Genomic DNA, 41,424 nt, shown 5'->3' on the forward strand with positions numbered 1-41,424 from the left:
GGGGCGCGTAGCGGCCCGGAGTCGGCTGTGCGCCGGCATGTCGAGCGCGGCAAGCTGCTCCCCCGCGACCGGGTCGAGGGGGGGGGGGCCCCGGGGGGGCCCGGGGGGGGGGGGGGGGCCCGCGCCCCCCCCCCCCCCCCCCCCCCGCCTTCGTCGTGCGGGCCCCGCCCTAGTCCTCCGGGACCGGCGGGTGAATGAAGTTCTCGAAGACCAGGCAGGTCGCGAAGAACACGGTCATCAGGCCGCCGATGAAGCACAGCCAGATGCCGAAGATGAACCCCGAGACCAGGACCGTGGCGCTCGCCGCGATGAAGAACGGGTAGTAGCTGCCCGGGGTGAAGTGCCCGAGCTCGCCCGCGCCGTCCGCGACCTCGGCGTTCGAGAGGTCCGACGGGCGCATCCCGATCCGCTTACCGGTGAACAGCAGGTAGAAGCCCACCAGGAAGCCCATGCCGGCGGTCAGGGCCAACGCGGCCGTGCCCGTCGGGTCCTTCGAGTAGATCCAGTAGATGACGTCGACGATCACGGCGAAGACGCCGATGATGCTGAAGACGTACCCCTCGACTCTCATGTCGCGGCCCCCTTGGCGCTGACGAGCTCTCCAGCGGCGCGCTGCCGTTCGAGGGCCTCCGCCGCGATCGCCGGGTAGTGCAGGTCGAACGCCGGGCGCTCGGAGCGGATACGCGGCAGCGAGAGGAAGTTGTGCCGCGGCGGCGGGCAGGACGTCGCCCACTCGAGCGAGTTGCCGAAGCCCCACGGGTCGTCGACCTGGACGATCTTGCCGTGCTTGTACGAGTGCCACAGGTTCCACATGAACGGCAGCGTGGACAGCGCCAGGAAGAAGGCGCCGGCCGTCGAGACCGTGTTCAGGGTGGTGAACCCGTCGCTCGGGCTGTAGTCGGCGTACCGGCGCGGCATGCCCTTGATGCCCAGCCAGTGCTGCACCAGGAACGTCAGGTGGAACCCGAAGAACAGCGTCCAGAAGTGGATCTTGCCGATCCGCTCGTCCATCAGCCGCCCGGTGACCTTCGGGAACCAGAAGTAGACGCCGGCATAGGCGGCGAACACGACCGACCCGAACACCACGTAGTGGAAGTGGGCGACGACGAAGTAGCTGTCGGAGACGTGGAAGTCGATCGGGGGGCTGGCCAGCAGGACGCCGGTCAGGCCGCCGAACAGGAACGTCACCAGGAAGCCGAGGCTGAACAGCATCGGCGTCTCGAAGGTGAGCGAGCCCCGCCACAGCGTGCCGATCCAGTTGAAGAACTTCACGCCCGTCGGCACCGCGATCAGGAACGACAGGAACGCGAAGAACGGCAGCAGGACCGCGCCGGTGACGAACATGTGGTGCGCCCACACCGAGATCGACAGGGCGCCGATGCCGATGGTGGCGAACACCAGGCCCTTGTAACCGAACAGCGGTTTACGGGAGAAGACCGGCAGCACCTCGGTGATGATCCCGAAGAACGGCAGGGCGATGATGTAGACCTCTGGATGCCCGAAGAACCAGAACAGGTGCTGCCAGAGGATCGCGCCGCCGTTGGCCGGGTCGAAGATGTGCGCGCCGAACCGGCGGTCGGCCTCCAGCGCGAACAGCGCGGCCGCCAGCGGCGGGAAGGCCACCAGCACGAGGATCGACGTCACCAGGAAGTTCCAGCAGAAGATCGGCAGCCGGAACATCGTCATACCCGGGGCCCGCAGGCACAGGATCGTGGTGATCATGTTGACGCCACCGAGGATGGTGCCCATTCCCGAGGTGGCCAGGCCCAGCACCCACAGGTCGCCGCCGACGCCCGGCGAGTAGGTGGCGTTCGACAGCGGCGCGTACGCGAACCAGCCGAAGGCCGCCGCGCCGTCCGGCGTCAGGAAGCCCGCGACGACCGTCAGGCTGCCGAACAGGAACAGCCAGTACGACAGCGCGTTCAGCCGCGGGAACGCGACGTCCGGCGAGCCGATCTGCAGCGGGATCAGGTAGTTCGCGAAGGCGAAGGCCAGCGGCGTCGCGAACATCAGCAGCATCAGCGTGCCGTGGATCGTGAACAGCTGGTCGTACTGCTCGTTCGAGAAGAACTGCAGGCCCGGCCGGGCGAGCTCGGCCCGCATCATGAGGGCGAGGATGCCGGCGAACGCGAAGAACGCGAACGACGTCAGGAAGTACATGACGGCGATGTCCTTGTGGGACGTCGTCCGCAGGTAGCCCAGGAGCGTGTTCATCGCCTTGGGCGGCTCGTGGTGCGCCGGGGGCTCCGCGTGCCCGACCGGCGGCTCGTGGACAAGTGTCACTGTCCGCTCCCGGTGGTGGTGCCGGCGGTGAGCGCGGGCGCACCGGCGGCCGTGGCGGTGGCCGTCTCACGCTCGCTGATGAACTTGTCGTACTCGGCGGCCGGGACGACCTTCACGTAGAAGTCCATCTGGTCGTGTCCCTGGCCGCACAGCTCGGCGCACCGGCCGATGAAGGTGCCGGTCTTGTCCGGCGTTACCTCGAACTGGTTGATGCGGCCCGGGATGACGTCCCGCTTGAACAGGAACTCGGGCACCCAGAACGAGTGGATGACGTCCGGCGACGTGAGCACGAACCGCACGGTCCGGCCCTCGGGGATCTCCAGCACCGCGGGGACGCCGGGCTGGCCGGTCACCTCGACGAGGTTGCCGCCGTTCTTGCCGGTGTCCATGTAGCGGAACTGCCAGTTCCACCGGAAGCCCACCACGTTGACGGTGACGTCCGGGTTCTTCGACAGATGGTCGATCTTGGTCTCGTCCCGCGCGGTGTAGTAGAACAGCCCGACGGCGACCACGAACGGCACGATCGTGTACAGGACCTCGATAGGGAGGTTGTACCGAACCTGCCGCGGCAGCGCCTCGGACCGCTTGCGGAACGCGATGATCGCGTAGAAGATCAGACCCCAGACGATCACACCGACGGTGAGCGCCGCGATCGCCGAACCCTGCCACAGGTTCAGAATGCGGTGGCTCTGCACGGTGGCACCGCCGGGAAAGCCGAATCTCGGCTCCTGACAGGCAGACGCGGCCAATGCCAGCGCACTCAGCCCGACACCCAGCCGGATGCCGCGCCGCGTACGACCGCGCGCGCCACCCGCCGGCCGGGTCCGACCGAAGGAACTCCTCACCAGGTCCTGCCTCCCACGACTACGCCCAACCCGGGACACACGACTGGGTCACCTGGGCGAACGCACGGTCTTCGACACGCTGTAGTTGCTGCGACGGGAGCGTATCCCAGCGGACGTCACGGTTCTCGCCAGAGGCCCTCCCGCGCCAGGGTTCACACCCTTCGATCCCGCAGGCGAAAGCGCAGCGTTACCGACTATGACGATCTGTCGCGAAATCGGGGCGTCCAGCGTGCCGTGAGCGTTCCGGGCGGGTCCGCCGAGACGGGCGCGGCGTGTCGTCGTGCCGGCGTAGCGTCGTCGGCGTGTCGGCCTATCTCGACCACGCGTCGACGACCTCGCTGCACCCGGCCGCGCGGGCCGCACTGCTCGCCGCGCTCGACGACGGCTGGGCCGACCCGGCCCGGCTCTACCGGGAGGGCCGCCGCGCCCGGATGCTGCTGGACGCGGCCCGGGAGACCGTCGCCGCGGTGCTCGGCGCCAGGGCCGACGAGGTCTCCTTCTGCGCCAGCGGAACTGTAGCCGCCCACCAGGCCGTACTGGGCACGGCCGCGGGACGTCGCCGGGCTGGTGATCTGGTGCTGGTCAGCGCCGTCGAGCACTCCAGCGTGCTGCACGCGGCCGACCGCCATGAGCGGTCCGGCGGCCGGGTCCGCCAGCTCCCGGTCGACGCCCTGGGCCGGGTGGACCCGGCCGGCTGCGCTCCCCCACCGGGCACCGCCCTGGTCTCGGTGCAGCACGCCAACCACGAGGTCGGCACGGTACAGCCGGTGGCGGCGGTGGCCGAGATCACACACGCGGCCGGGGTGCCGCTGCACACGGACGCCGCGATGACCGTCGGGCGCATCCCGGTCCACGCCGGCGCGCTCGGGGCCGACCTGCTGACCGCGAGCGCGCACAAGTTCGGCGGCCCGGCCGGCGTCGGGATCCTCGTGGTGCGGGCGGGCACCCGCTGGGCGAACCCGATGCCCGCCGACGAGCGCGAGCTCGGCCGGGCGGCCGGCTTCCCCAACCTGCCGGCGATCGTCGCGGCGGCGACCGCGCTGCACGCCCGAGCCGGCGAGCTGGCCGCCGAGCGGGTCCGGCTGGGCGCGCTGACCGCCGAGCTGCGCGCCCGGCTCCCCGCCGTGGTCGACGACGTCGAGCTGCTCGGCGACCCGGACCCGGCCGGCCGGCTGCCGCACCTGGTCGCCTTCTCCTGCCTGTATGTGGCGGGCGAGGCCCTGCTCGGCGAGCTCGACCGGGCCGGGATCGCGGTGAGCAGCGGTTCGAGCTGCACGTCGGACGCGCTGACGCCCAGCCACGTGCTGGTGGCGATGGGCGCGCTGACGCACGGCAACATCCGGGTCTCGTTCGGCCGGGACTCGTCGGCCGACGACCTGGCCGCGCTGCTCGACGTGCTGCCCGGCGCCGTCGCCGGCATCCGCGAGCGGGCCGGAGCAGTTGGCCTGTGAGTGACGAGGCGCCTGTGAGTGACGAAGCCCGTGAAGACGAAGCCCGTGAAAGTGCACCGCGAGATCAGGGCGCCGTGGGCGGGCCGGATCTGGTGGTGAGTTCCGAAACCGGCGCGGGAGCGCAGCGAGCTCGGGACGCCGGGAGCGGGCCGGATCTGGTCGTGGACGCGCTGGGACGACACTGCCCGCTGCCGATCATCGACCTGGCCAAACGGTTCGGCGAGGTGCCGGTCGGCGGGACGGTCGAGCTGCTGGCCGACGACCCGGCCGCGCCCGCCGACGTGGCCGCCTGGTGCCGCCTGCGCAAACAGGAGTTGCTCGGCGCCCGCGACCTGCCCACCGGCACCGGCCAGGCGTTCCAGATCCGCCGGAAGTCCTGACCGCACGCGGACCGGTCCAGGGCTGTCTCGTCCAGTTCCGGACGAGACAGCGCCATTTGAAGCGGGACTCAGCCAGAGGTGGCACCACTGGACCGGGGCCGGCCCCCGCCATCGCCGTCGGCCTCCGTCCGGGGCCAGGGAGGGCGCTCAGCGCCCGAACCAGGCGGAGCGGCCCAGGGTACCTGCCGGATCGGCGAAGCCGATCTGGGAGGTCTGGGGCGCTCAGCGCCCGTTCCGGCCGATCGCCTCAGATGCCGGGGAGGTAGTCCTTGATTTCGGCGGCGGCGTCGGCGCCGTAGGCCTCGGTGAAGCGCTTGAGCAGCTCGGCCTGGTCGGCCTCGTACTCCTGCGGGCCGACCGTCTCCAGCACCAGCGTCGCCAGCAGGCAGCCGAGCTGGGCCGACCGCTCCAGCGTGAGGTCCCACGACCGGCCGGCGAAGAACCCGGCGCGGAACGCGTCGCCGACGCCCGTCGGGTCCGGGGTGTCCCGGGCCGGGACGACCGGGACGCGGATCGACGTGCCGTCCTTGGCCGACTCGATCCGGACGCCCTCGGCGCCGAGCGTGGTGATCCGGATGCCGACGTGGGCGAGCACCTCGGCGTCCGACCAGCCGGTCTTCTGCTCCAGCAGCGCCTTCTCGTACTCGTTGCACAGCAGGTAGGCGGCGCCGTCGACCAGCTGGCGGGCTGCCTCGCCGTCGAGCCGGGCGAGCTGCTGGGACGGGTCGGCGGCGAACGCGTAGTCGCGCTGGCGGCACTCGTCGGTGTGCCGGGCCATCGCCTCGGGGTCGTTCGGGCTGATGATCACGAGGTCCAGGCCGCCGAACCGGTCCGCGACCGGGGAGAGCTCGATGTGGCGGGCCTCGGACATGGCGCCCGGGTAGAACGAGGCGATCTGGCACAGGTCGTCGTCGGTGGTGCAGACGAACCGGGCGGTATGCGCCAGGTCGCTGACCCGCACCGAGGCGGTGTCGACGCCGTGCCGGTCGAGCCAGGAGCGGTAGTCGGCGAAGTCCTCGCCGACGGCCCCGACCAGGACCGGGTGCAGCCCGAGCCGGCCGAGCCCGTAGCTGATGTTGGCCGCGACGCCGCCGCGCCGGATGACCAGCTCGTCAACGAGGAAGGACAGCGAGACCCGCTCGAGCTGTTCGGCGATCAACTGATCGGCGAACCGCCCGGGGAAGCGCATGAGGTGATCGGTCGCGATGGACCCGGTGACGGCAATACGCACGATGCCCAAGCCTAACCGCCACGCTGATCATCAGCACCAGCGCCCCACCAATCGACCGATCGCCGAACCGATCGGCTGGCGCCCCACCAACGCGACGAGGGCCCGGCGCCACGGGAATGATTCCCGTCACACCGAGCCCTCGACCCAAACTACGAACGCCCTACCAACGTCACCGGCAGCCTGGTCCCGACCCGCTACCAACCGGCCGACGGATCAGGCCAACCCGTCAGGTCGTGCGAAGCACGACACCGGGGGTCCGGGGGTCGTCCCCCGGGCAGACATGACAGCTTCCGCCGCCCGGGAAGGTGCCCGAAGGGCACCGAACAGGACTGGCCTAGTGGAAGCTGTCGCCGCAGGCGCAGGAACCCTGCGCGTTGGGGTTGTCGATCGTGAAGCCCTGCTTCTCGATCGTGTCGACGAAGTCGATGGTGGCGCCACCCAGGTACGGGGAGCTCATCCGGTCGACGGTGACCTTGACGCCGGAGAAGTCCAGCACGGTGTCGCCGTCGAGCTGTCGCTCGTCGAAGAACAGCTGGTAGCGCATACCGGAGCAGCCGCCGGGCTGAACGGCGATGCGCAGGGCCAGGTCGTCGCGGCCCTCCTGCTCCAGCAGAGACTTCACCTTGCTCGCGGCCAGGTCGGTGAGGACGACCTGGCTAGGCCGGGTCTCGGTTTCCGTCGTCGTGTCCTGGACGGTCATAGGGGCTGCTCCTGCCCTTCGGAAGATGCCATTGGGTGCGCCGCACGGGCTCCGCGCGACCCGAGCCGCGTCGGCGCCCTCCACGCGGCCCGGACGGCCCACGCACGGCGTCGATGCCGAGCGGGTCCCGCCGGGAGGTGACGCACGTCTGGCGGCGGGTGCCACCAGCAGCGGCAACAACGCCGGCCCGGTTCCGCTTCCCATCGTAGCCGGTTGCCCTCCTGCCCACCGGGTCACGGCCGCATGCGGGCGCCGTACCCAGGCCCTGGGACCGCACCCACCGACGCGGACGGACGAAGGCGCAGTCGCGACGTCCTGGCGGCGAGTCACCACCCCATCGGCCCGCATTGGGCCACTACGGCCTAAAAAGCGACAGAGCGTCCCGGATCTGCCACTATCCCGAGGCTCCCGTCACGAACCTGCAATTTTCAAGGGACGCGACGCGGCAACCAGTCTCGCCCACGTTCGATCCAGATGGGGATTCCGCTATGCGCAGGCACCTGAGTTCCGCCGTGCCCGCTTCACTCGTGATGACCATGCTCGCGGCCTGCGGGTTCCTGCTCACGAGCTGCCACTCGCCCTACCTGCCACCAGGCGTCGGCGGCGGGCATCACACGCCGTCGCCGACGGCGACGCCTACCCAGACCGCGGCACCCACCGGCACACCCACGCCGACCGCGACGCCTACGGCGGTCCGCAAGCCGACCCACCTGGAGATCCTTTTCGAGCCCAGCCTGGACCCGAAGCCGCCCGCGTGGTTCGTCGTCGCCACCGCGACGGACCACACCGGGCAGCTGCCCGGTGAGCCCCACCCGACCGGCACCGTCACGGTCACGGTCAACGGCGTGCTGTACGGAACGGTGGATGTAGGCCCGATCAACTCGGATGACTACGGCGTCGAGGTCAGAGTGCTGCCGGGCCGGACCACCTTTGTCGTGGACTACAACGGCGATGTGAACTACCTGCCCTCGCATCAGGTCTTCGGCCCCCTCACGATGGGCACCTGACCGGCCGACCGAACAAGCGGATCGCCGTGGGCCGGCGGCGGCGCATCACGTCCTGACGCGCCGTCGCCGGCTTTTTCGCGCCTTCATCCCGCGGTGAGGCCCGCTCAGCGCAGACATCTGTGCGCGCCCACCGCCACCACCCACCGGCCCGAGACGTCCGCCATGTGTCGCCACCGTGACTGTGAGACGAACCACGCATGGACCGCGGAGCGGGAGTTAGTGTCTCGCCGACCATTCGTGAGTTAAAGTCTCAACGACCATATGTGAGCCGACGCCTGGTTCGCGCCGGTCGACCGAGGGGGCTTCCATGACAACCAACCCCACGCTGGAGCGGATCGGCGTGACGCCTTCACCGCTGGCGCTGTTGCTGCTCGGGCAGGGCACCGACGCGGACAGCGAGCGTGGCGTCGACTGCCCCGGCGCGCTTCCGGCCGCCGCCGACCCCGAGCTCGCCGGGCGGGCCGCGGCGGCGAAGGCCGCTCTGGGTGACAAGGTCTTCATCCTCGGTCACCACTACCAGCGCGACGACGTGATCGCGTTCGCGGATGTGACCGGCGACTCGTTCAAGCTCGCCCAGCAGGCCGCCGCCCGCCCCGAGGCCGAGCACATCGTGTTCTGCGGCGTGCACTTCATGGCCGAGAGCGCCGACATCCTCACCACGGCGCGCCAGCACGTGGTGCTGCCGGACCTGGCCGCCGGCTGCTCGATGGCCGACATGGCCAGCGCCGAGCAGGTCGAGCAGGCCTGGGACGACCTGCTGGAGGCCGGGGTCGCCGAGGGCACGGTCCCGGTGACCTACATGAACTCCTCGGCCGCGATCAAGGCGTTCACCGGCCGCCACGACGGCACGGTCTGCACGTCGTCCAACGCCCAGCAGGCCCTGAACTGGGCGTTCGGGCCGCAGCGTCGCGGCGAGCGGGTGCTGTTCCTGCCCGACCAGCACCTGGGCCGCAACACCGCGATCGGCGAGCTGGGCCTGACCGAGGCCGACTGCGTCGTCTACGACCCGCGTCGCAAGAACGGTGGCCTCACGGTCGAGCAGCTGCGCGACGCGAAGATGATCCTCTGGAAGGGGCACTGCTCGGTGCACGGCCGGTTCAGCCGGGAGTGCGTCGACGAGGTGCGGGCCCGCGTACCCGGGGTAACTGTCCTGGTGCACCCCGAATGCAAGCGGGAGGTGGTCACCGCCGCCGACCTGGTCGGGTCGACGGAGTACATCATCAAGGTGGTGGACGCGGCCCCGGCCGGCTCGGCGTTCGCGATCGGCACCGAGCTCAACCTCGTGCAGCGGCTCGCGAACCGTCATCCGGACAAGAACATCGTCTTCCTGGACCGGACGGTGTGCTTCTGCTCCACTATGAACCGCATCGACATGCCACACCTCGTGTGGGCGCTGGAGTCCCTCGTCCGCGGCGAGCCGGTCAACCGGATCACGGTCGCGCCGGACGTGGCTCACTACGCCCGAAAGGCCCTCGACCAGATGTTGGCGCTCCCCTAATGCCCTCGATCAACCTCAAGAAGCGGTCACGCGACGTCGAGCCGGAACCGATCGACTCCGGCGCCGACGTCGACGAGCCCGTCGGCGCCGACGGTCGCACGACAGCCAAGAAGGGCCGACCGACGCCGAAGCGCTCGCAGGCCCGGGCCACCCGCTCGACCGGCACCTTCGGGGCGCCGGCGACGACCAAGGAGGCCCGCGCCCGCGACCGCTCCGCGCGCCGCAACCTCGTCCAGGAGCAGCGCGCGGCGATGCGCGCCGGCGACGTGTCGAAGATGCCACCCGGTGAGCGGGTGCCCGAGCGGGTGCTCGCCCGCGACATCGTCGACAGCCGCTACAACGTCGGCCCGGTGTTCCTCGTCGTGATCGTCGTCTTCTACCTCGGGAGCTTCTTCCCGAGCGCGGCGGCGCACAAGGTCGTCCTCTACGTGATGTTGCTCGGCCTGTTCGCGATGATCGCCGACAGCTTCTACCTGTCGCAGAAGGTCGCCCGGGCCGTTGCCGAGGCCTACCCGGACTCCCAGGTCAAGGTGAAGATGTACGCCGTGCGCCGGGCGATCGCCCCTCGACGGTTCCGCATGCCCAAGGCCCGGGTCACGCCCCGCTCCCGTTAGCGGCTCTGAAGTCCTACGTCATGGCCGCCGGACGGGCGGAAGCCGCTGCCATGGCGTAGGACTCAACCGCCCTCCGATTGCCCGGCTGGGGCGCGGCTAACGGGCCATAGGGTTGGTCTGTGGAATATCGACGCCTTGGGCAGAGCGGCCTGACTGTCAGCCAGATCTCGTACGGGAACTGGATCACCCATGGTGACCAGATCGAGGCCGAGCAGGCGACCGCCTGCGTACGGGCCGCGTTCGACGCGGGAATCACCACCTTCGACACCGCCGACGTCTACGCCGGCGGGCGGGCGGAGAGCGTACTCGGCGAGGCGCTCGCCGGTGTCCGGCGCGAGTCCCACGAGCTCGCGACCAAGGTCTTCTGGCCGACCGGCCCAGGTCAGAACGACAAGGGCCTGGGCCGCAAGCACATCATCGAGTCGATGAACGCGTCGCTGAAGCGGCTGCGGACCGACTACGTCGACCTCTACCAGGCACACCGCTACGACCCGACGGTGCCGCTGGAGGAGACGCTGCGGGCGTTCGACGACCTGATCCGGGCCGGGAAGACGCTCTACGTCGGCGTCTCCGAATGGTCCGCTGACCAGATCGCCGACGCGGTGCGGCTGGCCGGCGAGCTGGGCCTGGACCGGATCATCTCCAACCAGCCGCAGTACAACATGCTGGTTCGCACGATCGAGGCGGACGTCGTGCCGACGTCCGCGAAGTCGGGCATCTCGCAGATCGTCTGGTCGCCGATCCTGCAGGGGGTGCTGACCGGCAAGTACCTGCCGGGCCAGCCGCCGCCGCCAGGCAGCCGGGCCACCGGCGCGACCGGCGCGACGTTCATCGGGCGGTGGCTGCGCGACGACGTGCTGACCGGCGTCCAGAACCTGAAGCCGATCGCCGCCGAGGCGGGCCTCTCCCTGGCCCAGCTGGCGGTCGCCTGGGTGCTGCAGAACGACAACGTCGCGTCCGCGATCATCGGGGCGACGCGGCCCGAGCAGGTCCGCGAGAACGTCGAGGCGGCGGGCGTCTCCCTCTCCCCCGAGATCCTGGCCCGCATCGACGACGCCCTCGGCGCCGTCGTCGAGCGGTAGCGCACCGGTCTGGCGTCCACCCGGGGGCCCACGCGCGCCGTGGGGGTCACCGGGTGAACGCCGCCGCCAGGGCCTGCCAGGTGGCGTCGAGGTCGGACGTGTCCGAGTAGGCCCGGTCCAGCTCCAGGATCACCGCGCCGTGGGCCGCGGCGAACAGCGCCTGGGCGACGTGCGGCTCGCCGGTGGCCCGGTAGAACGGCTCGCCGGACCACTGGTCGAGCCCCGCGGTGAGCAGGCTCCGGTCGATCCGGCCCGACGTCGCCAGCCGGTAGAGGTTTCCGTCACCCAACGCGACCCGCCGGTACTCGGCCAGCAGCGCGCCGACGGCCGTGCTCGCCGCGGCCGCGTCGACGACGGCGTGGAGCGCGTCGCCGGTCTCGAACAGCGCCGCGTCGACGAGCGCGGCCTCCAGCGCGGGCTTCCCGGGCAGGTGCTTGTACAGCGACGCCGCCCGGATGCCCACCTGGTCGCCGACCCGGCGCATCGTAAGCGCCTCCGCGCCCTCGGCCGCGAGCAGCGCCCGGCCGGCGGCCAGGATCTCCCGGACCCGCGCGGACTGGGCGGGCGGCGCCGGCCGCGCCGCGAGCCGCGGCAGCGGCAGGGACGCCGGCTGCGGCCCGGTCACCCGATCTTCTCGAGGACGAAGGCCGGGTGACGCGGGGCGATTGCGGCGAGCTCCTCGTCCGTCGAGTCCGGGCCGACGCCGTCGAAGAAGACACCCACCTCCGCCTTCCAGCGCCGCAGGTAGGCCCGCAGCACCGGGACCTTCGCGTCGTCGGCCAGCTCGGTGGCCCGGTAGTGCGACCGCGAGCGGCCGAGCAGCAGGTCCAGCTCGCCGCCGGCGGCCCGCGCGTTGCGCACCCACTGGGAGTGGCCGCGTGGCGAGACCAGGTACTCGCGGCCGTCCAGCGTCAGCAGGTTGACCGGGGTGCGCCGGGGCTCGCCGCTGACCCGGCCGCGTACCTCCAGCACCCGACTGCCCAGGACGCTGATGCCGGCGCGGGTGGCGAGGGCCACCAGCTGGTTGAAGACCTTCCGGGTGAAGACGCCCGGCTTCCGGTAGTGCGGCGCCTCGGCCGGCTCCGGCGTGGGCGAGGTGGCGGCGGTGTCGCTCATGGTGGGCTCCCTCGGTGGTTGCTAACAGCGTTAGCCATACTGTGGGCTAACGCCGTTAGCTTCGTCAAGGGGTCTGGCTAACTTTGTTAGCCGAGGCCGCCGGAGCACCCCGCCTCCAGCGCGTCAGGTCGTCGGGCGAAGGCTCATCGGGCCGTAGATCCTCTTGCCCGCGTCGCACAGGGTCACCTGGGTGACGCCACCCTCCAGCAGCTCCGACCAGGCCTCACCGATCCAGGTCTCCGCGTCCCCCTGGCTGGGGAACGACTCCGAACCGGACGCCCCCGCCACCGTGACCACAGCGCCGTCGTCACCCTCGTACCGCCACGTCCAGCTCACCGCGCGCCTCCTCCGCTCCACCGGCGGCCACCCGCCGCCTGCTCCATCCAACCCACATTGACCATCGGCACGCGAGGAACGCCCCCGGCCGGCAGGTCGGCGGCCAACGACCCCGGCCGACGGTCAGGGGGAACTGTCGTGATCTGCCCGGTCACCGGCAGATCGGTGCTAGAAGGCCACCGAACCGACCGATTGGCTACCGTAGGTGCGTCGCCGGCCCCAACACCCCGGAGGAAGATCCACGTGGTCACACTGCTCGCCGAGTCGACGGCCTCGCACAGCGGCGGGTTCGCCCCCTGGGTCGTGGCGATCCTCACCTTCGGCTCGATCATCGTGCTCGGCGTCGTGCTCACCGCGATGACGCTGGCCGAGCGCAAGCGCCACCCGCACGGCTGAGCCCGGCCAGCCGCGCACCTGAACCCCGCTCGGACGGGTCGGGTCCTATGGGCCTCACCCTGTCGGCTCGGTACGGCTCACCCGGAAGCCGGGTACATCAGGACCCATGAGGTGTCGGATTGGTCACAGTGGCCGGGCCTGGGCGCAGATGGGGGCGCGGCTGCTCGCGGTGCTGGCGGGACTCGACCTCGGACTCGGCTGGGTTCCGGCCGACGGCGTCTCCCCCCGGCTGGCCGCCGAGGTCGCCGCTGTCGCGTTGCTCGTCGTCGTCACCGGGCGGCCCTGGGGCAGATGGGCCCGTCCGAGCCGGCTGGCCGGCCACCTGGACGCCGCCTCCGCGCTGGCCCTCGGGACCACGGTCCTGGCCGGCGCCGGGGCGGCGTTCGCGCCGCCGGACTTCGGGCCCGACCCGGCCCGGACGGCCTGGCTCGTGGTCGCCGTGGCGGCCGGCATCGCCATGCTCGGGCTGAGCTTCTCGCCGCGCCCGGCCGAGGCGCCAGCCGGGCGGCCTCGGCTCACGACGGGCCCGATCGGCCCCGGCCGCGGCGGCGATCAGTCCAGGACGAGGTCGTACAGGTAGAGCCCGCCGGACGCCGCGACGACCAGACCGCGGGCGTCGGGCAGCCAGGCGCAGTCACGGGCCGCCCCGTCGAAACGCATCAGCGCGACGCACCGCCAGCCCGTGGTCTCCCAGACGCGGACTGAGCCGTCGCCGCCCGCGCTCGCGACGAACGCCCCGTCGGCGCTGACGGCCGCGGCACGGACCGTGTGGCTGTGCCCGTCGAGAACCGGCCCGGCCCGCCAGCCGTCGGTCCACCACACCCGCACCGTGTGGTCGGAGCCGGCGGAGACCATGAATCGCCCGTCGGGCGCGGTGGCGAGGCCCAGCACCTCGTTCGTGTGCCCGGACAGCTCGGCCAGCGGCTCCAGGGTCGCGACGTCCCAGACCAGGATGTCGCGCTGGCCCCCGCCGACGGCCACCCAGGAGCCGTCCGGCGCGACGACGCAGCCCCGGTGTGAATCCACACCATGCTGGCCAGGCGCCGGCGGCTCGCCGTACTCCAGCTCGCCCGTGCCGCTCGACGGGGCCGTGGCGCTCCGGTCACGGGCGACGAACGAGGCGAGCCACTCACCGCTCTGGGTGTCCCACATCCGCGCGACGCCGTCCCGGCAGGCGCCCACCAGCCAGGAGCCGTCCGGTCCCACGGCGTAGCCACGCACCTCGCTCGGTGAGCTCAGCACCGCCCGGACGGTCCCGGTCGCCGGCTCCCACAGCCGCACCCCGTCGTCGCGGTCGGGTACGGCGACCCAGCTGTCGTCGGGCGCGACCGCGCTGCCCCGGTTCGGGCTCAGCCGCTCCCCCACCAGCGCCGCGCCGGGCTCGCCGGTCGCCACGTCCCACTGGACGGCGGTGGAGTCCTCGGAGACCGAGACGATCCAGCTCCCGTCATGGCTGGCGACGCAGGCGCGCATCCCCTCGTCCCTGCCACCGGGCGCGACGTCGGCGTCCGCGGTCCGCACGTCCCAGATTCGCAGCACCCCGTGCCGGCCGGCCGAGACCAGCCAGGTCCCGTCGGCGGCCAGCGCGCAGACGGCAGCCGTGCCGCTCGGGCCGACTAGCTGGTGGCGGAGGCCTGTCGCCGTCTCCCACAGCCGGACCACCCCGTCGGACGCCGTCGCGGCCAGCCAGGCACCGTCCTCGGACAGCGCGCAACCACTGGCCGGACCGGTGGAGCCCAGGTCGTAGGAGGCGACCGTCACCCCGGCCGCCGGGTCCCAGCGACGGGCGGTGCCGTCCTGGCCGACCGACGCGAGCCAGTGCGGCCCGGCGCAGGTCGCGAGCCGGCGCACCGGGCCACGGTGGCCGCTCAGCCGGCCGGCCGCGACGCCGTCGGCGGTGAACAGCCGGATCTCCCCGTCCTCGCAGGCCGCCGCCAGCAGCCGGCCGTCGGGGGCGATCGCGACGTCCCGCACGACCTGCGCCGTCGTGATCACAAGCCCGGGGTCGCCGGTGGCGGCGTTCCAGCGCCGGACGGTGCCGTCGTCACCGCAGGTGGCCAGCCAGTCCCCTGTCGGGGCGACCGCTATGCCGCGCACGCTGCCGACGTGCCCGCGCAGCTCCAGCCGGGCCGGCCCGCCGGTCGCCGCCCAGATCCGCGCCGTCCCGTCCTCGCTGCCGGAGACCAGCCAGCGGCCGCTCGGCGCGATCGCGCAGGCGCGCACGGCGGCGCCATGGCCGGCCAGCGTCGCGCGGGCGGCCCCGGTGCCGGCCTCCCAGAGCCGGACCGTGCCGTCGGAGCTGGCCGAGGCCAGCCAGTCGCCGGCCGGGGAGATCGCGCAGGCGTCGACCCAGGAGTGGTAGTGGCCGGGCAGCACCCGGACCAGGCCCGGATGGGGCTGGTCGGGCAGGCTCCACCGGTTGACCAGCCGCGGCCCCGCCACGGTCGCGGAGAACCGGGCCAGCGACTCGGCCAGCGCAGGCAGGCCGTCGAGCCGGCTGAGCAGCACCGCGTCCAACGCGTCCGGCGGGTCGGTCGGGCCGAACAGGTGCGCGGTCTGGCGCAGCATCCGGCGCAGCGCCCGCGGAGCCCGGTCGGCCGGCGCGAGCTCCCGGGCCAGGGAGAGGTCCGCGTCCAGGGCTACCAGTCCGAGGCCGGGGCGACCCAGCTTCGCCGCCGTCCACCGCAGGTCCCGCACCAGCGCGAGCGCCTCGTCGACCCGGCCGGCCCCGGCCAGATGCGCGGTCAGGTGCGTCCACACGTAGCCAGCCCCATCCGGCAGCCGCCACCACGCCGCCGCCCCGCCCGGCTCGGCCGTCGCCCCGACGGCGGCGGCCGAGGTCGGAGTGACCGGGCCGAGGCCGTCGTCGAGGTCCTCGCCGTCCAGGCCAGGACCGCCGCTGGCGCCGGCCGCGTCGAGCAACCGGGTGCGCAGCGCGTCGCACAGCATCCCGTGCAGCTCGCGCAGCCGCTCCTCGCCGACGCGGATCCGCAGGTAGGAGCGCAGCACGTCCTGGAGCAGCAGCGCCGGCGGATGCCGGTGGTAGGCGAGCACCAGCGACAGGTCCGCGAGCTCCTGGCACAGGTCGTCGACCTCGTCGGGGCTCAGGTCGCCCGTGGCGCCCCAGTAGGCCTCCAGGACGTAGCGCGGGATGTCGACGTCCTCCGGGAAGATCGCCAACTCCAGGTACCGGTCGAGCTCGTCGCCGGTGAGCAGGCCGACGCTGGCCGACAGGGTCGCCTCGACCGCCTGGTTGCGGTCCTCCAGCCGGGTGACGTCGAACGCCGTCGGGCCCCGTCGGTCCAGCCGGCGCAGCACCCGGTCGGCGGCGCGGGCCGGCGGCACACCGTCGCGCACCATCCGCACCAGCGCCCGGTTGACCAGCCGCAACAGCACCGGCCAGCGGCCGGTCGCGTCGAGCAGCTGGCGCGTCCGGTCCGTCGGCAGCAGCCCGGCGACGGTGGCCGGCGTGTCGGCCGACACGGACCCGGCGTCGGCCGGCTCGGTCCGCGCGGTCGGCAGGCTCACCGCGCCGGCGCGGTCGGCGCGCACCGCCAGCGCCGAGCCGGGACCGGCCAGGTCGAGGGTGAGCATCCGTTCGGCCTCGACCTCGGCCATCGCCGCGACCTCGATCCGGTCGGACAGGGCTGCGTCCGACGGCAGGTCACGCATCCGGGTGGTGACCAGCCGGACGCAGCCCGGCCCGCCCTGCAGGAAAGGGGCGAGCTGACCGCGGACCCACACGTCGTCTACGACGAGCAGCCGCGGCGGCGAGCCGAGCAGCTCGCCGAGCCGGAAGCCCGCCTGTTCCGGGTCCGCGAGCGCAGGCCGGACGCCGGACAGTGCCTCGCTCAGATCATTGATCTTGTCGGCCAGGGTGGCGCCGCCGACCGACTCCCCCAGCGTCACCCACAGCACGCCACCGGGGAACGCGTCGGAGATCTCCGGGCGCCGGCACACCTCCGCCGCGAGCGTCGTCTTCCCGAACCCGCCGACGCCGCGCAGCACGACGGCCGGCCGCGCCCCGCCCGGGGCGCGCGGCTCCAGCAGCCGGGCGAGCACCTGCTCGGTGAGCTCCGGGCGGGCGACCACCTTGCCGTGCCGGGACGGCACCATCCACGGGACGCGACCGCCGGTCCCCAGCGCCGCGGGCCCGGGCGCCGGGCTCAGCCCGCCGACTCCGACGACCAGCACGGTCGCGCCACCGGGCCCGACGAGGCTGTCGGCCGGCCTCACGGCGCTCTCGGCCTGCTCGCGCTGGCGGTCGCGCAGCTTGACCAGGGCGTCCAGCACCGCGGTCTCCAGGTCCGCCGGCGAGCGGAAGGTCGTGGTGATGATGCCGGCGTCCCGCAGCTCGTCGCGGAACCGGCGCTGCCGGTCGCCATAGGCGGGGTCGGAGAACTCCTGGATCGGGACGACCGCGTCGTCGGCGAGCAGGAAGACCAGCCGCGGGATCCCGGCCTCGGTCGCGGCCTCGAACTCCAGCTCGGTGTAGGAGAGGTCGGGCTGCTCCCGGGTCGGCGAGCCGTACCGGAAACCGATCAGGCCGACGTAGACGTCGCTCGCTCGCACCTGCGCGACGCAGAAGTCGGCCGGCGGCTCGTCGTGGGCGCCGAAGTAGGCCATGTCGACGGCGACGTCACCGGCCCGGGCCACCGCGCGCTCGGCCGCGGCGACGAACGAGAGGTCCCGCGGGTACTGGCGCAGCTCACCCGTGTGACTGAGGAAGACCCGGCGGCGCTCGCCCACCCGCCATCGCTCCGGGGACGATCCCCACCGATCCGGCAACACACCCGAAAGCTACCGCTTCCGGCGCATGTCAACTGCGCTACGGCGCCGCGAGGCCGTTAGGTGCCCGGCTGGGCTTTCCGGTCTTCGTGAGGGCGGCTGGGCCGGCGCTCGAAGCAATCGGGTAGTAAGAACCCTGTGGAGAACATCGAGGTCGACACCGCCGCGGACGGCGACACCGACCCGGCGCCCGCGGCCCCCGTCGCGATCGAGCCGGCCGGGCCGGCCGCGATCGACCCGGTGCCCGAACCGGACGCCGCCGTCGCCGCCGCCGAGCAGGCCGCCGTGCGCGGCCGGGCGCGGGCACTGGACCTGCCGGCGGACGGGCTCGGCCGGCTGGCCGAGGTGTCCGTCTGGATCGCCGCCGCGCAGGGCGAGTCGCCGCCCAGGCCGATCACCCGCGCCCGGGCCCTGCTCCTCGCCGCCGACCACGGCGTCGCCGCGGCCGGCCTGTACCCCTGGCCGGCCGGCGCCACCGCCCGGCGGGCCGCCGCCGTGGCCACGGGCGGCTCCCCGCTGGCCGTCCTCGCCCGCCGCGCCGACGTCGGCCTGCGGGTCGTCGACGTCGCCATCGCCGATTCGGCCGGTCCAGCCGGCGCTCCCGCCGCGGCCGCTCCCACCGACGGCTACCGGGTGCGCGGCGGCAACGGGCGGATCGACCAGGAGGACGCGCTGACCGTCCCCGAGCTCGACCTGGCGTTCGCAACCGGCCGGCGGCTGGCCGACGAGGAGATCGACGGGGGCGCCGACCTGCTGGTCGCGGGCGCGCTCGGCGTCGGCGCCGACACCGCCGCCGCGGTCGTCGTCGCCGCGCTGCGCGACCTGGAGCCGATCGACGTCGTCGACCGGGGCGACGGGACCGATGACGAGCGGTGGATGCTGCGCACGGCCGCCATCCGGGACGCGCTGCGCCGGGCCCGGCCGTTCGCCTCCGACCCGCGCTCGGTGCTGCGGGTCGCCGGCGGCGCGGACCTGGCGGCGCTCGCCGGTCTGCTGGTCCAGGCGGCGTCGCGACGCACCCCGGTGATCATCGACGGTGCTCCGGGCTGTGCCGCGGCGCTGGCCGCCGAGCGGATCGCGCCCGGGGCGCGGGCGTGGTGGCTGGTCGGCGCCGAGTCCGGCGACCCGGCGGCGAAGCATGTCGTCGGCGCGCTCGGCCTGCGGCCGCTGGTCGACCTGAGCACTCGCGCCGACGACGGCACCGGCGCGCTCGCGGCCGCGGCGCTGGTGATCGACGCGGTGGAGACCGCCATCGATCTCGACGCCGCCGCGGCGACGGTCCGACAGGCCGACGACGAGCTCAGCATCCCGGACATCACCTGACGGACCCCGGCCGGGCCGGGCGGGGAGCGTCAGGCGGTGGCCCGGTCCTCCGCCAGCTGGACGAGGGTGCGCACGAGGGCGCCGGTGCCGGCCTTCGGGGTGTGGCCGTAGGGCTCCCCGCCGTTCCAGGACGGGCCCGCGATGTCGAGGTGCGCCCACGGGATGCCGTCGGGGACGAACGCCGCCAGGAAGTGGGCGGCGACGAGCATCCCGCCGTCCCGGCTGCCGTTCGTCGGGACGTTCGCGAGGTCGGCGACCGTCGAGTCGAGGCCCTTGCGCAGCTCCGGCGGCATCGGCATCGGCCAGACGGCCTCCCCGGTGGCCTTCGCGGCGGCGGCGACGGCCTCGACGGCTGCGTCCCGGCCGAGCAGGCCGGTGGTCCGCTGGCCGAGAGCGACGATCTGCGCGCCGGTCAGGGTCGCGATGTCGATGACCATGGCCGGCTCCTCCTCGGTCGCCCGCACCAGCGCGTCGCCGAGCACGAGCCGGCCCTCGGCGTCGGTGTTGAGCACCTCGACCCGAGTGCCACCGCGCAGGGTGATCACGTCACCCGGCCGGATCGCCGTCCCGGACGGCATGTTCTCCGCGCAGGCCATCCAGCCCACGATCCGCGCCGGCACCCGCAGCCGCGCGATGGCGACCATGGCGGCGAGCACGGACGCCGCGCCGGCCATGTCGGTCTTCATCCACTCCATCGACGCCGGCGGCTTGAGCGACAGGCCGCCCGAGTCGAACGTGATCCCCTTGCCGACGAGGGCGAGCGTCACCGGGGCGTCGTCGCCCTCCGTGCCCTCGGTGCCGGGCCACTCGAGCCGGACCAGCCGGGACGGGTTCGTCGAGCCCTGCCCGACACCGAGCAGGCCGCCGTAGCCGCCGTCCGCGAGCTCCTTCTCGTCAAGGACCTCGACGACCAGCCCGGCGGCGGTCGCCTCCTGCTCGGCGATCTCGGCCAGCCTGGCGGGCGGCAGATGACCGGGCGGGGTGTTCACCAGGTCGCGCACCAGCCGGACCGCGTCGGCGACCGTGGCGGCGTGCTCGACCGCGTCGGTGGCCGAGTCGAGGCCCGCGTCGTCGACCAGCACGACGATCTCCTCGACCGGCGCCAGCCGGCCCTTCGCCGACGTCGTCCGGAAGCTGTCGAAGCTGTACGCGCCGAGCAGAGTGCCTTCGGCCACCGCGCGCACGGACTCGGGCGTGGCCGCGCCGCCGGCGAGCGCCAGCGTCGTCGCCACCCTGGTGGTCCCGGCGAGCGCGCGCGAGGCCGTCCCGGCCGCGCGCCGCAGCGCCTCCAGGTCTAGATCACCATTCGTCGCCGGGCCCACACCGACCGCGACCACGCTGCCCGCCGGGAGCGCGCCGAGGGTGGCGAACCGGACGACGTCGCCGGCCCGCCCGGTGGCGCCGACATCGGCGAGGACCTTGGCCAGCCGGCCGCCGAGCGCCGCGTCCAGCTCGGCCGTGCCGCCGAGAGGCACCGGACCGTCGTCGCCGGCCGCGGTACCGATCACCACGGCGTCCACGTCCAGGGTCTTCAGCGCTGCTACGGCGGCGGAGGCGGAGGTCATGTCCAGAGCCTAATCAGCATTGCGCCTGTCGCAGGCCACCCCCACCGATCCGGCCAGCGTGATCAGCCCGACGCGGCCGGGCCGACGTTTCCGGCCGGGCCGGCCGCCCGGTGGCGGCGCTGACCGGTGCCGGGCGGACCGGCCCGGCTACGCTGCGGCTCATGGCCGACGTTTCTGGCGCCGACGTTTCTGGCACCCCAGCCCTGCTGCGCACCCCGTTGTTCGATCGTCACGTCGACGCGGGCGCGAAGCTGGCCTCGTTCGGCGGCTGGGAGATGCCGATCGAGTACGCCGGCGCGGGGGTGCTCGCCGAGCACCGGACCGTCCGCGAGGCCGTCGGCGTGTTCGACGTCAGCCACCTTGGCAAGGCGCGCGTCGCCGGTCCGGGCGCCGCGAAGTTCGTCAACGCCACGCTGACCAACGACCTCGGCCGGATCCGCCCGGGCCAGGCCCAGTACACGCTGTGCTGCGACGAGTCGGGCGGCGTGGTCGACGACCTGATCGCCTACCTGTACGGCGACGACGATGTGTTCCTGGTGCCGAACGCGTCGAACACCGCCGAGGTCGTGCGCAGGCTGGCGGCGGCCGCCTCCCCTGGGCTCGAGGTGACCAGCCTGCACGAGTCCTACGGGGTGCTGGCGGTCCAGGGCCCGCGGGCGGCCGACGTGCTCGCCGCGCTCGGCCTGCCGACCGAGGGCGAGTACATGAGCTTCCGCGACGCCGACTGGAAGGGCCGGCCGGTGATCGTCTGCCGCTCCGGCTACACCGGCGAGCGCGGCTTCGAGCTGCTGCCCCGCTGGGAGGACACGGTCGAGGTCTGGGACGCGCTGATCGCGGCCGCGGCCGGCGTCGGCGGCCGGGCCTGCGGCCTGGGCGCCCGCGACACGCTGCGCACCGAGATGGGTTACCCGCTGCACGGCCAGGACCTGTCGCTCTCGATCAGCCCGGTCCAGGCACGGTCGGGCTGGGCCGTCGGCTGGGCCAAGGAACGGTTCTGGGGCCGGGACGCCCTGCTGGCCGAGCGGGCGGCGGGCGCGGCACGGGTGCTGTGGGGCCTGAAGGCGCTCGACCGGGGCATCCCGCGGCCGCACATGCGGGTGCTCGACGCGGCCGGCACCGACGTCGGCGAGGTCACCAGCGGGACGTTCTCGCCGTCGCTGCGGGTCGGCATTGGCCTGGCGCTGCTCGACCGCTCGGTCGCCGAGGGCGACGAGGTGAGCGTCGACGTCCGCGGCCGCCGGTCGCTGATGACCGTCGCGCGTCCCCCGTTCGTGCGCTCTTCGCCCAAATAGGCGCCGCGCCGTGCGGGCGTCGGCCGCGAACCACCTCCGTGCGACTTTGGTCACGCCGCCTGGCGGCGCGCGGCGCACGCATTTCGGGAGGTTCCGGGCGCCGGCGGGCCGCGAACCGGCCCCAGCCGCCATTCCGCCTGGACTGAACCGTTGCCGGTGTTCCCCGTCCCACATCGGGGCGGGCGCATCGAGGCCTGACCAGGCGCGGCGGCGGGCGAGCACGCAAGCGCCCTTCGAGCCACGGCCCCAGCGCGTGAAAGACTAGGTCGGTGGGACCGACAACGGTTCCGCACGGGCGGCCGGGCGCGCCCACCACTGTCCGCGTCCGAGCGCCCTGCCGACTACGAGTAATGAGAAGGGGCCATTGGCGTGGCAGAATCTGCGGCCGGTCCCGTCGACCTTGTCATCCTCGGTGGCGGAAGCGGCGGCTATGCCGCCGCGCTGCGTGCCGCGGAGCTCGGACTGAGCGTCGTCCTCGTCGAGAAGGACAAGCTCGGTGGCACGTGCCTGCACCGCGGGTGCATCCCGACGAAGGCGCTGCTGCACTCGGCGGAGATCGTGGACAACATCCACGAGAGCGCTACCTTCGGCATCCTGTCGACCCTGAACGGGATCGACATGGCCAAGGTGAACGAGTACAAGGACTCGGTCGTGGGCGGCCTTTTCAAGGGCCTGACCGGTCTGGTCAAGTCGCGCGGCATCGAGGTCGTCGCGGGCACCGGCAAGCTGACCTCCCCGACCACGGTCACCGTGGACGGCCGGGTCATCGAGGGCCGGAACATCATCCTGGCGACGGGGTCGTACTCGCGGACCCTGCCCGGCCTGGAGCTCGACCACCAGAAGATCATCACCAGCGAGGACGCGCTGACGCTCGACCGGGTGCCGAACTCGGTCGTGGTGCTCGGCGGCGGTGTGATCGGCTGCGAGTTCGCGTCGGTGTGGCGTTCCTACGGCGCCGACGTCACCATCATCGAGGCCCTTCCGCACCTGGCGCCGCTGGAGGACGAGTCCAGCTCCAAGCTGCTGGAGCGCGGCTTCCGCAAGCGCGGCATCAAGTTCAAGCTGAAGACCCGGTTCGCCGGCGTGAAGACCACCGACCACGGGGTCACCGTCTCGCTGGAGGACGGTTCGACGGTCGACGCCGAGCTGCTGCTCGTCGCGGTCGGCCGCGGCCCGGTCACGGACGGCATCGGCTACGACGAGGTCGGCGTCGCGATGGAGCGCGGCTTCGTGCTCGTCGACCGGTCCCTGCGCACCAACATCCCGAACGTCTTCGCGATCGGCGACATCCGTCCGGGCCTGCAGCTGGCGCACGTCGGCTTCGCCGAGGGCATCTTCGTCGCCGAGCAGATCGCCGGGCTGAACCCGACCCCGGTCGACTACGACAACGTTCCGAAGGTCACCTACTCCTCGCCCGAGGTGGCCTCGGTCGGGCTCACCGAGGTGGTCGCCAAGGAGCGCTTCGGCGCGGACGCCGTCACCAAGGTGACCTACAACCTCGCCGGTAACGGGAAGTCCCAGATCCTGAAGACCGCCGGCGCGGTCACCGTCATCGCGGTCAAGGACGGCCCGGTGGTCGGCGTGCACATGGTCGGCGACCGGGTCGGCGAGCTGATCGCCGAGGCGCAGCTGATCACGAACTGGGAGGCGTACCCGTCGGACGTCGCCCAGCTGATCCACCCGCACCCGACGATGTCCGAGGCACTCGGCGAGGCACATCTCGCCCTCGCGGGCAAGCCGCTGCACACGCACGACTAGCCGGTCCGGGGCGGCGGCCACCGGCCGTCGCCCCGGCCGGGGTGCCTGCCGGAGCGGCGCCGGGTCCCCGCCAGATCGGCGTAGCCGATCGGGGAGCCCGTCGGTCCGGGAGGTCGAGGTACCACCCGCAACCAGCCAGGCACCCGCCGGCACCCGGTCCGCCGAGTGCCGGCAACGCGTTCGCACGGCGCCCAGCCGGCCGGCGGACGCCCACCCGGACGCGGCGCCGTGCCGCCCATCAGCCCGCCGACCGCCTGGTCGTCGGACCGTTGGGCGGGGCGACGCCGCGACGCGGCGGGCGACGCGGCCGGGGATCCCACCGGATCGGCCACTCCGATCCGGCAGGCCCGGGTCGCCACCGCGCGCACGGCCCCGGATGACACAGGAGTCCCGCAGGAATGTCTGTATCCGTCACGATGCCCCGCCTGGGCGAGAGCGTGTCCGAGGGCACGGTCACCCGGTGGCTCAAGCAGGAGGGCGAGCACGTCGAAGCCGACGAGCCGCTCCTCGAGGTCAGTACCGACAAGGTCGACACCGAGATCCCGGCGCCCGCGTCCGGCGTCCTCTCGTCGATCAAGGTCGCCGAGGATGAGACCGTCGAGGTCGGCGTCGAGCTCGCGGTGATCGAGGACGGAGCGGCGGCTCCCGCTGCCGCGCCGGCACCGGCCGCGGCGGCCGCTCCCGCACCGGCTCCCGCTCCCCCGCCGCCGCCGGCTCCCACTCCCCCGCCGGCGCCCGCCGCGGCTGCTCCGCCGCCCGCGCCGGTCACTCCGCCGCCCGCTCCCACGCCGCCGCCCGCGCCAGCCCCGGCTCCGGTGCCGGTCGCTCAGGCCCCCGCGCCGGTGACCGCCGCCGCGTCCAACGGCGAGGCCCGTTACGTCACCCCGCTGGTCCGCAAGATGGCCGCCGAGCTAGGTGTCGACCTGGGCACGATCAAGGGCACCGGCCCCGGCGGCCGGATCAGCAAGCAGGACATCGTCGACGCGTCCAAGGCCGCCCCGGCCGCCGCGCCGGCTCCTGCCCCCGTCGCGGCCTCGGCCCCGGCGCCGGTTGCCACCGCGCCGGCCCCTGCCGTGGCGCCGACGGCCGCCGCCGCCAAGGCTCCAGCCGCGCCCGTTCCGGCCCTGCGCGGCAGGACCGAGAAGCTCTCCCGGCTGCGCACCGTCATCGCCAAGCGCATGGTCGAGTCGCTGCAGGTCAGCGCCCAGCTGACCACCGTCGTCGAGGCCGACGTCACGAAGATCGCCAGGCTGCGTACGCAGGCGAAGGACGCGTTCTACGCCCGTGAGGGCGTGAAGCTGTCGTTCCTGCCGTTCTTCGCGATCGCCGCCTGCGAGGCGCTGCGCGAGCACCCGGTGCTGAACTCCAGCGTCGACACCGCCGCCGGCACGATCACCTACTACGACGTCGAGCATCTGGGCATCGCGGTGGACACCGAGCGTGGCCTGACCGTTCCGGTCATCCACAACGCCGGGGACCTGAACCTCTCCGGCATGGCCCGCAAGATCGACGACCTGGCCAAGCGCACCCGCGCGAACCAGGTCTCGCCGGACGAGCTCAGCGGTGGCACGTTCACCCTGACCAACACCGGCAGCCGCGGCGCCCTGTTCGACACCCCGATCCTCAACCAGCCGCAGGTCGGCATCCTCGGCACCGGCACGGTCGTGAAGCGGCCGGCCGTCGTCGAGGACCCGAACCTCGGCGAGGTCATCGCGGTGCGCTCCACGGTCTACCTCGCGCTGACCTACGACCACCGGATCGTCGACGGCGCCGACGCGGCCCGTTTCCTCACCACGGTGAAGGCCCGCCTCGAAGAGGGCTCCTTCGAGGCTGAACTCGGCCTCTGACCCCGTACGGTCCGAGCCGGCCCCCGTCGCGTCCCTAGCGGATGCGACGGGGGCCGGCTTCGTTCCTGGGTCACCGGTCCTTGCATGACGGCGCTTTGGAGGCCCAGAAGCAGGTAGTCGCGGGAGCGGCGGAGCGCGGAAGCCCGGAAGAGCCGGAGCCCGGGAGCGCGGAAGCCCGGAAACGCGGAGACGCGGAGACGCGGAGACGCGGAGACGCGGAGACGCGGAAGCCCGGAAGAGCCGGAGCCCGAAAGCGCGGAAGCCCGGGAGAGCCGGAGCCCGGGAGAGCCGGAGCCCGGGAGAGCCGGAGCGCCGAAACGCCGCAGTCTGAAACGCCAGTGCACTGGAGCGCCGCATTACTTGTCGGCGTGACCAGGCGCCGGTTGCCGGTGACCTGATCTCGCGGGTGGCGCCCGACCGGTTATCAAGATTGCACGCGGTGTTCCACCTATCATGTTGAGCATGAATCCCTTGCGCCGGCTACTTCTCGGCACGGGTCGGCTGCCTGCGGATCTGCGCGCCACGCTCGGAGCCGAGGGTATTTCTTTTCTTGCCGAAGGTCTTGCTGGTTCGGTGACCTACCGCAACTATCGGGCGCCGGGACAGCGTTCCAGCTGGCGTAAAGAGGCGGTCTCCGGGGCGATCGCGGTGAGCAGCAGAAGACTGGTGGTCTGGGCCGGGCGCGGCAAGCACATCGACGTGCCGCTCTCCGGCCCGCTCCTGGCCACCCTCGGCATAACCTCCGAGGCGCCCGATCGGGTGCGGTTCGGCTACGACGCAGGGAGATTCAGCTCCACGCGCTCAGGCACCGTGGAGGTCAGCCTCAGGACCCCTCAGGCTACCCGCGTGGCCGAGTTGCTCACGCCGCCCCTGTGAGCCCGTTCCGCTCATCAATCGACGCTCCCACTCGTCACCGCTTCGTAGGCGGCCGCTCCTGCCGGGCTCTGGAGCGACTCCTATAAGGCCGCCCATCCCCGAATTCGACCGTGATACAGCCGGTGAATCCCAGAATCCCGCGCGGTAGCGCCATCTCAATCGCTACGGAGAATCTGCGACAACAGCGTCAACGACGACCTACCAGCCGTCCGGAACCGCCCCCTCGACCGCGTTTTCGGCGCTTGCGATTTCACGACCTTGCGCTAGCATGGACACATGTTCGATACCCTGGACGGCCGTGATCCGCCGTCTCTCGATCCACCGCCTCTGGATTCGCCGCCTCACGATCCAACGCCCCGGGATTCACCGCCCCTGGATTCAGGGTCTCTCGATCCGCCATCCCTCGATTCACCGTCCCTGGATTCACCATCTCCCGATTCACTATCCCTCGATCCGCCGCCCCTCGATTCACCGTCCCCGGATTCGCCATCTCTCGATTCACTATCTCTGGATTCGCCGCCACTCGATCTTGCGGCCCCTGGTGCGCATCTCCGTGGCGCACCGTCTGTTAGTGCGCAGCCGCTTGCGGCAGAGCCTTCTGTTTCACAGCCGCTTGCGGCACAGGTCCTTGACTCGTCGTTTCGGAACCACTGCCCTGGTACGCCTCGGCGCCACCACCGATCGCGTGTCCGGCCGGCGGTCGCCCCGGCCCACGCAGATATCCCGCCTACCGCCGGCTCACCAGCGTCCGACGACGATCCCTCCGATATCCCGCCTACTGCCGCCTCGCCAACGCCCGGCGACGCCCCCACAGCTATTCCGTCGACCGCCGGCTTTCCGACGCCCGAGAGCGACGCGGCCGATGACCTGCTCGGGCGGTTGGGGTTGGTCGATGGGGTGTTCGATGAGGTGCTGGCTGGGTTGGGCTCGTGTGACGCGTCGGCGGCGTTGGCCTTGGCGGGGCGGCTCGGGCGGTTGTCGTCTCGGTTGGAGGGTCTGACGATCCATGCCCAGGTGCATCTGGCCTGTCAGCGTCCGGCGAACCCGGCCGCGGGGGACGGTGAGCGTGGAGATGAGTATTCGCCCTTCGTCGCGGATGAGTTGGCGGTGGAGTTGGGGCAGTCTCCGCGCACGATGTCCAGTCGGCTGGCGACGGCCTGGGAGATCGCCAGCCGGCTGCCTGCCGCGTTGGCGGACCTGACCGCGGGGATGCTTGATCACACCCGGCTCGCGGCGCTGCACCAGTTGACTCTCTGCCTCACCGATCGGGACCGCGCCGGCGTTGAGGGGGCGATGCTCGCGGGCAGCCGGTTGGCGTCTCCACCCCAGTGGCGCCGCAAGATCCACCGCCTGGTCGGGCGGCTTGACCCCGACGCCGCGGCGAAACGACGCCGCCGGGCCCACACCGAACGCCGAATAGGCCTCCAGTCCCTCGAGGACGGCATGGCGTGCCTGACGGCGATCCTCCCCGCCGAGGACGCCCAGGCGATCTATGACCGGATCAACCAGATCGCCAGGACCGACGCCCGCACCGACAACCGTGTGGATGGTGACGCCCGCCCGATCGACGCCCGGCGCGCCGACGTCCTGACCGCCCTACTTCTCGGTAACCGCCGCGAACACGTCAGCGTCGAGCTTCAGGTCATCGCCGCCGTCGGCACGTTGGCCGGCCTGGACGAAAACCCGGCCGAACTCGTGGGCTTTGGCCCGATCCCCGCCGAGGTCGGCCGGGCGCTCGCCGCCGACGCCCGCTGGCGACGCGTCCTGACCGACCCCGCGACGGGCACTGTTCTTGACCTCGGCCACCGCCGAATACCCACCCCGGCGCTCGCCCGCCTGATCCGTCACCAACAGTCACGATGTCTGTTCCCCGGCTGCGGCATGCCCGCGACCCACGCCGACATCGATCACACCGTCGCTCATTCCGACGGCGGTCGCACAGCGCTCGATAATCTCGGCCTTTTGTGCCGGCACCACCACCGCGCGAAACACAGTGGAAATTGGCATTTGGACCAGCCACGGCCCGGCCTTTTCATCTGGACCGCCCCGACCGGCCGTACCTACACCACCGACACGACCGCCGACGAGGAAGAAGCGAACACTCAGATCGCCGTGCGCACGACCAGCCGCGTCAATCCTCGGCCAACTCCGCCCACCATCCCCAGCCAGCGGGGTTCCTCGGGCGCCCGATGCCCATTCTGACCGCCCTTCGCGGCAGAGAGACGGTATGGCCGTCACAGACGAGCCCGCCCACCGGCACTGCGCTGACGAGGTCCAGCTCGGCTTACTGACCAGTGCACCGGCGCGCCCGAGCCAACAGCGGCAACACTATCCGTACTTCCCGGGCTCCCGGGCTCCCGGGCCTCCCCGCTCCGCCGCTTCCGCGCTCCCGCGCCTGCCTGCTTCTCCTCTCGCGCGACGCTGGCCACGCCGCGGCTTGACCAGCGTTAAGGACTGCAATCCGCGCCGGGGGCTTGACGCCCATCAAGCGTGGTTTCCCGCAGTTCGGCGGACCCGGGGTCGCACTTTCCGCGACCGAGTGACCGAGTGACCGGAGGAGCCCGCGGACCCGGGTCGTACCTTCCGCGACCGAGTGACCGGAGGAGCGCGCGATCCCGATCAGGTTTCGCCATTGCCGACGGTCGCGGCGGCAATGGTGCGTATTACGGCTGGGCTCACGTCTGCGATGACGCCGAGAGGTAGACAAGTCCAGTCGCCGAGGCTGAGCGCTTCCCCGAGAAGACGTCCAGCCCACCGAAGGTCACCGGCCTGGGCGAGGGCTCCCGCGACGTCGGCCAGCGCCCGGGCCTGGGAGTCCGGGTCGGTGATGTCGCGGACGAGCTGCTCGGCGCGGGCATGCTCGCCCGCCTGGGCGAGGGTTCCCGCCACCGCGACCAGCGCCTGCGCCTGGAGTTCCGGGTAGGTGATGTCGCGGGCGACCTGTTCGGCGCGGGCATGCTCGCCCGCCTGGGCGAAGGCTCCGGCCAACCCGGCTTCCGCCTGCGCACGCGCCTGGGAGTTCGGGTCGGTGATGTCGGCGGCGACCTGCTCAGCCCGGGCATGCTCACCGGCCCGGGCAAGCGCTTCAGCCACCCCGACCAGCGCCCAGGCCTGGTGAAGCGGGTCGGTGATGGCACGTGCGATCTTCTCGGCCACGGTGGCGACCTGCTCGGCGCGGGCACGCTCACCGGCCCGGGCAAGCGCACTCGCCACCTCGGCCAGTGCACCCGCCTGGGAGCCCGGGTCGGTGATGCCGGCCGCGACCTGCTCGGCGCGGGCAGGCTCTCCGGCCCGGGCGAGTGCGACAGCCACGCTGACGAGCGCCCAGGCCTGGGAGTCCGGGTCGGTGCTGGCGCGGGCGACCTGCTCGGCCACGGCGGCGACCTGCCCGGCCCGGGCACCCTCGCCAGACCGGGCAAGCGCACCCGCCACCTTGGCCAGCGCCTGGGCCTGGCGGGACGGGTCGGTGATGCCGTGAGCGACCTGCTCGGCGTGGCCATACTCACCGGCGGTCGCATACGCACCCGCCACCTCGACCAGTACCCAGGCCTGGGCATCCGGGTCGGTGCTGGCGCGGGCGACCTGCTCGGCCACGGCGGCGACCTGCCCGGCCTGGGCACGCTCACCGGACCGGGCAAGCGCATCCGCCACCCCGGCCAGCGCCCGCACGCGGATGTGCGGATAGGTGATGTCGCGCGCGACCTGCTCGGCCACGGCGGCGAGCTGCTCGGCGCGGGCATCATGCTCACCAGCCCGGGCGAGGGCACCCGCCACATCGGCGAGCGCCCGCGCGTGGGAGGCCGGGTCGGTGATACCGGCGGCGACCTCCTCGGCCCGGGCATGCTCACCGGCCTGGGCGAGGGCACCCGCCACATCGGCCAGTGCCCAGGCCTGGGCGTCCGGGTTGGTGATGTCGCGGGCGACCTGCTCGGCCACGGCGGCGACCTGCTCGGCGCGAGCCTGCTCTCCAGCCCAGGCTAGCGAACCCGCCGCCTCGGCCAGGGCTTGCGCCTGGGAGCCCGGGTCGGTGATGCGGTGGGCGATCTGCTCGGCGCGGGCATACTCACCGACCTGCGCAAGCGCGCGGACCACCCCGACCAGCGCCGGGGCCTGGTAGCGCGCCTCGGTGATGTCGCGCGCGACCTGCTCGGCGCGGGCAGGCTCACCGGCCCGGGCAAGGGCACCAGCCGCAGCGCCCAGCGCCCAGGCCTGTATGGACGGTTGGGTGATTTCGCGGGCGACCTGTTCGGCCAGGGCGGCGACCTGTCTGGCCCGGGCCTGCTCACCGGTCTGGACGAGGGCACCGGCGACGTCGGCCAGCGCCCGGACCTGGGAGTAGGGGTCGGTGGTGCTGAGTGCGACCTGTTCGGCCGCGGCAGCGAGCTGCCTGGCGCGGGCCTGCTCACCAGCCCGCGCCAGGGCCCCAGCCACCCCGGCCAGTGCCCCGGCCTGGATGTCCGGGTTGGTGACGTCGCGAGTGACCTGCTCGGCGCGGTCACACTCACCGGCCTGGATGAGGCCCGCTGCCACCTCGACGAGCGCCTTGGCCTGGGAGTGCGGCTCGGGGATGGTGCGGGCGATCTGCTCGGCATGAGCATGCTCGCCGGTCTGGGCGAGGGCCCCAACCACCTCGACCAGCGCCTGGTCCCGGAAGTACGGCGTCGTGGTGGCGCGGGCGAGTTGTTCGGCGCGGGCGGAGTGGCCGAGTCTGGCCCAGACACCGGGGAGGTTGGTCGGGATGTTCCTGTTGCGGTCCGCGATGCGTTGGCGGTGCACGGCGAGTCGGGCCATCAGCCTCAGGTCTGGGGATGGCTGAGTAAGGATGCTGTTCTGGGCGTCGGTGATCTCGGCGAGGGCTGCGGTGTCGCCGCCGGTGAGGTCCAGCATCCGGTCGTGCCGGGGCTGGTCGGTGGCGCAGTCAACGGCGCGGGTCAGCTCGCCGGTCTCGAGGAGCAGCCGGTAGTAGCCGCGCAGCAGGTATTCCGGTGTCTGTCGCGGCCACTGCTGTCGCCGGTATCCATACGCCCAGGCGTGAAGCTGCTCCCGGTAGGCGGCGAGCCTCCTGGATCCGTACGCCCGGGCGGATTCCTGGGCGAGTTCCTCATGGCCGAGCAGGTAGACCCTTGACCTGCCCGCAGGGTCCCACCGCGCGGCTCGGCTGGAGAAGCTTCGACCGGCGACCGTCGACAGCAGCCTCTCGACGTCCCATTCGGTGACGTCGAGATCGCCGGTCAGTTCCGCCAGATCACGTCCGGACAGACCACCACCGGCGGCGGTCATCAGCCCCAGCAGATCCCGTTCCCACGGACTGCCGGTCCGCAGCCGCTCCAGATCGGACCGCATATCCGCGCGGATCGTCGCGGCAACCTCAGAGCGTTCCAGCACTTGCACGATGTTCCGATCACTGAGCGGATGGCCGGCGGGCACATCGTCCGGGATCGGCGGGTCCGGGCGGCCCGCGACCACCACCCGCGCCCCGTGCGGCGGGTTCGCCGGCAGCAGACCCGCGATACTGCGCGCTCCCGGCCCCGTCACTCCCCGGTCCTCATCAAGCCCGTCCACCACCAGTACCAGCCGCTGCCCATGAGCCCGGCAGTGCGCCGCGGCGTCCGCGAAGAACTTGAACCACAGCCGCTCCGCCCGGCCCGGGTTCTGGAACGGGGGCACCGACTCCCCGACGATGTCAGCGAGCTGCTCGGTGACGATCTCGACAAACGCCGCGCGGTCACTGTTCCCCGCATACCGGGCGGTGATGAAGAAGGACACGACCCGCACGCCCGGCGGCGGGGCAAGCACAAATGACGACATCAACGCCGACTTACCCGTCCACGCCGCCGCCCGCCACCACACGTACCGCCCGCCAGCCGCATCGTCATGGGCGGTACAGAACTCGGCCAACCGCGCGAGCTCCCCCGCGCGACCCACCAGCCGCGGCGGCGCGATCTGACGCACCTGCTCCACATACGCCGACCGGCGCGGCGGACTCGAGACCGGCTCAGCCTGACCCGCGGCGAAGAGCGGCTCGGGCGCAGGCCCCGTGGCAGCGAAAACCGGGTTCTCCGGAAATAGCTCGGCGGCCTCGGCCAGCAGCCGCGCCGCGCCGCCCGAAGCGATCCCGTGCTCGAGCAGGTCCGCGACCGCCCGCCAGAACACCCGCGAACTCTGCGCACCCCACGGCACATCAGGCGCCCGAACCCCAGCGTTCGCTACCACCTGCCGTGCCGACAGCGGATCCGCGAACATCTCAGCCAGGGCCTCGACCTGCTCGCCGGTCAACCCCACACTCATGCCACCCCCGGCAGCCCGAGCTCACCCAGACGACACGACTCGTCACGCTGTCGACCATCATCACACCGAGCAGAACGCCGGCAACTGCCCGACACCCACAGCACCCAACCCAACGCTGGCCACCACACCCCGACCTAACCTGGATCGGTGACAGAAGCGACTGCAACCGCCGCCGTGGACGAGGCCGTGCTCGAACCCCTGCACGCGTACATCCGCGGACATGCGACCGGCGACCCTGCCCATTTCCGAAACGCGTTTCTGCCGACCGCCCACGTCGAAGGAATCCGTGACGGCGCGTTCGTGTCCTGGCGCCTCGACGACTACTGCGCGCTCTTCAAGGGTCAGCCGGCCCCAGACGAACCGACCCGCACCCGCCACATCGACGCGGTAGACGTGCACGGCACGGTCGCCACCGCGTCCATGACTCTCTGGCACGGCGTGGACACCTTCACCGATGTGTTCCTGCTCGTCCGCATTGATGGCACGTGGCGTATCGCGAACAAGGCCTATCACCGCCACGTTCCCGACCCGGCCGCATAGCCGACCTGCTGCACGTTCTGAGCGTTCCGGCCGAGATCCAGGAACGCCGGCCGGACCTGCCGTGGCTAGGCGAGGCGTCACTGGCCTCCGCGACGGTGGCTCACCCGGCGGCGACGGGGGCCTCGGTGGACGGTTCGAGTTCCGCTGGCGGCAGATTCGGGGCGGGCTCGGTGGATGCCGGTGTCTGCGCGCGTGGCTGGAATGCGCTGACCACCTGATCGACCTGGCTCTGCGACTCGTATACCTGGCGCAACAGCCAGAATCGGAGGAACCGTGCCAGCGAGGCGTAGAGGAAAACGGCTCCGCCAGCACCGGTGACCCCGAGGAGCCCGAGGGCCAGGACTATCTGCGACTGGATGTCACGGGGGTCGCTCAGGTTGCGGGAGGACTCGTACACCAGGAGGTCGGCGATGATCCCGCCGGCCATCAGGACGATGCCCACGACCTGCAGGACGCCGTCCCGCCGCGCGTCCCCGGTCCGGATCTTCAGCCTGGACACGTCGGCCCTGAACTGGTCCGCTCGGCCTTGTTCCATCGTTCCTTCACGCTCCCAGGTATGTGGCGGAGAGGTTCGCCTCGACCTCTGACGGTGCCCCGGCGTCGACGATGCGGCCGTGGAGCATCACGGCCACCCGGTCGGCGATCGGCAGGACCGTGCGGGCGAACTGTTCGACGATGAGGATCGACAGGCCGCCCGCCGCGAGTCGGCCGACGATCTCGTACAGCTCGCGTACGACCCGCGGGGCGAGCCCCATCGAAAGCTCGTCGAGCAGCAGGACCGCCGGGTTGGTGCCGAGTGCCCTGGTCAGCGCCAACATCTGCTGCTGGCCGCCGGACAACGTGCCGGCCAGTTGCCCGCGACGCTCCGCGAGAATCGGGAACCTCGCGTAGGCGACCTCCTCGACGCCCGCGAACGAGGCGCGCGAGCCGCGCGGCCCGCCCCGCGCCTGGGACATCATCCAGAGGTTTTCCCGGACCGTGAGGTTCGGGAAGATGCCCCGCCGCTCCGGGATGGTGCATACGCCGAGGCGCGCCAACGCCTCGGCGGAAGCTCCCGTCACCGTCCGGCCGGCGAGGCGCAGCTCCCCGGCCGAGGGCGGGTGCAGCCCGCAGCACACGTTCAGCGTCGTGGTCTTGCCCGCGCCGTTCGGCCCGAGCAGCGCGACCACGGAGCCCGCCGGTACCGCGAGGTCGACCCCGTGCAGCACCTCAATGGGGCCGTACCCGGCGCAGACACCGACCAGCTCCAGCAACGGTGGCCCCGCGGCGGCGGCCCCGGCAGCGGCCGGGCCTTCCCCCGTCATGCCGGGTCCGTCGGCGTGGATCCCAGGTAGGCGTCGACTACCGCCGGATCGACGCGGACCACCTCAGGTGGGCCCGCGGCGATGACCTTGCCGTAGTCGAGCACGTAGATCATCGCGCAGACCCCCATGACCAGCGTGACGTCGTGTTCTACCAGGCAGATCGCGAGGCCGTCCTGGTCGGCGAGACGGTGCAGCAGGCGCCCGAAGGCCGCTGTCTCGGGCTCGGTCTGGCCGGATGCCGGCTCGTCCAGCAGCAACACCCTGGGCCTGGTCATCAAGGCCCGGCCGAGTTCGACGAGGCGGGCCTGCCCGGTGGGCAGCTCGGCGACGTCCCGGTCGGCGACCTCGGCGAGACCGACGAGGTCGATGACGCGGCCGGCCTCCCTGTCGACGTCGACTCGTCCCCCGCGTCGCCAGGTGTTGCTGATCTGGCCCGCGACCCTGATGTTGTCGCGCACGGACAGGGAGACGAACGGTTCCAGGCGCTGGAACGTCCGGGCGAGGCCGCGGTGCGCCCGCCGGTACGGCGGCAACCGGGTGACGTCCGCGCCGTCGACGAGCACCCGGCCCCTGGTCGGCGCGAGCAGCCCGGTGATGATGTTGAACAGCGTGGTCTTGCCCGCCCCGTTCGGACCGATCAGTCCGGTGACCCGGCCCGGCTCGACCGACAGCGAGACACCGTCGAGAGCCAGGTTGCCGCCGAAACGGACCGAGACGGCTTCGGTCTCAAGCATGGCCACGGCACGCCTCCCTGCTCGCCGTCATGACGCGGGTACCTGGGCGGCGGACACCGCGACCCTGGCCCGGCCGGCGGCGGATGACCCGGTCGTGGCCCGGGCGGCGGCCGCCGGGGGCGGTTCCGGCAGTCCGAGCGCACGATCGAGCAGCGCGCGGTGGGCCGGCGTGAACGGGACGTCGACGCCGACGAGCTCCAATGGCACCCGGCCGGCGCCCGACGAGCCGCCCGGCGCCGCGGTCAGCGAGAGGCCCGGCACCGCCGAGACCGCCCGCGCGGCCAGCCGGTCCAGCACCGCCGAGGTGATACGTGGCCACGCCGCCCCGAGCAACGCGGTGAGCGCGACGAACCACCAGTTGCTGATCGTGTCGGTGTAGGCGAGCAGGTAGAGACCGGCCTCGATGACCAGACCGGCGCCGAGCATGATCCGGGCCCGCCGGAACACCTCGTACCGCTCGATGAGGTCGTTGACGAAGCCGGTCGGGTTGCGTGACAGCGAGACCCCGATCAAAGCGGGCAGCACGGTCGAGAAGTGGCCGAGGAAGGAGAAAAGGCCTTGCAACGTCGCGTGATCGGTGCCGACCTTCGCGAAGACGTCCTGGAGGGCGACGAAGCCGACCCCGGCCAGCAGCCCGCCGGCGAGCGCTCCGCTGACGTACCCGATACCCGCGACGACCACGGTCATGACCAGCCCGAGGCTGACGAAGATCGTGAACCGGTCCGGGCTGACCGACACCACCGCCGTCGACATCAGCGCGCCGCCGACGCCCGCGATCGCCGCCGAGAGCATGAAGACCGACAGCTTGAGGCGGACGGGGTTCTGCCCGAGCGTGGCACAGGCCGCCGGGCTGTCCTTCAGGGCGACGAGCCGTTGGCCGTAACCGCTGCGCCGTAGGGTCACCATCAGGACGCCGAGCACCGCGAACAGCACGGTCACGACCATCAGGAACTGGCCGCCGTTGGCCAGGTCGATCGGCCCGAACCGGGGCCGTGGCACGTTGAGCGTCCCGTTGGGGAAGATCGAGAACCTGGTGTGCACCAGCGGCAGCACCCTGGGGACGGTGTCCGCGACCACCATCGTCGAGACGAACACCCCGAACGCCATGGTGGCCAGGGCCAGGTAGAGGCCGCGCAGGCGCAGCGCCGGCAGCGCGACGAGCGCGCCGACGACCGCGCATACCGCCGCCGCGAGCAGCAGGCCCCAGATCGTCATCCGGGTGTCCACGCCGTGCCCGGTGATGCCGTAGTGGTAGGCGATGATCGTGCCGATGGCGCCGAAGGACACCGGAGCCAGGTTGATCTCCCCCGCGTAACCGGTCAGCGGGACCAGCGAGAGAGCGATGATCGCGAAGGTCATCCCGGTGACCATCGTGTTGACGACGGTCGGGGCCATGATCTCCTTGAGCAGGAACATCACGACGACCAGCACGACCGCCCAGGCCACGGCCGAACGCAGGGTCGGGACGCGGAACCGCTCGCGGGCCCGGGTGATCGTCGCGCCGCGCAGCCGGTCCTGCGGCAGCCACAGCAGTACGACGAACAGCAGGATCATCGGCAGCGAGATCCGGAAGTCCGACGTCCACGTCCACCGTTCGCTGGGGAAGTACGCGAGCACGTAGTTGTTCGCGAGGCCCAGCACGACCGCGCCGAGGAACGTCAGCGGCACACTGCGCAACCGGCCGAAGACCGCGGCGGCGAAGGCGTCGATGACGAGCAGGGTCAGGGCGTTCGGGTCGAGTGAGCCGCCCAGGATCGGCGTGATCAGGATTCCGGCGAGCGCGGCGAGCATCGAGCCGAGCGCCCAGGACAGCGTCGCCAGCCGGTCCGGGCGCCCGCCGGACAGCCGCAGCAGCGGCGGGTCGTCCACCACGGCGCGCATGCCGACCCCGGTGCGGGTGCGGGCGAAGAAGAACCGCAGCCCGACGGCGATCACCACCGCCGTGGCCAGGGCGAACAGCTCGTGGTAGGTGATCCGGCTGCCGGCGATGCTGACCTGGTGCGTGCCGCCGAAGAAGTAGTCGAACCGTCGGGGCACGGTCGGGTCCCAGATCCAGTTCGCGAGTGCCAGTGAGCCGACGGTCAACGCGACCGTCACCGTGATCCTGGTGATCTCAGTGGTCTCGCGGAGCCCTCGCATGATCGAGACGTGCAGCAACGCCCCCAGCGCGGGCGCGAAGACGCCGAGCACGGCGACCAGCGCCAGCGGGGCCGGCCAGTGCCAGCCGAACCGGACCTGCCAGTAGACGAACGCCGACAGCATCGCGATCGAGCCGTGGCCGAAGTTGAAGATGCCGGACGTGGTGCAGGTCAGGACCAGCCCGGAGGCGGCGATCCCGTAGATCCCACCCAGCACCAGGCCGAGGATCGTGTACTGCAGAAACTGCTCCACCGCTGCGCCAGCCGTTCTCGAATCGGTCTCCCGCCCGCGCTATGCCTGGGGCCTGATGGCCTTGTCCGTCAGGTAGTTCGTGGCGATCCGGTCGGCGTTCAGCTTCACGGTCACGAAATCGGCCGGCAGTTTCACCGTGTAGCTCGGCGAGCAGTCGAAGGCGCCCAGCTTCGTCGGGTACACCTGGACGTACTTGGTGCCCTGGAGCCGCAGCAGCATGCCGCAGGTCGGACCATGGTTCCCGCCGGGGTCCGAGGCCGCGTGCAGGCCACCACCGGTCCATTTGGTGATCTTCGACAGTTTGTTGACCATGCACTGGCGGGTCAGCGTCGAGCCGCACTCCTTCGCGGCCGTCGCCCACAGCAGGAACGACGAGGTCGCCTGCGCGCCCAGCTGGCTGACGTCACCGCCGTCGGCCTTGACCACGTCGATGTACTTCCGCACCGCCGGGGTCTGGGCGGCCTGCTCCAACGGGATGTAGGCGGTCCGCACGTAGACGTTGTCGGCCAGGTGGTTGGCGTTGAAGTCGGCGAGGCCCTGGGTGTAGTTGTTGGTCTCCGTCAGCCAGAGCGGATGGAAATCGACCTGGTTCGCCGCCTGCAGCATGTTGTAGAGCTGGGGCCCGGCCGAGAGGGTGAACCAGACGACCTGTGCCCCGCAGTCCTTCAGCTTCTGCATGAACGGCTTGTAGTCCGGCTCGCCGAAGTAGTTGACGGTCTGGGTGCAGGGCAGCCAGTTCCAGCCGAACGGCTTCGACGCCTCGACACCGCGCCTCGTCGAGTAGTTCTCGGTCGCCAGCGTCGTGGTGTACTCGGCGGCCTTCTTGACGGCGTCCGGGTACAGCTTGGCGAACTGGGCGAAGAACGCTCCGACCGTCTCGTCGGCCGGGTTCGGCACCGCCTGGTACTGCATGGGACCGTTGGCGAACTCGGGGCTCACCGAGAAGGTCGGGACCGACACCAGGTCGCAGGCGACCCGGGTCTGCTCGCCCGTCGAGTCGAGCGCCCAGCCCTGGCCGACCAGCATGAAGGCCGAGCCGCAGGCCTCGGTCATCACGTTGTTCGTTTCGGTGATCTTGGCGTCGTAGAACGTGCCGTTGACCTGGCGGCCGTTGATACCGCCCTGGTCGTCACACCATTTGATCATCGCCTTGACGGCGTCGCCCACCTCGTGCGAGAGGCCTGGACTGCCGGTGAACCCACGGTCGTCGCCGTAGGCGATGTTGATCGCGGCGTCGGTGACGCCCTGGTCCGTCGCGCCCTTGGCCGTGCCCGGGCCGCATGGGCTCGGCAGGTCTCCGAAGGTCTGGCCGGCCGGCGCGGCGGTGGTCGCCTGGCCGGCCGCCCCGCCACCCCCGTCGGGATTCGCGCCTCGATGGCCGGCACCACAGGCCGCGACCAGGACTGCCACGACGACCGGCACACCGAGCCGACGTAATCGGGACTTTCTCTCCATGGCACACCCTCGGCCCCAGCGGGGCCCATCTCACGAGCCCCCGGTGGTCGGGAACCGTATCGACGTTGAATCTGATGGTCAATCAGGGAATCGGGTGAGAGGCCGATCGGGGCCGCTGAGATGCCAGGAAGCCGAGACACCGGTCCCGGCTCCAGTCGCCTGATACACCGTCAGATTCGTCCGGAGATGGACGACTTGCCGACGCCGCGCCGGCCACGCTCAGCGGTTGAGGACGGCCCGCAGGGCTCCGGCCAACTCGGGGTGGCGGAACTGGTAACCGGCGTCGGTGAGGACGCGGGGCACGACCCGCTGGGAGGCGAGCGCCGCCTCGTCGGCGAGGCCGCCGACCACGGCCCGCAGCGCCAGCCGCGGCACCGGCAGGATGGCCGGGCGGCGCAGCACGGTCCCGAGCGTGCGCGCGAACTCGGCCCCGGTGACCGCGCCGGGCGCGACCAGGTTCACCGGCCCGGCAACGGCCGAACCGTCATCCGCCGGACCGGAAACCGCCAGTCCAGAAACCGCCGACCCGGAGACCGCCGACCCGGAGACCGCCGAACCGGAGACCGCCGACCCGGAGACCGCCGAACCGGAGACCGCCGAACCGGAGACCGCCGAACCGCCATCCGCCCGCCCGCCTGTGGCCAGCAGGAATCGGGCGGCCGCCACCCAGTCGTCGAGGCTGATCCAGGACACCCACTGCCGGCCCGAGCCGAGCCTGCCGCCGACGCCCAGCCGGAACAGCGGCAGCTGCCGGGCGAGGACGCCGCCCCGGCCGGCCAGCACGACCCCGCTGCGCAACAGGCACACCCGGACGCCCGCGTCGGCCGCCGGGGCCGTGGCCGCCTCCCAGGCCCGCACCACGTCGGCGAGGAACCCGGTTCCGGCGGGAGCCGTCTCGTCCACCGGCTCGTCGGCGGACACGCCGTACCAGCCGGTGCCACTCGCCGACAGCAGCACGACCGGCCGACCGCCATCGCCGGCCGCCTCGCCCACGCCGCCCGCTTCGCTGGCGCCGCCCGCCTCGCCCACGCCGCTCGCGCTCCGGCGAGCGGCGAGCGCGCCAGCGAGCAGCCGGGTGCCGTGGACGCGGCTGTCGAGGATCTTCTGCCGGTAGGACTCGGTCCAGCGGTGGTCGCCGATGCCGGCGCCGGCCAGGTGCACCACCGCGTCCACGCCGGCGAGCACCGAGGCGTCGAGCTGGCCGCCGTCGGGATCCCAACGCGCCTCGTCGGGGCCGCGGGGCTCGCGGCGCACGAGGGTGACGACGACATGCCCATCCGCCCGCAGCGCGGGCACCAGCGCGGATCCGAGCAGCCCCGACGCCCCGGTCACCACGATCTGCATGCCCCCACCCTCCCCGCCGGTCCGCCAACGGAATCATCCCGCGAGGTGGCGGATCGGGCCCGCCCCCGCGCGGAAGGATCTGTCGGTGCTAGTCCTCTCCCGCCAAGGTCTGCCCGCTCCGCACCTTGATCATGATCACGAGTCTGGCCCTCAAACGGTTGCGACCAGGCCTGATTCAGGACCACTTGAGGGCGAAAACGGCGATCACTGCACCGGGCCGACCTTCGCGGGCGGGGCGCTAGTCCTCTCCCGCCCACGCCTTCGTGGAGAAGGTCATCGCGAGGTAGCGGGCGAGCTGGCCGAGCGGCTCGTCGGGGTAGACACCTGCGAGCTCCTCGAGCAGGCGGGACGCGACCATCGTCTCCGCCTCGGTGAGCAGCACGGCCTGCGCCGAGATCGGCCGTTCCAGCCGCCACGACAGAACGCGGGCGAACTCGTCCCTTTCCCACGGCTCACCATCAAGATCACGCGCAGCACTGGTAAACCGAGCCCCCGGATCAGGACCACCACTCACGACGGGCCTTCCTCACTCACAGCACCCGGCTTCCGGAAAAGGCACCACAGGCCGTCAGTCCCGACGCCCACCTTCAAGCCAAGCCCCGGCCCGCCAGACCGACCCGCGAAGACGGGAAACCCGGACCAACCGGCCCAACCCGACCCGTAGATCCGGACCAAACGACGCAGCCCAGCCACACACCGAACGACCTAGCCCGACCCGAAGATCCGGACCAAACGACGCAGCCCAGCCATAGCACCGAACGACCCAACCCAGCCAAGAGACCAACCGAGATACGCCCCCGACCCCCGACATCCACCTTCGCGAACATCAGGGGTTGGAGGGCGCTCAGCGCCCGAGGTGACGTGGCCGGCGGGCGCTAAGCGCCCGTTCCGGCCGCGTCACCTTATTCGAGGTAGTCCCGCAGCTTCTGCGACCGGGACGGATGACGCAGCTTCGACAACGTCTTCGACTCGATCTGCCG

The 41,424-nt window shown here is 72.1% G+C and carries 32 protein-coding genes and 1 pseudogene; 15 read left to right on the forward strand and 18 right to left on the reverse strand.

Going from position 1 to position 41,424, the window contains the following annotated elements; translation table 11 throughout:
* Positions 1 to 169: 169 nt before the first annotated feature.
* The 3 genes from I6A60_RS27310 to coxB are packed head-to-tail and all read right to left on the reverse strand — an operon-like array spanning position 170 to position 3,167.
* Positions 170 to 571 carry a cytochrome c oxidase subunit 4 gene (locus tag I6A60_RS27310; RefSeq protein WP_013422964.1) on the reverse strand — a complete coding sequence of 134 codons (402 nt, stop codon included), beginning with the start codon at positions 569 to 571 and terminating at the stop codon, positions 170 to 172.
* A complete protein-coding gene (gene ctaD / locus I6A60_RS27315) occupies positions 568 to 2,283 on the reverse strand; it encodes a cytochrome c oxidase subunit I (RefSeq protein ID WP_013422963.1) in 1,716 nt (571 codons plus the stop codon). The genes I6A60_RS27310 and ctaD overlap by 4 nt, the downstream gene beginning before the upstream one ends.
* Positions 2,280 to 3,167 carry a cytochrome c oxidase subunit II gene (gene coxB / locus I6A60_RS27320; protein ID WP_374487268.1) on the reverse strand — a complete coding sequence of 296 codons (888 nt, stop codon included), beginning with the start codon at positions 3,165 to 3,167 and terminating at the stop codon, positions 2,280 to 2,282. Before coxB ends, ctaD begins: the two co-directional genes overlap by 4 nt.
* A gap of 263 nt (positions 3,168 to 3,430) precedes the next feature.
* On the opposite strand from coxB, the gene I6A60_RS27325 reads away from it, so the two are divergent.
* Positions 3,431 to 4,579, forward strand: a complete 1,149-nt coding sequence (locus tag I6A60_RS27325) for a cysteine desulfurase family protein (RefSeq protein ID WP_203025259.1) — start codon at positions 3,431 to 3,433, stop codon at positions 4,577 to 4,579.
* Positions 4,576 to 4,959, forward strand: coding sequence for a sulfurtransferase TusA family protein (locus I6A60_RS43715; protein ID WP_307873893.1), 384 nt, complete (start codon positions 4,576 to 4,578; stop codon positions 4,957 to 4,959). The genes I6A60_RS27325 and I6A60_RS43715 overlap by 4 nt, the downstream gene beginning before the upstream one ends.
* Before the next feature lie 247 nt (positions 4,960 to 5,206).
* On the opposite strand, the gene I6A60_RS27335 is transcribed toward I6A60_RS43715, so the two are convergent.
* Together I6A60_RS27335 and erpA are read right to left on the reverse strand one after the other, a co-directional pair.
* Positions 5,207 to 6,190, reverse strand: a complete 984-nt coding sequence (locus I6A60_RS27335) for a carbohydrate kinase family protein (RefSeq protein WP_203025258.1) — start codon at positions 6,188 to 6,190, stop codon at positions 5,207 to 5,209.
* A gap of 334 nt (positions 6,191 to 6,524) precedes the next feature.
* On the reverse strand, positions 6,525 to 6,890 hold the full coding sequence (erpA, locus tag I6A60_RS27340) for an iron-sulfur cluster insertion protein ErpA (RefSeq protein WP_203025257.1): 366 nt from the start codon (positions 6,888 to 6,890) through the stop codon (positions 6,525 to 6,527).
* A 488-nt stretch (positions 6,891 to 7,378) separates the two neighbouring features.
* Between erpA and I6A60_RS27345 the strand changes: the two genes are divergently transcribed.
* The 4 genes from I6A60_RS27345 (at position 7,379) to I6A60_RS27360 (ending at position 11,091) form a co-directional block, all read left to right on the forward strand.
* Positions 7,379 to 7,897 carry a hypothetical protein gene (locus I6A60_RS27345; RefSeq protein WP_203025256.1) on the forward strand — a complete coding sequence of 173 codons (519 nt, stop codon included), beginning with the start codon at positions 7,379 to 7,381 and terminating at the stop codon, positions 7,895 to 7,897.
* Between the two features lie 307 nt (positions 7,898 to 8,204).
* Entirely contained in the window at positions 8,205 to 9,395 is a 1,191-nt protein-coding gene (gene nadA / locus I6A60_RS27350) for a quinolinate synthase NadA (protein WP_203025255.1), read from the forward strand.
* The gene (locus I6A60_RS27355; RefSeq protein ID WP_203025254.1) at positions 9,395 to 10,009 is read left to right on the forward strand and encodes a DUF3043 domain-containing protein; all 615 of its coding nucleotides are present in this window, start codon (positions 9,395 to 9,397) and stop codon (positions 10,007 to 10,009) included. Before nadA ends, I6A60_RS27355 begins: the two co-directional genes overlap by 1 nt.
* 119 nt (positions 10,010 to 10,128) lie before the next feature.
* The gene (locus I6A60_RS27360; protein WP_203025253.1) at positions 10,129 to 11,091 is read left to right on the forward strand and encodes an aldo/keto reductase family protein; all 963 of its coding nucleotides are present in this window, start codon (positions 10,129 to 10,131) and stop codon (positions 11,089 to 11,091) included.
* Between the two features lie 46 nt (positions 11,092 to 11,137).
* On the opposite strand, the gene I6A60_RS27365 is transcribed toward I6A60_RS27360, so the two are convergent.
* From I6A60_RS27365 to I6A60_RS27375, 3 genes are all read right to left on the reverse strand, one after another.
* Complete coding sequence (locus I6A60_RS27365) at positions 11,138 to 11,716, reverse strand: TetR family transcriptional regulator (protein ID WP_203025252.1); 579 nt, start codon at positions 11,714 to 11,716, stop codon at positions 11,138 to 11,140.
* Positions 11,713 to 12,207 carry a nitroreductase/quinone reductase family protein gene (locus I6A60_RS27370; protein ID WP_203025251.1) on the reverse strand — a complete coding sequence of 165 codons (495 nt, stop codon included), beginning with the start codon at positions 12,205 to 12,207 and terminating at the stop codon, positions 11,713 to 11,715. Before I6A60_RS27370 ends, I6A60_RS27365 begins: the two co-directional genes overlap by 4 nt.
* A gap of 123 nt (positions 12,208 to 12,330) precedes the next feature.
* Positions 12,331 to 12,543 (reverse strand): hypothetical protein, encoded by a 213-nt coding sequence (locus I6A60_RS27375; protein ID WP_203025250.1) that lies wholly within the window; start codon positions 12,541 to 12,543, stop codon positions 12,331 to 12,333.
* 243 nt (positions 12,544 to 12,786) lie between these two features.
* Here I6A60_RS27375 and I6A60_RS27380 point away from each other — a divergent pair, with 243 nt between their 5' ends.
* Both I6A60_RS27380 and I6A60_RS27385 read left to right on the forward strand, forming a co-directional pair.
* Positions 12,787 to 12,939 carry a hypothetical protein gene (locus tag I6A60_RS27380; protein ID WP_203025249.1) on the forward strand — a complete coding sequence of 51 codons (153 nt, stop codon included), beginning with the start codon at positions 12,787 to 12,789 and terminating at the stop codon, positions 12,937 to 12,939.
* 106 nt (positions 12,940 to 13,045) lie between these two features.
* Positions 13,046 to 13,519 carry a hypothetical protein gene (locus tag I6A60_RS27385; protein ID WP_203025248.1) on the forward strand — a complete coding sequence of 158 codons (474 nt, stop codon included), beginning with the start codon at positions 13,046 to 13,048 and terminating at the stop codon, positions 13,517 to 13,519.
* Here the strand turns inward: I6A60_RS27385 and I6A60_RS43150 are convergent.
* Positions 13,492 to 17,688: a DUF4062 domain-containing protein gene (locus I6A60_RS43150; RefSeq protein ID WP_307873894.1), complete on the reverse strand. Its 4,197-nt coding sequence runs from the start codon at positions 17,686 to 17,688 to the stop codon at positions 13,492 to 13,494. The two genes, I6A60_RS27385 and I6A60_RS43150, sit on opposite strands and share 28 nt — an antisense overlap.
* A gap of 177 nt (positions 17,689 to 17,865) precedes the next feature.
* On the opposite strand from I6A60_RS43150, the gene I6A60_RS27395 reads away from it, so the two are divergent.
* Positions 17,866 to 19,050, forward strand: coding sequence for a nicotinate-nucleotide--dimethylbenzimidazole phosphoribosyltransferase (locus I6A60_RS27395; protein ID WP_307873895.1), 1,185 nt, complete (start codon positions 17,866 to 17,868; stop codon positions 19,048 to 19,050).
* Between the two features lie 29 nt (positions 19,051 to 19,079).
* On the opposite strand, the gene I6A60_RS27400 is transcribed toward I6A60_RS27395, so the two are convergent.
* A complete protein-coding gene (locus I6A60_RS27400; protein ID WP_203021233.1) occupies positions 19,080 to 20,615 on the reverse strand; it encodes a leucyl aminopeptidase in 1,536 nt (511 codons plus the stop codon).
* A 161-nt stretch (positions 20,616 to 20,776) separates the two neighbouring features.
* Between I6A60_RS27400 and gcvT the strand changes: the two genes are divergently transcribed.
* From gcvT to I6A60_RS27425, 5 genes are all read left to right on the forward strand, one after another.
* The gene (gene gcvT / locus I6A60_RS27405; protein WP_203011990.1) at positions 20,777 to 21,907 is read left to right on the forward strand and encodes a glycine cleavage system aminomethyltransferase GcvT; all 1,131 of its coding nucleotides are present in this window, start codon (positions 20,777 to 20,779) and stop codon (positions 21,905 to 21,907) included.
* Positions 21,908 to 22,276: 369 nt separating this feature from the next.
* Positions 22,277 to 23,665, forward strand: a complete 1,389-nt coding sequence (lpdA, locus tag I6A60_RS27410; RefSeq protein WP_203011988.1) for a dihydrolipoyl dehydrogenase — start codon at positions 22,277 to 22,279, stop codon at positions 23,663 to 23,665.
* 398 nt (positions 23,666 to 24,063) lie between these two features.
* Positions 24,064 to 25,512, forward strand: a complete 1,449-nt coding sequence (gene sucB, locus I6A60_RS27415) for a 2-oxoglutarate dehydrogenase, E2 component, dihydrolipoamide succinyltransferase (protein WP_203011986.1) — start codon at positions 24,064 to 24,066, stop codon at positions 25,510 to 25,512.
* Positions 25,513 to 25,974: 462 nt separating this feature from the next.
* Positions 25,975 to 26,388, forward strand: coding sequence for a hypothetical protein (locus tag I6A60_RS27420; RefSeq protein ID WP_203021694.1), 414 nt, complete (start codon positions 25,975 to 25,977; stop codon positions 26,386 to 26,388).
* A gap of 276 nt (positions 26,389 to 26,664) precedes the next feature.
* On the forward strand, positions 26,665 to 28,590 hold the full coding sequence (locus I6A60_RS27425; RefSeq protein ID WP_307873896.1) for a DUF222 domain-containing protein: 1,926 nt from the start codon (positions 26,665 to 26,667) through the stop codon (positions 28,588 to 28,590).
* A gap of 417 nt (positions 28,591 to 29,007) precedes the next feature.
* Here I6A60_RS27425 and I6A60_RS27430 read toward each other — a convergent pair whose 3' ends face one another.
* On the reverse strand, positions 29,008 to 32,676 hold the full coding sequence (locus tag I6A60_RS27430; RefSeq protein WP_203021695.1) for an effector-associated domain EAD1-containing protein: 3,669 nt from the start codon (positions 32,674 to 32,676) through the stop codon (positions 29,008 to 29,010).
* A 174-nt stretch (positions 32,677 to 32,850) separates the two neighbouring features.
* Between I6A60_RS27430 and I6A60_RS27435 the strand changes: the two are divergent.
* Positions 32,851 to 33,216: pseudogene (locus I6A60_RS27435) on the forward strand (nuclear transport factor 2 family protein); the annotation flags it as partial.
* Positions 33,217 to 33,316: 100 nt separating this feature from the next.
* Here I6A60_RS27435 and I6A60_RS27440 read toward each other — a convergent pair.
* The 7 genes from I6A60_RS27440 to I6A60_RS27470 form a co-directional block, all read right to left on the reverse strand.
* Positions 33,317 to 33,751 (reverse strand): hypothetical protein, encoded by a 435-nt coding sequence (locus I6A60_RS27440; RefSeq protein WP_203021697.1) that lies wholly within the window; start codon positions 33,749 to 33,751, stop codon positions 33,317 to 33,319.
* A 7-nt stretch (positions 33,752 to 33,758) separates the two neighbouring features.
* A complete protein-coding gene (locus tag I6A60_RS27445; protein WP_203021698.1) occupies positions 33,759 to 34,520 on the reverse strand; it encodes an ABC transporter ATP-binding protein in 762 nt (253 codons plus the stop codon).
* On the reverse strand, positions 34,517 to 35,254 hold the full coding sequence (locus I6A60_RS27450) for an ABC transporter ATP-binding protein (RefSeq protein WP_238436361.1): 738 nt from the start codon (positions 35,252 to 35,254) through the stop codon (positions 34,517 to 34,519). Before I6A60_RS27450 ends, I6A60_RS27445 begins: the two co-directional genes overlap by 4 nt.
* Positions 35,255 to 35,281: 27 nt before the next feature.
* Positions 35,282 to 37,645, reverse strand: coding sequence for an ABC transporter permease (locus I6A60_RS27455; RefSeq protein WP_203021700.1), 2,364 nt, complete (start codon positions 37,643 to 37,645; stop codon positions 35,282 to 35,284).
* Positions 37,646 to 37,684: 39 nt separating this feature from the next.
* Positions 37,685 to 39,100, reverse strand: coding sequence for an ABC transporter substrate-binding protein (locus tag I6A60_RS27460; RefSeq protein WP_203021701.1), 1,416 nt, complete (start codon positions 39,098 to 39,100; stop codon positions 37,685 to 37,687).
* A gap of 219 nt (positions 39,101 to 39,319) precedes the next feature.
* Positions 39,320 to 40,444 (reverse strand): epimerase, encoded by a 1,125-nt coding sequence (locus I6A60_RS27465; protein WP_203055732.1) that lies wholly within the window; start codon positions 40,442 to 40,444, stop codon positions 39,320 to 39,322.
* A gap of 238 nt (positions 40,445 to 40,682) precedes the next feature.
* The gene (locus I6A60_RS27470; protein WP_203017362.1) at positions 40,683 to 40,958 is read right to left on the reverse strand and encodes a hypothetical protein; all 276 of its coding nucleotides are present in this window, start codon (positions 40,956 to 40,958) and stop codon (positions 40,683 to 40,685) included.
* Between the last annotated feature and the right edge of the window lie 466 nt (positions 40,959 to 41,424).

Source organism: Frankia sp. AgB1.9, assembly GCF_016786355.1.
Taxonomy (GTDB): Bacteria; Actinomycetota; Actinomycetes; order Frankiales; family Frankiaceae; genus Pseudofrankia.

Bases quoted from the DNA above. Each gene is read 5' to 3' on its own strand.
- I6A60_RS27310 (WP_013422964.1), bottom strand. From the start codon at position 571: ATGAGAGTCGAGGGGTACGTCTTCAGCATCATCGGCGTCTTCGCCGTG.
- erpA (WP_203025257.1), bottom strand. From the start codon at position 6,890: ATGACCGTCCAGGACACGACGACGGAAACCGAGACCCGGCCTAGCCAG.
- I6A60_RS27345 (WP_203025256.1), top strand. From the start codon at position 7,379: ATGCGCAGGCACCTGAGTTCCGCCGTGCCCGCTTCACTCGTGATGACC.
- nadA (WP_203025255.1), top strand. From the start codon at position 8,205: ATGACAACCAACCCCACGCTGGAGCGGATCGGCGTGACGCCTTCACCG.
- I6A60_RS27355 (WP_203025254.1), top strand. From the start codon at position 9,395: ATGCCCTCGATCAACCTCAAGAAGCGGTCACGCGACGTCGAGCCGGAA.
- I6A60_RS27370 (WP_203025251.1), bottom strand. From the start codon at position 12,207: ATGAGCGACACCGCCGCCACCTCGCCCACGCCGGAGCCGGCCGAGGCG.
- I6A60_RS27385 (WP_203025248.1), top strand. From the start codon at position 13,046: ATGAGGTGTCGGATTGGTCACAGTGGCCGGGCCTGGGCGCAGATGGGG.
- I6A60_RS27400 (WP_203021233.1), bottom strand. From the start codon at position 20,615: ATGACCTCCGCCTCCGCCGCCGTAGCAGCGCTGAAGACCCTGGACGTG.
- gcvT (WP_203011990.1), top strand. From the start codon at position 20,777: ATGGCCGACGTTTCTGGCGCCGACGTTTCTGGCACCCCAGCCCTGCTG.
- sucB (WP_203011986.1), top strand. From the start codon at position 24,064: ATGTCTGTATCCGTCACGATGCCCCGCCTGGGCGAGAGCGTGTCCGAG.
- I6A60_RS27420 (WP_203021694.1), top strand. From the start codon at position 25,975: ATGAATCCCTTGCGCCGGCTACTTCTCGGCACGGGTCGGCTGCCTGCG.
- I6A60_RS27425 (WP_307873896.1), top strand. From the start codon at position 26,665: ATGTTCGATACCCTGGACGGCCGTGATCCGCCGTCTCTCGATCCACCG.
- I6A60_RS27430 (WP_203021695.1), bottom strand. From the start codon at position 32,676: ATGAGTGTGGGGTTGACCGGCGAGCAGGTCGAGGCCCTGGCTGAGATG.
- I6A60_RS27440 (WP_203021697.1), bottom strand. From the start codon at position 33,751: ATGGAACAAGGCCGAGCGGACCAGTTCAGGGCCGACGTGTCCAGGCTG.
- I6A60_RS27445 (WP_203021698.1), bottom strand. From the start codon at position 34,520: ATGACGGGGGAAGGCCCGGCCGCTGCCGGGGCCGCCGCCGCGGGGCCA.
- I6A60_RS27450 (WP_238436361.1), bottom strand. From the start codon at position 35,254: ATGCTTGAGACCGAAGCCGTCTCGGTCCGTTTCGGCGGCAACCTGGCT.
- I6A60_RS27460 (WP_203021701.1), bottom strand. From the start codon at position 39,100: ATGGAGAGAAAGTCCCGATTACGTCGGCTCGGTGTGCCGGTCGTCGTG.
- I6A60_RS27465 (WP_203055732.1), bottom strand. From the start codon at position 40,444: ATGCAGATCGTGGTGACCGGGGCGTCGGGGCTGCTCGGATCCGCGCTG.